50 protein-coding genes and 2 pseudogenes (2 of these 52 cut by a window edge) are annotated in these 57671 nt (G+C 30.7%); 15 read left to right on the top strand and 37 right to left on the bottom strand.

The features are described from left to right. Nucleotides 1-151, bottom strand: partial view of a DUF1294 domain-containing protein gene (locus tag KTC92_RS14775; RefSeq protein ID WP_216303908.1) — the 5' portion only. The gene continues 119 nt to the left of window position 1, outside the view; only the first 151 of its 270 coding nucleotides appear in the window; it begins with the start codon at nt 149-151; the stop codon falls past the left edge of the window. A 485-nt stretch (nt 152-636) separates the two neighbouring features. On the opposite strand from KTC92_RS14775, the gene KTC92_RS14770 reads away from it, so the two are divergent. From KTC92_RS14770 to KTC92_RS14755, 4 genes are all read left to right on the top strand, one after another. After that, on the top strand, nt 637-834 hold the full coding sequence (locus KTC92_RS14770) for a helix-turn-helix transcriptional regulator (RefSeq protein ID WP_216303909.1): 198 nt from the start codon (nt 637-639) through the stop codon (nt 832-834). Between the two features lie 4 nt (nt 835-838). After that, a complete protein-coding gene (locus KTC92_RS14765; RefSeq protein WP_220286349.1) occupies nt 839-1234 on the top strand; it encodes a DUF2178 domain-containing protein in 396 nt (131 codons plus the stop codon). 184 nt (nt 1235-1418) lie between these two features. Then, entirely contained in the window at nt 1419-2228 is an 810-nt protein-coding gene (locus KTC92_RS14760; protein ID WP_220286348.1) for an aminoglycoside phosphotransferase family protein, read from the top strand. 327 nt (nt 2229-2555) lie between these two features. Further along, on the top strand, nt 2556-3191 hold the full coding sequence (locus KTC92_RS14755; RefSeq protein WP_216303912.1) for an MBL fold metallo-hydrolase: 636 nt from the start codon (nt 2556-2558) through the stop codon (nt 3189-3191). Between the two features lie 214 nt (nt 3192-3405). On the opposite strand, the gene KTC92_RS14750 is transcribed toward KTC92_RS14755, so the two are convergent. Continuing rightward, on the bottom strand, nt 3406-3780 hold the full coding sequence (locus KTC92_RS14750; protein WP_220286347.1) for an Rrf2 family transcriptional regulator: 375 nt from the start codon (nt 3778-3780) through the stop codon (nt 3406-3408). 54 nt (nt 3781-3834) lie between these two features. Between KTC92_RS14750 and KTC92_RS14745 the strand changes: the two are divergent. Then, nucleotides 3835-4002 (top strand): annotated as a pseudogene (locus tag KTC92_RS14745) (FMN-binding protein); the annotation flags it as partial. Nucleotides 4003-4115: 113 nt separating this feature from the next. Here the strand turns inward: KTC92_RS14745 and KTC92_RS14740 are convergent. After that, nucleotides 4116-4739, bottom strand: a complete 624-nt coding sequence (locus KTC92_RS14740; protein ID WP_220286346.1) for a DUF2812 domain-containing protein — start codon at nt 4737-4739, stop codon at nt 4116-4118. A 14-nt stretch (nt 4740-4753) separates the two neighbouring features. Beyond that, nucleotides 4754-5065, bottom strand: a complete 312-nt coding sequence (locus KTC92_RS14735) for a PadR family transcriptional regulator (protein WP_216302453.1) — start codon at nt 5063-5065, stop codon at nt 4754-4756. Nucleotides 5066-5444: 379 nt separating this feature from the next. Here KTC92_RS14735 and KTC92_RS14730 point away from each other — a divergent pair, with 379 nt between their 5' ends. The 4 genes from KTC92_RS14730 (at nt 5445) to lepB (ending at nt 9171) form a co-directional block, all read left to right on the top strand. Beyond that, the gene (locus KTC92_RS14730; RefSeq protein ID WP_220286345.1) at nt 5445-7673 is read left to right on the top strand and encodes a UvrD-helicase domain-containing protein; all 2229 of its coding nucleotides are present in this window, start codon (nt 5445-5447) and stop codon (nt 7671-7673) included. Nucleotides 7674-7834: 161 nt separating this feature from the next. Next, the gene (locus KTC92_RS14725) at nt 7835-8386 is read left to right on the top strand and encodes an RNA polymerase sigma factor (protein WP_220286344.1); all 552 of its coding nucleotides are present in this window, start codon (nt 7835-7837) and stop codon (nt 8384-8386) included. Beyond that, nucleotides 8370-8609 (top strand): hypothetical protein, encoded by a 240-nt coding sequence (locus tag KTC92_RS14720; protein WP_216302450.1) that lies wholly within the window; start codon nt 8370-8372, stop codon nt 8607-8609. The genes KTC92_RS14725 and KTC92_RS14720 overlap by 17 nt, the downstream gene beginning before the upstream one ends. Before the next feature lie 22 nt (nt 8610-8631). After that, nucleotides 8632-9171: a signal peptidase I gene (gene lepB / locus KTC92_RS14715; RefSeq protein ID WP_216302449.1), complete on the top strand. Its 540-nt coding sequence runs from the start codon at nt 8632-8634 to the stop codon at nt 9169-9171. A gap of 210 nt (nt 9172-9381) precedes the next feature. Here the strand turns inward: lepB and KTC92_RS14710 are convergent, their stop codons facing one another. Continuing rightward, a complete protein-coding gene (locus KTC92_RS14710) occupies nt 9382-9567 on the bottom strand; it encodes a cysteine-rich CWC family protein (protein WP_165414431.1) in 186 nt (61 codons plus the stop codon). Between the two features lie 362 nt (nt 9568-9929). Then, nucleotides 9930-10109: a hypothetical protein gene (locus KTC92_RS14705; RefSeq protein ID WP_220286343.1), complete on the bottom strand. Its 180-nt coding sequence runs from the start codon at nt 10107-10109 to the stop codon at nt 9930-9932. Nucleotides 10110-10443: 334 nt separating this feature from the next. On the opposite strand from KTC92_RS14705, the gene KTC92_RS14700 reads away from it, so the two are divergent. Further along, complete coding sequence (locus tag KTC92_RS14700) at nt 10444-11013, top strand: hypothetical protein (protein ID WP_220286342.1); 570 nt, start codon at nt 10444-10446, stop codon at nt 11011-11013. A 384-nt stretch (nt 11014-11397) separates the two neighbouring features. Here KTC92_RS14700 and KTC92_RS14695 read toward each other — a convergent pair whose 3' ends face one another. From KTC92_RS14695 to KTC92_RS14655, 9 genes are all read right to left on the bottom strand, one after another. Continuing rightward, on the bottom strand, nt 11398-11847 hold the full coding sequence (locus tag KTC92_RS14695) for a MarR family winged helix-turn-helix transcriptional regulator (protein WP_216302441.1): 450 nt from the start codon (nt 11845-11847) through the stop codon (nt 11398-11400). Continuing rightward, a complete protein-coding gene (locus KTC92_RS14690) occupies nt 11831-13174 on the bottom strand; it encodes an MATE family efflux transporter (protein WP_220286341.1) in 1344 nt (447 codons plus the stop codon). The genes KTC92_RS14695 and KTC92_RS14690 overlap by 17 nt, the downstream gene beginning before the upstream one ends. Nucleotides 13175-13658: 484 nt before the next feature. Beyond that, entirely contained in the window at nt 13659-14129 is a 471-nt protein-coding gene (locus KTC92_RS14685; protein WP_220286340.1) for a hypothetical protein, read from the bottom strand. A gap of 472 nt (nt 14130-14601) precedes the next feature. Then, nucleotides 14602-15213 (bottom strand): hypothetical protein, encoded by a 612-nt coding sequence (locus tag KTC92_RS14680; protein ID WP_220286339.1) that lies wholly within the window; start codon nt 15211-15213, stop codon nt 14602-14604. 345 nt (nt 15214-15558) lie between these two features. Next, nucleotides 15559-17712 (bottom strand): peptidase domain-containing ABC transporter, encoded by a 2154-nt coding sequence (locus KTC92_RS14675; protein WP_220286338.1) that lies wholly within the window; start codon nt 17710-17712, stop codon nt 15559-15561. Nucleotides 17713-17811: 99 nt separating this feature from the next. Further along, entirely contained in the window at nt 17812-17994 is a 183-nt protein-coding gene (locus tag KTC92_RS14670; RefSeq protein ID WP_220286337.1) for a hypothetical protein, read from the bottom strand. 508 nt (nt 17995-18502) lie between these two features. Beyond that, nucleotides 18503-19798, bottom strand: coding sequence for a sensor histidine kinase (locus KTC92_RS14665; protein WP_220286336.1), 1296 nt, complete (start codon nt 19796-19798; stop codon nt 18503-18505). Nucleotides 19799-19911: 113 nt separating this feature from the next. Further along, on the bottom strand, nt 19912-20541 hold the full coding sequence (locus KTC92_RS14660) for an accessory gene regulator B family protein (RefSeq protein ID WP_220286335.1): 630 nt from the start codon (nt 20539-20541) through the stop codon (nt 19912-19914). A 1-nt stretch (nt 20542) separates the two neighbouring features. Further along, entirely contained in the window at nt 20543-20692 is a 150-nt protein-coding gene (locus KTC92_RS14655; protein WP_220286334.1) for a cyclic lactone autoinducer peptide, read from the bottom strand. A gap of 259 nt (nt 20693-20951) precedes the next feature. Here KTC92_RS14655 and KTC92_RS14650 point away from each other — a divergent pair, with 259 nt between their 5' ends. Beyond that, nucleotides 20952-21677, top strand: coding sequence for a LytTR family DNA-binding domain-containing protein (locus KTC92_RS14650; protein WP_220286333.1), 726 nt, complete (start codon nt 20952-20954; stop codon nt 21675-21677). Between the two features lie 61 nt (nt 21678-21738). Here the strand turns inward: KTC92_RS14650 and KTC92_RS14645 are convergent, their stop codons facing one another. The 4 genes from KTC92_RS14645 to KTC92_RS14630 all read right to left on the bottom strand — a co-directional run bounded on the left by KTC92_RS14645 (nt 21739) and on the right by KTC92_RS14630 (nt 26262). Continuing rightward, on the bottom strand, nt 21739-21882 hold the full coding sequence (locus tag KTC92_RS14645) for a hypothetical protein (protein WP_220286332.1): 144 nt from the start codon (nt 21880-21882) through the stop codon (nt 21739-21741). 13 nt (nt 21883-21895) lie between these two features. After that, a complete protein-coding gene (locus tag KTC92_RS14640; RefSeq protein WP_220286331.1) occupies nt 21896-23899 on the bottom strand; it encodes an FtsX-like permease family protein in 2004 nt (667 codons plus the stop codon). Next, the gene (locus KTC92_RS14635) at nt 23886-24653 is read right to left on the bottom strand and encodes an ABC transporter ATP-binding protein (RefSeq protein WP_220286330.1); all 768 of its coding nucleotides are present in this window, start codon (nt 24651-24653) and stop codon (nt 23886-23888) included. The genes KTC92_RS14640 and KTC92_RS14635 overlap by 14 nt, the downstream gene beginning before the upstream one ends. Nucleotides 24654-25011: 358 nt before the next feature. After that, nucleotides 25012-26262, bottom strand: a complete 1251-nt coding sequence (locus KTC92_RS14630; protein WP_220286329.1) for a hypothetical protein — start codon at nt 26260-26262, stop codon at nt 25012-25014. Nucleotides 26263-26589: 327 nt separating this feature from the next. On the opposite strand from KTC92_RS14630, the gene KTC92_RS14625 reads away from it, so the two are divergent. Beyond that, nucleotides 26590-26745, top strand: a complete 156-nt coding sequence (locus KTC92_RS14625) for a hypothetical protein (protein WP_220286328.1) — start codon at nt 26590-26592, stop codon at nt 26743-26745. 268 nt (nt 26746-27013) lie between these two features. Here the strand turns inward: KTC92_RS14625 and KTC92_RS14620 are convergent, their stop codons facing one another. The 4 genes from KTC92_RS14620 to KTC92_RS14605 form a co-directional block, all read right to left on the bottom strand. Continuing rightward, on the bottom strand, nt 27014-29647 hold the full coding sequence (locus KTC92_RS14620; RefSeq protein ID WP_220286327.1) for an ABC transporter permease: 2634 nt from the start codon (nt 29645-29647) through the stop codon (nt 27014-27016). Continuing rightward, nucleotides 29644-30327 (bottom strand): ABC transporter ATP-binding protein, encoded by a 684-nt coding sequence (locus tag KTC92_RS14615; protein ID WP_216302430.1) that lies wholly within the window; start codon nt 30325-30327, stop codon nt 29644-29646. The genes KTC92_RS14620 and KTC92_RS14615 overlap by 4 nt, the downstream gene beginning before the upstream one ends. A gap of 118 nt (nt 30328-30445) precedes the next feature. Beyond that, nucleotides 30446-31651 carry a sensor histidine kinase KdpD gene (locus tag KTC92_RS14610; protein WP_220286326.1) on the bottom strand — a complete coding sequence of 402 codons (1206 nt, stop codon included), beginning with the start codon at nt 31649-31651 and terminating at the stop codon, nt 30446-30448. A gap of 7 nt (nt 31652-31658) precedes the next feature. Beyond that, nucleotides 31659-32324, bottom strand: coding sequence for a response regulator transcription factor (locus tag KTC92_RS14605; protein WP_220286325.1), 666 nt, complete (start codon nt 32322-32324; stop codon nt 31659-31661). Between the two features lie 675 nt (nt 32325-32999). Between KTC92_RS14605 and KTC92_RS18720 the strand changes: the two are divergent. Next, nucleotides 33000-33183, top strand: a pseudogene (locus KTC92_RS18720) (RNA-guided endonuclease TnpB family protein); the annotation flags it as partial. Between the two features lie 129 nt (nt 33184-33312). Beyond that, nucleotides 33313-33507 (top strand): hypothetical protein, encoded by a 195-nt coding sequence (locus KTC92_RS14600; RefSeq protein ID WP_220286324.1) that lies wholly within the window; start codon nt 33313-33315, stop codon nt 33505-33507. 59 nt (nt 33508-33566) lie between these two features. Here KTC92_RS14600 and KTC92_RS14595 read toward each other — a convergent pair whose 3' ends face one another. The 13 genes from KTC92_RS14595 to KTC92_RS14540 form a co-directional block, all read right to left on the bottom strand. Further along, complete coding sequence (locus tag KTC92_RS14595) at nt 33567-34598, bottom strand: helix-turn-helix domain-containing protein (protein WP_220286323.1); 1032 nt, start codon at nt 34596-34598, stop codon at nt 33567-33569. A gap of 639 nt (nt 34599-35237) precedes the next feature. Further along, nucleotides 35238-35561 (bottom strand): hypothetical protein, encoded by a 324-nt coding sequence (locus KTC92_RS14590; protein WP_216302426.1) that lies wholly within the window; start codon nt 35559-35561, stop codon nt 35238-35240. Between the two features lie 418 nt (nt 35562-35979). Further along, entirely contained in the window at nt 35980-36231 is a 252-nt protein-coding gene (locus KTC92_RS14585) for a hypothetical protein (RefSeq protein WP_220286322.1), read from the bottom strand. Nucleotides 36232-36381: 150 nt separating this feature from the next. After that, nucleotides 36382-39999 (bottom strand): SbcC/MukB-like Walker B domain-containing protein, encoded by a 3618-nt coding sequence (locus tag KTC92_RS14580; protein ID WP_220286321.1) that lies wholly within the window; start codon nt 39997-39999, stop codon nt 36382-36384. Further along, the gene (locus KTC92_RS14575; protein WP_216302420.1) at nt 39980-41239 is read right to left on the bottom strand and encodes an exonuclease SbcCD subunit D; all 1260 of its coding nucleotides are present in this window, start codon (nt 41237-41239) and stop codon (nt 39980-39982) included. Before KTC92_RS14575 ends, KTC92_RS14580 begins: the two co-directional genes overlap by 20 nt. Nucleotides 41240-41280: 41 nt before the next feature. After that, a complete protein-coding gene (gene addA / locus KTC92_RS14570) occupies nt 41281-45195 on the bottom strand; it encodes a helicase-exonuclease AddAB subunit AddA (RefSeq protein ID WP_220286320.1) in 3915 nt (1304 codons plus the stop codon). Continuing rightward, entirely contained in the window at nt 45195-48803 is a 3609-nt protein-coding gene (gene addB, locus KTC92_RS14565) for a helicase-exonuclease AddAB subunit AddB (RefSeq protein ID WP_220286319.1), read from the bottom strand. Before addB ends, addA begins: the two co-directional genes overlap by 1 nt. A 1055-nt stretch (nt 48804-49858) precedes the next feature. Beyond that, on the bottom strand, nt 49859-50194 hold the full coding sequence (locus KTC92_RS14560) for a 50S ribosomal protein L7/L12 (RefSeq protein WP_258280610.1): 336 nt from the start codon (nt 50192-50194) through the stop codon (nt 49859-49861). Nucleotides 50195-50413: 219 nt separating this feature from the next. Next, nucleotides 50414-50752 (bottom strand): hypothetical protein, encoded by a 339-nt coding sequence (locus KTC92_RS14555; RefSeq protein ID WP_220286318.1) that lies wholly within the window; start codon nt 50750-50752, stop codon nt 50414-50416. A gap of 344 nt (nt 50753-51096) precedes the next feature. Then, nucleotides 51097-52821 (bottom strand): phospho-sugar mutase, encoded by a 1725-nt coding sequence (locus tag KTC92_RS14550; RefSeq protein WP_216302414.1) that lies wholly within the window; start codon nt 52819-52821, stop codon nt 51097-51099. A 582-nt stretch (nt 52822-53403) separates the two neighbouring features. After that, nucleotides 53404-54795 carry a nucleoside recognition domain-containing protein gene (locus KTC92_RS18715; protein ID WP_369811878.1) on the bottom strand — a complete coding sequence of 464 codons (1392 nt, stop codon included), beginning with the start codon at nt 54793-54795 and terminating at the stop codon, nt 53404-53406. A gap of 16 nt (nt 54796-54811) precedes the next feature. Beyond that, nucleotides 54812-55573, bottom strand: coding sequence for a FeoB small GTPase domain-containing protein (locus KTC92_RS18710; RefSeq protein ID WP_216302412.1), 762 nt, complete (start codon nt 55571-55573; stop codon nt 54812-54814). Nucleotides 55574-55655: 82 nt separating this feature from the next. Next, on the bottom strand, nt 55656-55901 hold the full coding sequence (locus KTC92_RS14540) for a FeoA family protein (RefSeq protein WP_165413825.1): 246 nt from the start codon (nt 55899-55901) through the stop codon (nt 55656-55658). 295 nt (nt 55902-56196) lie between these two features. On the opposite strand from KTC92_RS14540, the gene KTC92_RS14535 reads away from it, so the two are divergent. Further along, the gene (locus KTC92_RS14535; protein WP_220286316.1) at nt 56197-57114 is read left to right on the top strand and encodes a transposase; all 918 of its coding nucleotides are present in this window, start codon (nt 56197-56199) and stop codon (nt 57112-57114) included. Nucleotides 57115-57362: 248 nt separating this feature from the next. Here the strand turns inward: KTC92_RS14535 and KTC92_RS14530 are convergent, their stop codons facing one another. After that, nucleotides 57363-57671, bottom strand: the 3' portion of a protein-coding gene (locus tag KTC92_RS14530) for a cell wall metabolism sensor histidine kinase WalK (RefSeq protein ID WP_258280609.1). The gene runs 1113 nt beyond the window's last position; only the last 309 of its 1422 coding nucleotides appear in the window; the start codon falls outside the window, past its right edge — the gene reads right to left on this strand; the stop codon is at nt 57363-57365.

Here is a 57671-nt window from a genome sequence, read left to right as displayed (position 1 = left end):
AAATACCCAAAGCCCCAAAAGCAGAAGCTATAGTGAAAAGGGTGTTCTCTGGAGTTCTCCATTTCCCCTTTTGCGACTTTCTCTTGTCTGAATACATGGCAAAAATACCGTATAAGTTAATCGCCAAAATATAATATAAAAATAATTCCATGTTTTTTCCTCCATTTTAATTGTTTATTAGTAAAAAAACGTTATTATAGCACCTTTTTACTTGATATCTATATAGGGACTCCCACTTATAGAAGTGGGAGCCTTCCCTTCTGAAATGTCGTTAAATCATCTCCTGCGGAGCTGCAACAGCTTCGTAGAAGCTACATTAACGACTTCAGAAGGATATTTATACTCCCACTGAAGTTTTTTATTTGTTAGGGTAGGTAACTCCTACTTATAGAAGTGGGAGACTTCCCTTCTGAAATGTCGTTAAATATATCTATATAGTACTGTACATTTTTACGTACGTCAAAATGTTTTTTCATTCACAAATAATAGCCATTACGTTACTTTCATTTTTTTTGACTATATTTATAAATACAAAAATTTGTTAAATTTAAAAAATTTGTAAAGGTAACTTTATATTTGAAATTCGTTGATGTATAATAAATTGTAAAGTTACCTTTACGTGAAAGAGGTGTTTGAATGAAAAATCTTATAAAGAGTTTAAGAGAAGGAAGTAATTTAACACAAGAGGATTTAGCAAAGTTATTAGAAACTTCAAGGCAGACAATAATATCTTTAGAAAAGGGTAAGTATAACCCGTCCATTATGCTTGCTTATAAACTATCAAAAGTGTTTAATAAAAAAATTGAGGAAGTATTTATTTTTGAGGAGGAATAAAATAATGAAAAATCAGAAGCAAGGTGATTCACTAATTATAGGTGCTGGAGTATGGTCAGTTCTTTTTATAGGAATGGGTATTTTTGACCTTGTAACAAAAAAGAATGGCTATTGGTCAGGATTTTTATTAGGCGGCCTATCTTTTATTTATCTTATTTATCTATTATGGAAGACAAAAGGCAACACAAATGAACGATATGAAGATGAAAGAAAAAAATTTGTTAGTGATAAATCTAAAAGCATGAGTTTTGATAAGCTGTTTGTTTTTATGGTTATATTTGAAATTTTAATTAAGACACAAAAAATTAAAATGGATTCTCATTCAGCAATCATGGTAATTATGGGTAGTGCACTTATAATACAATTTATCAGTTATTTAGTTTGCAAATCCAAATACTAATGATTGAAACAAAATGTTCTTAACCTACAGGCATTTTTTTTGTATTAAGAGTTACATCGGCATCCCCTATACAGCTCACGCCAACAAATAAAACGGATATATATTATGGTACATAATGGTATAATTGACTTGAAATTGTTGCGTAATTGTATAGTAGGGCAACTTAGCGAATGGGGGAAGATATATGGAAAAGGGAAAATTAATCGGAGAAGGAAGAACAGCCGAAGTATTCGAGTGGGGACAAGATAAAATTTTAAAACTTTTTAGAATCGATTTACCTAAAACGGCGATCCAAAATGAATATGAAGTTAGCATTGGCATTTATAACCAATTGAATTCAACACCTAAAGTTTATGAACTTATAGAAGTTGATAATAGAAGTGGTATCGTATATGAGCGAATTAATGGAATAACTATGATGAAAGTAGTAGCATCTAACCCCTGGAAAGTAAAAAAAGAAGCACAACGGTTAGCAGAATTGCATAAATCAATTCAGCAAAAGGTTAATTTTAAGCTATCTACTTATAAAACAAGGCTCAAGGATAATATATCAAATACAGCGTTATTAACGGATGATATAAAAATGAGATTGTATAAATATATTGACAAACTTAAAGATGATAACATATTATGTCATGGAGATTTCCACCCAGATAATATACTTATAACAAAAGACGGAGAAATAGTCATCGATTGGATGACTGCAACTCAAGGGAATCCATTAACCGATATTGCGAGGACATCAATAATGTTTAAGTTTGGTGTTGTTCCCAATAAAACATTTCCTGAAAAACAAATTATTAATTTTATTAGAAATAAGTTTTATTTAGAATATATAAGCCATTACCTAAAACTAACAGGAGTTAAGATTGAACAAATTGAACAATGGGAACTTCCTGTTGCTGCAGCGCGACTTACTGAATGGTTACCAAAAGATGAAAAAACGGCACTATTAAATTTTATCGACAAAACAATGGAGACGTTAAAAATCTAAATTATTTAAAATTAGATTTGTTTAGATCTTTAGTATAACACTTCCATTATGCTTGCCTATAAAATATCAAAAGTGTTTAATAAAAGAATTGAAGAAGTATTTATTTTTGAGTAATATACCACACAAAAGGTCTATGTTATTTATGGTGTGGTTCTTCTCAATAGGAGTAATATAGACTTTTATTATTGCTTGGCGTAGACTATGGCTTACATCAGAGAGTCCAAAGAATTGCTCTATTAATTATTTTTAACGACATTTCAGCTCCGCAGGAGATGATTTAACCTATTCAGGATATACCAATTTAAATACATAAAAGGAGATAATACTATGTCTATGATTTATAGTGATTTATACCAATTCAGCAGTTATGTTTCGCCTATTAACCTTTCATTTCATCAATATATTTTGTTAACCGATGAACCAATTTTAGTTCATACTGGTAGCATAGAACAAGCAGAAACCCTAATACCACAATTAAAAGAAATTCTAGGCGACAAAAAATTAAAATATGTTTTTGTTTCACATTTTGAATCAGACGAATGCGGTGGCTTATCTTTACTGTTAAAGAATTTTCCTGAGGCAAAGACAATTTGTTCAAGAATCACAGCAAGGCAGCTAATTGGATTCGGGATTACAGATGAAGCAATAATTAAAAATCCTGGTGAGAAATTGATTAGCAGTGACTATGAACTTCAATTCATTAGTTACCCTTCAGAAATGCATCTATGGGAAGGTCTTCTTCTTATGGAGAACAAGCGTGGAATATTCTTCAGCGGTGATTTAATATTCGGTATGGGAAAATTTAATGGTGAAGTAATATATGGAAACTGGCAGAAAGAAGTAGATAATATCACATTAGAGCAGATACCAAGCACAGAACAAAGAGCAAAGGTTCAGCAGGCTTTATCCGAATTAAATCCAAAGTTTGCGGCTGTAGGTCACGGTCAATGTCTTAAGTTCTAACAGAAAGAAGTATTTATGTAAAGCAACATAACTCTAAATGAGTTATGTTGCTTTTTCCTTACTACACCCAACAACAAATCAGATATCCATGGGCGCTGTGAGCTAGTCAACTTATTCTCTTTTATACTTTCCAGAATTCAAACAAACTAAGATAAGTGGTCTCAATGATTTTTTAAAGTCTACATTAATTACCAAATATCTTAAGCATCTTAATTTATCGTGATTTACTATTATTGAACCATTCAATCGTTGCTTTTCCATGCTCTTCAAGGATCTTATTACTAACTTGTTCATGTAGCCACCCTAAAGTCTTATTATTCAAAAACTGTCTCATCTGGTCTTCTGCTTCAACTATATTCCAAAAGGTTATGCTTTCTGGAATACGTGCTAACTCATATCCCCCATTAACACCTGGAATTGACTTCACAATCCCTGATTTCCTTAATTTTGTATATACTTTTGATAAATAACTTTCTGAAACTCCTTGAAATGCCGCTAAATCTTTAATTCCAACAGCCTTTCCTGATGGAATATCTACCATATATAATAAACAATGCAATGCATACTCTACTCCTATTGAAAATTGCAATACGCTCTACCTCCTAAATAACAAGATAATCTTCACATATGATACTTCATTATTAGTAAAGACGTCCTGGGTTATAAAGATTACCAAGTAACAGGCTTCGCGATTGAAGGTACTGCAAAATACCTTGAGTTAGGTTCAGATTTTGATATGATGAAAGAAAAGTTCTCTTTTTTAAATAGGGTGTTAGAGATAACAGTTACATCAGCAAAGCAAACGCTTTAAATTTTGTATTTTCTTAACTAATTTTAATTCCTTGAATAGATAAGTCGTGATAGATTACAATCTATCACAACTTATGATAATTATACCCTACTTATCATATTCCCCAATCATTCTTATATTCGATTTTTAAGATTTGTTTTTTTATAATACATTTGTGCCTTTACTGCGAAAATAGTATATAGAATAATTAAACAAGGAAAAATCAACCAAAAATACCCCCTCATCATTGCGAAAGGTGTTTCAAATAAGAATGACCCCCAAAAGGACGCTCCTGTCCTTTGCCATAATCCAGGCGTATAGTACAATAATTTCGGATTCAATACTGCAGCAATATCAATAGTTTTTGTCATAACGAACACTATCGATATTGGAATATAAGATACTACCAATGATAGCCACATATTTGATAATTTCTTGTATCTCTCTGCTTTAGAAGAGAGATCAGAAAAAATATCATCACCAGCACTTTCATCTATTTTTTTGAAGTATTGTTTTCCAGATGTTTTTGTACCCGCAATATGTTCCCACCCGCAGTCCTTAAAAAGGATAATATAATTTTGAAAATCGTCCTTTGACTTAAAATTGCGATAATCTATTTTTATAATAGTATTGTTAGGTGAAGTTTTACGAAATTCATATTTTGTATGTTTTTCATCCAATTCCCAACCTCGGTTTGCCATTTCATTTAACCATTTTTCTTCTTTATCGAAGCTGACATAGCACCTAATTTTTTTCATATTGACACCTCTCTCTATTTCAAATTATTTTGAGTAATCTCAATCATATGTTTCATTCTTTCAAAATCAAGAAGTAATACTTTCTTTCCTTCGTCTGTGATAAGATAAACTTTACGCCTGTTGTCATCACTTTCAACAGGTTGAATAAACTTTAATTTCAGCAAATTTTCAATGGCTCCGTATAAAGTCCCTGCCGCTATTCTTACATTCCCGTCGCTTAATTCTTCAGCTTTTTGCATAATTAAATATCCATGTGCTGGTTCAAGTAGAGATAAAAGAATGTAATAAACTGTTTCTGTAAGTGGTAAATTTTTATTTTTTTTCATTTAATTCTCTAACTCCTTCGTTATAAAGTCTAACTATATAGTTATATGATATACAGCTTGACTGTATATGTCAATACTAAAAAACCATATAACAAAAAGTTTATATGGTTAGTATAGTAATAAAAAAAGAAGGCATCTAATTGCCCTCTATATCTCTGTTATTAAATTGTTATTATTAATTTCTTTTACAGGTTTAATATTAAAAACTGTACTAAAATAAAAAAAACCACGCATAAGCTTTACTTAAACAGGATTTTTAGCTATAATTAAATGTGGATATGATTATATGATAATAAACCCACTATATATTTCATCTTATTATATCACATAATGAACGTGAATGTCAATGATTTTTATAAAAACATGGGAGCGTGAGAAAATGAATGATTATGAGCTAAATAAACAAGAGGAACTTGTATATCTTGAAAGTACAGTTAACTTCCTCGAAAAAGAATTAGGTAAAGACGAATATGAGATAAATTTTAGAAAAAGAGATCTTATTGCTTCAAGAAGAGATATGTGGCAAGAATCTGTTCACTCTTCAAATGATCTTGATAGGATTCCAGAAATGCTCCAACAACTCTCTGAAGTTGATAGTCAAAATTATAATTATGAAAAATCGGTGGAACGAATAAAAAAATATACACGGATTTTAAACTCACCTTATTTTGGAAGGTTTGATTTTAAGGAAGATGCTTATAATGATACAGATCAGATTTATATCGGTCTTTATAATTTAATAGATAATGATACAAGTTCAATTTTAATATACGATTGGCGCTCCCCTATTTCAAGTATGTTTTATCAGTGTGAACTTGGTAAAGGATCATATAATGCGCCCTTTGGAATAATTTCGGGTGATATTTTTATGAAGAGGCAGTTTAAAATTGAGAATTCTGAGCTTAAGTATTTTTTTGATAGTAGCATAACAATTAATGATGATATCCTACAAGAAGTGTTAAGTCACAATTCTTCTTCAAATATGAAAAATATTGTTGAAACCATTCAAAAGGAACAAGATGTAATTATTAGAGATACTGAAAATGAGCTTTTGATTGTACAAGGCGTAGCTGGAAGCGGTAAAACATCTATAGCACTACATAGAATTGCATATTTGCTTTATGTTGGTATGGGATCAAAGCTATATTCCAATAATATTATTATAATTTCTCCTAGTTCTGTTTTCAGTAAATATATTTCTGGAGTTCTACCAGAACTAGGCGAGGAAAACGTAGAGGAAACTACTTTTGACGATATTGTAGTTGATTTTTTAGATAATAGATTTATATTTGAAAGTAGAAAGCAGCAACTTGAAACTTTGATTATTAATGATAATCAACAAAATTTAAATATAAAAATGGAGAACACTAAATTTAAAGGTTCGAAAACATTTGTAACTATTTTGGATAGATTAATACATTATTATGAGCATAAATTAGCGCATTTTGAAGACTTATATTATGATGGAAAAATTATTGAAACAAAACAGCAGCTAAATAATCTTTTCTTAAACGGTAAAATGAATATGCCAATATCAAAAAAACTTAAAAGAATTGAAAGTATGATGCTTAGCAAAATTCATCCTTTAAGAAAAGCAAGACTTGAAAAAATTCAGGGGATTGTTCAAAACGGCATAGGACATGAATTAGAACTAAAATCTTTTAGCAGATTAATGGCAATTAAAGAAGCTAAAGTATTAATGAATCATATTCATAAATTTACTGAGGTTGATTATTCGGATTTGTATAAATTACTATTTAATAAATCCGGACTTCTTTTAAAACTTTCGCAAGGGTTAGAATTACCAAAAAACATTAACCAAATGGTATCAGAAACCATAGAAAGTCTCCATAAAGGCTATATTAATTACGAGGACTGTGCTCCCCTTTTATATATCAAACTAAGGCTTAACGGTAGTCGCGCGTTTTCAGATATACGGCAGGTTGTTATTGATGAAGCCCAAGATTATTATCCACTTCAATACGAAGTCTTTAATCTTCTGCTACCTAGCGCTAAGTTTACAGTACTCGGTGACTTTAACCAAACTCTCGAAAAACGTGGTGATAAATCTATATATGATGATATAGAGAAAATTCTACACAAGAAAAAGAGCATAAAGCTTTCTATGAATAAAAGTTTTAGGTCTTCTATCGAGATTAATGAATTTACTCAGAAAATATTAAATAGCAAACAGGAGTTTGTTCCCTTTGAGAGACATGCATCGGAGCCGCAAATTATATTTAAAGACAATGAAGAGTTGCTTTATGAGACTATAATCCAAGATATTCATAACTATGAAAGTCGTGGTTATGAGTCTATTGCAGTTATTTGCAAAACGGAGAAAGAAACCCTATTGGTTCAAAAAAAGCTATCCAATTTAACTAACATTAAATTGTTAAATACAGAAAGTACTGACAGTATAAAGGGTACCCTTGCTATTCCTTCTTATATATCAAAAGGTCTAGAATTTGATGTAGTACTTGTGTTCAATGTTTCAAAGGACAATTATAACAGTGAGTTTGATAGGAATCTTTTATATGTAGCCTGTACGAGAGCACTACATCAGCTTGCTATTTATTATACAGGAGAAAAAAGTGAGTTTATTTAATGTATAAATCATTCTGAAGAAATCTTAATATTTTTTATTATATTTTAAATTTTTTCAGGGGATTTCTTCTTGTTGTGTTACTAAAGATATGAAAGCCTTTGAAAATATGGTAAATTAAGAGTAATTATACTTTAGTACTACAGATGGTTAGGTGGAAATAGATGATAAAAAATATTTTAAATATGAATAAAGAAAATTTCAAGAAAATATATGAAACAAATTTTAATTCTGTCTATTCTTTTGTATTTTTAAGATTAGCAGCAAACAAAGAAGCCACCGAAGACATAGTTCAGGAGACCTTTATCAGTGCAATGAAAGGACTCATTAACTATAAAGGTACAAGTTCCCATAAAACTTGGCTATGTGGAATAGCAAAAAATAAAATATTAAATTATTATAGAACTAACATTAGAAAAGAAGATTTTGCTTACGCAGAAGAACTCGATTATGTAAAGGATAACCAAGATATTGAATTTATGATTATAAATTTGGAAACTAGAAAAATAATTCTAGAAACCTTAAATAATTTGAAACCTATTTATAAGTATGTCCTTATTCTCAAATATATGGATGATCATAGTGTAAATGAAATTGCAAATTGTTTATGCAAATCTCCAAAGTCTATCGATGGCATATTACAAAGATCAAAAAATAGTTTTAAAAAAGAATTTCTCAAAATATCAGGAGATGAATTATATGATAAAAGAAGATAAACTCTTAAAAGAAATGTTTAAATTCATAGATGTAGAAGTTGAACCTCCAGATGGAACGAAACAAAGAATATATCAAAAACTTTTTTATAATTCAAATCAACGCAGTTGTTGGTGTTTATCTTGTCTTTCTTGGGTTGCAGAAAAATTTTTGAAGTTGTTGATTCAGGTATGGATTTTAATATGTATTTTTATGACTATTTTCAGTCCAACTATCGCATTTTAATTTTCACGAGGAGGTTAAATAATTGAAATTTTTAAAATATTTTATCAAAGAGTGGTTATTCCCCATACTTGTAGCAATAATCTTGGCAATTCTAATATATAAATTCCTATTTTTTAATATTACAGTTCCCTCGGAATCAATGTATCCGACTATAAAGATAGGCGATAAAATTACCGTTACAAGAGTTTATAATAAAGATAACCTAAAAAGAGGTGATTTAATAGTTTTTGATTCTGAGGAATTAAAAATACCATTAATAAAAAGACTTATAGGACTTCCAGGAGATGAAGTTATTATAAAAAATAAGGGGCAAGTTTTTATTAATGGAAGCAAAATTGAAGAGCCATATGTAGTATATATGGAGGATTTAGATAAAAAATTTAAAATTCCAGAAAACAAATATTTGTTTTTTGGAGATAATAGAGCTAATTCATTTGATGCCCGAAGATGGGAAAATCCGTACATAGATGGTAAAGATATAAAAGGAAAAGCACAGTTTATTATATATCCATTTAAGAGATTAGGAAAATTTGTAATTGGAGATGATGCTCTTAATCATTAGAATTATTGACATTTGTTTTAGTATTACTATACAAACATTTTGACCAAACTGAAAGTAACACAATTGATATTGTGTTACTTTCAGTTTATTAATATACACTTAATATGTTAACCCCAACATCTAACGACATGGGGGTACTTTCGAAGATATATAAGAAGAATGTGAACTAAATTTAAAATTAACGCTGTTTAATATATTCACTAATTTCATTTATTTCTGGTGTTTTTCTAAACAAGACTTACATACACAAGCTTTACCCTTTTTATCATTAGGAATCAAATCTAAAATGTACTTAGGAACTTTAACTGTATCACACCAACATCCACCTTGACCATGTTGACAATTATTGTCTTGTCCACAAAGTGGACATATCCTCTCTAATCCTTCTACTCTCACTATTATCACTCCTTCATCTTTTTTTACATTTTAAAAATGCTATTATAAATATAATAACATTATTTTACATGATACTATACTTTAATAAATATCTGTCTACACTACTACTTGTACAAATATAATACATATGAAGAGCTATCTAATGCAATTGCTAAATATATTATTGTTTAGGTTATAAATTCACCATAATATATTACAATTCAGATTTTAAAATAGAATAAACACATTGATCATACTTACTTTCATTAATCCAATAATGTTCTCTTAACCTTCCATCTATTTTAAATCCATAGCTTTCACTTATACATTAGCTTAAATTTCTACCTTGATTCAATTACAATCTAATTTGAATTACAATGTATTTATATTTTTAATTTCCATATTTGATTTTTCATTTCAACTATGTTTGTTCCAATGCTTTTAATTGAACTATTTTCTTCACTTACATTGTCAATCTTTACCTCTAGTCTGACTAAATGTTTTTCAATATCATCTAATTTTTTTTCAAGCCTTTCAACCTTATCTAAAGTAATTAATCCCATAAACTCATCCCCTCTTATTTATATGTTATGATTCAAGAAGTTCTCATACTCCTATGAACTATATAAAATACATTAATTTATCATGTTTTGCTATGTTGACATAATCATTTATTTTTAAGAACAAATTATACACAATTTATAAATTTGCATCAATAATCGTCCTTCAAATAAGAAACCCAGTTTCTCAAACTTCATTCGTTCCTACAAATTTGGCACAAATAATTTATTTAATTATACCACAATCACCATAAAACATGTATATTTTACCATTTATAGATGTGTAATAGCATCAAAGTGAAATATAATATATTTAAAAATTATGAGGAGGAAAAATATGAGTAATGTAGAGAGTGATATCAAAGAAAACCTCAAGTTGAGCAAGAGTCTAACAGAAGAAAATGATAGAATATTTACAGATATAGTTTGTTATTTGAGGGTAAGTACTTTAAGTGACGAAGAACAAGAAGAAATTATTAGTGATATATTGAGAATGTTTTTAGATTGGCAAGAGGAAGGTAATACTGTAAAAAGCATGTTGGGTGAGGATTATAAAAAATTCGCTGATAATATAATATCTGCTGTAAATCCTAAAACCCATGTTCTAAAAACAATTAAAAAGTATTTAGGACTTACAATTGAAGGATTTTGTATGATTTTCACTGTAGATTTTATTTTCTTATACTTGCCTAAGTTGGCAAAAGTAAGTCCTGATTTTAATGTTACTTATGACTACACATTATCTATGTTATTAAACGGTTTAATTGCAGTTGCAATATTTTCTATATCGATAAATTATATAGGTAAAAATGCTTTTGAACTTTCAAAAAAACATTATTCTAATCTTGCTAATTTTATATTTGGATGTAGTGCTATGGGTTTGATAATACTTTTATTATTATCATAGAAATTAAGCCCTATAATAGTCTTCTCCATAAATATTCGCTATATTATAGGTATAATAGCAGTTTATTGGGTTTATAAAGGGGTAAAAAAAATAATGAAATCTAAAGTGTTATGGATCCCGGAAAGTTAATAACGCCCTTCAACAATTCGGGATCAATATTAGAATTACTCGCATTTGGTTTAGTATTGCTATTTTAACATTTGGATCAAATCATTTAAGCACCAAATTGAAAAATATTGGTTAATAATACTCTCAATTCTTATAAGCAATTCTACTAGTAGGTCGTTCTTCTGGTTTGGTACATTCTGATCATATTTGTTTCGAACTATTCAGATTTTGTTCGGTAGAAGAAATGAGTAACATCTTACATGTTTTTTTCTCATTTTATTCTGAATCCACTTCTAACGCTTGTAATAATTGTTTTAAGAAAGCATGGCTGTTTTTAATCATGGCTGTTCTTTCATTAGAATCCATCTTTAGTAATGCACGTTCCTCAAAATGAAACAAGTGCGAAAGAATCTCATCAGCATATTGTCGTCCTTCATCCGTGAGCAGGATATACTTGTTTCGCTTATCCTCATCTGCGACTTTTTTTCGGATATATCCTTTTTTCTCAAAGGTTTCCAAAATGGTACTCACTGTTTGCTTGGGAAACAGGAGCTTTTCGCAAATAAACCGCTGTGTGCATTGATTTGGATACTCACGGATGGTATAAAGCGCAAAAAGCGCATTTGATGTAAGCCCGTGTGACTTCGCCCATTTTTCATAGAATGCACTGATCCCGAACCAATAATCATAATAACTTTTTACCTGATCTTTAATTTCGTTGCTCATACAAAATCGCCTCCCTGCTTCTAAATTTCATTGTATGGGCAATAAGTAAAATAGTCAATAGGATCATGGTTAATAGCTGCGCCCCCGGAAGTGCCATCCATACCCCTTTAATCCCCCAAATATGTGGTAATGTAAAAACGCACAATGGTGTGAAAAGAATAGGGTCTAAGTAAACAAGCAAGGTGGAGAAGAGTGTTTCTTCGCAGGCATAAAAATAGGAACTAAACAGCTTTCCAATGCCCATCATCGGAAAAGCAACGCAGATGATTGGCAGTGCCGAATCAATGATTCTTGCAGTTTCTTCCGATGTGGCAAAAAATTGTGGTAGCAGTGTTCGTGCTGGGATTGAAAACAAGAGAAACAAACCACTGAATGTGACAACCGCTAAAAACCCTTTGTTACGTATCTTTTTCATAGCTTTGTAGTTTTTCGATCCATTGCAATAGCTGATTAGTGGTTGCATGCCTTCTCCGATTCCCTCTAATAACAAAAGGACTGAAGCAATTAAGTAGTTGATAACCGCATACGCTGAAACTGCTAAATCTCCGCCATAGGCAAGGCACTGCCAGTTATTAAATATGGTAATGAGCGAGGGCATGAGTGATAATCCAAAGGGCGAAATGCCTATTTGCATCATTCGTCCAATCATCTTTTTGTTCAATTTAAATTGAGAACGCTCGATTTTGTTTTCTTTTTGCTTCCACAAGCAAATGATACTGCAAACAACTGTAATTGCTTGAGCCAAAACCGTTGCAAGGGCAGCTCCCGCAAGTCCCATAGGGATCACCATGGTAAAGCAGGCGTCCAATACGATATTTACAATTAAGCCACCTCCCATAATAATCATTGCCTGCACGGTTTTGTGGCTGTTTCGTATAAGTGGTATTAAACCGGAAGCTATGATTTGCATACTGCCACCGATGGCAATGATACGGATATATGAAATCGCGGCGTCATAAATCTTTCCGGTTGCTCCAATAGCTCTGACAAGGGTGGGACTAAAAATTACGAGAAAAGCAGTAACGACTACACTTACAGCAAGTAACGCAAAAAAAGTATTCGCTCTTGCCTCATTAGCCCTTTGGTTGTCATTCGCCCCCCTGTAAGTGGACATAAGGACAGAGCCGCCTACTCCAATTCCCATACCCAATGCAAGCAGTAAAGCAGTAATTGGCCAAACAAGACCAATCCCCGCAAGACCTATATCACCAACTGCGTGACCGACAAATAATCCGTCTACGATGGTATAAAGACCGTTCAGCAACATAGTCAGCATGGACGGGATTACAAATTTAAAAAACTGTTTTTCAATTGCTTTTTGCTCCATGTGTTCACCTCAAATAGTATTAGTCCGTTTTCGGACTAATATTATTTTAACATGCCTTTTCTTTTTTGTCACGTGGTCATTTTTAATAAAACTGATATATCATAATGTTCATTTTTTCTTTCTTACTACTTTTCTTACTCCTAAAATCATCAGGTCTAGTAAATTAAATATCACTCCTAAATTAACTAGTTATTTGTACCCAATAATTTATTTATACCATACCATTATAAAACATATTTTAGGGGTAGGTGAAATTGTAAACATATTATCATTCCCATGTCTTAGAATATATGCACCGTTAGTGGTCCTGTTATTATGACGTTTCAAATATAAATATGTATACAGTTATTTTTGAAACATCTTAATAACTCAATTACACTTATGTTACATTCAGAATATCAATATACATTTAATATATTAAAACCCACATCCAATGATATGTCTTAACTTATAATTAATTTACCTAATATAATGCTCCTTAGCTTTATATTTTATTAATAACCTTAATTATTTCAACATCTAAATGTTCTCTTAGAATATGCAAAATCGCACTAAGACTTTTCTTTTTAAAAGCTAACTCGTTGGAGCCAACATTATTGTAATATAGAATTTGCACTTCATGTGTTTTATTGTAAATCTCTACTTTTTTCAATTGACTCCATGCCATACAAGCATTGCCATATGCCCAAAATCCATTCTCATAAATACCTTGTTTTAATTTTGAAATAAGATAAGATTCGATAAATAAGCCTAATCCAAGTAACATATCAATGGACTTTTGCCTTTTATAAATCATTAAACTTCCTACTATTGCACCCATAAGAATCACTACAATCCTAAAGGATTTACTATTCTTTGATGGTATGATTAATTTTCTTTGCTTAATAAGTAATAATGTAGTAATGACTAGCATAGAAGACATTAAAATCAATGTTGGGATATATGTTTTAACCATGTTTTCTCCTTTCTTCTCTAATATAACCTACACTCCTGTGAATGCTATTTGGAAATTCTTTATTAATCAATTTGAGTCCCTTTCATTTGCTTTTTAAACATAATGACCTTATACCCTTATGGATTTAAATTTCTTGATATAAACCCCTTTTTCTGCCAAAGTTAGCCATTAAAAATGCTGATCAAAGTGACTATATCACCTCAACCAGCTGTTTGTTTTTTGTATCTTCAATTATGTTTTCAATCTTTAATGCCTCATCATTTTCTATATAATACTCACGCTGCTATATGCAACTTTTATGATACAATGTTCTAACTATTTTTTTTGATTCTTCTGATTGAAGCACATTTCTTAAAGCTTCAATAAATTCTTCTTTATTATTACATTCATAATCCAATTTCAAGATGTCATCATTGATTTTTTATCTTTTAAATAATTACACTCTATACCTATTGGGTAATCATTTTCCGCTCTAATATGATATTACTCCACTGTTATTATAATAATATGTACCCATTACATTAGCAACTACATTACCCATATAATGCCACATTGAATTATAAAAAAGCTTTTCCTTTTCTCCATAAACTGTTCTATTACCTTTTAACGCCACCTCTTGACTCATAACTCCATGAAATCCATCAGCTGATACCATCCCATCCTCAAACGGATTCATATTAAAATCTCCTATGACAATAGCATTATTTATTCCAAATTCTTCTTCTTTCTTTTCAATTTCTCTGTTGCACTTAACTGCAACAGAATACTGATCTTGTCCCTTGCTATATAGTTTACTTGGCAAATGAACTCCAAACAATAATATATCTATCCCATTTTCATTTATCTTACAATCAGAATAATATTTATCATCCTTAATACTTTTTAGGTTATATCCAACTTTATGCAAAATAATAATTCTCCCAATATCCAAATTATTTCCTACTTTATAATTTAAATCATTTTCTTTTAATCTTCTTATCATATAATCAACATCAATTTTCTCATACTCACATAAAATTAAAACATCAATATCATGTTCAACACAAATTTTTTCTATACTTTGATATAAAATATTTTTATTCAAATTCCAGAATATTTATCATTTTCCATATATACGCTTACAAATATAAAGAAGCACCGTAACCCTAGTACTTCTTAATATGTGACATAAAAGATTATATTCTATTATACTAGTTCAACACAAAACATTTATTTAATATCACCTGCACTCCTGTGAATGCTATTTAGAAACTTTATTAATCAATTTGAGTCCCTTTCATTTGCTTTTTAAACATACTGACCTTATACCCTTATGGATTCATCCTAACACTTTTCTAAGAGCCAAAATTAAATTTCTTGATATAAAACTAACCTTCTCAAAGCTCTAATAAGATAAAGATTAAAAAATAATCTTTATCTTATTAGAGCGTTAAACCACTAATTTTTCTTCTTTAGCTCTGTATAAACTGGCATATGACCCATTTAAACGTATTAATTCTTTATGATTACCTGATTCAACGATTCTTCCCTTATCCATAACATATATAACATCAGAATCAATAATAGTTGATAATCGATGAGCTATTACTATACGTGTACAACCAATATCTCTAAAATAATTAGATACTTTTATTTCATTTATAGAGTCTAAAGCACTAGTCGCTTCATCTAAAATTATAACTTTTGGATTGCTTAAAATTGCTCTAGCTAATGCTATTCTTTGTCTTTGACCACCTGAAAGATTAAGTCCCATATCAGATACTAATGTAAGGTATCCCATAGGCATAGCTCCTATTTCATCTGATATTTGAGCTATTTTAGCTGCATGCTTTACATCATCCATAGTTATATTTTCTCTATTCATCTTTATATTTTCATATATAGATTTATTAAATAAAGATATATCCTGTGGAACAATACCTAATTGTCTTCTTATTTCTTGTTTATTTAAATCTTTAAAATTTATACCATCATAATATATATCACCCTTTGAAGGCTCATAAAGACCTAAAAGAATTTTGCTTAATGTACTTTTACCAGAACCAGAAGCACCTACAATTGCAACCTTTTGTCCACTCTTTATATCAAGACTTAAATCTTCTATTACAGGATCCGATCCAGTGGTATAAGAAAAGGAAATACTATCTAATTTTATGGATCCTTCAATATCTAATTTCTTTGGATTTTCTGGATTATATTCTATATCAGCATCTGTAATATCACTTATTCTCTCTAAATAAGATGTAGCTAAAAGAAAGTTATTCCATGATTGAAATAAAGATACGCCTGATACAAAGAATGTAGTAGATAATGAATAAAATGCAATAACTCCACCTAGACTTAAATTTCCGTTTAAATATCCATATATACCAAAGATCAATATAATAAAAGGATTTATAGTTTGAGTTAAAGAATTTACTGTGTTATATATATTTAATACTCTATCTCTATAACTGTATTTTTCTACTGATTTTTCATATTTGTCATTCCAATTTTTATATACGTAATCTTCAATACCAGTAGTTTTTATTCCTAAAATAGAATAAACTGCTTCTACTTGTACTGATTGAAGCTTTGTACTTTCAACTATTTCATATTGATTTGCTTGCATTATAATAGGTCTAATACAAAAAAGCAAAATACTTGTTACTAGAAATAACCCTATTGAAACTAAAGTAAGTTGTATTGACTTTTGAGACATATATACTAATATAAATGCAATTGTTCCTATATTTAATATTCCTTGAAGTACTTGCTCTGACATAATATCTCTAATTACATGTAAGCTATTTAACCTAAATAATAAATCACCCTTAGATCTAACTTCAAAATATTTATATGGTAACTTAAACATCTTTTTTATAGTAGTTTTGTTTAAATATCTATCAAATTTTATTTGTAAATCTATAAGATTATTTCCACGTATTAAAGTAACCACTCCATATACAGCAATTATTCCTAAAAACATTAAAATATATTTATGTAATAATTCCGGATTATTTTTGAGTGTAATTTCATCTATAAGATATTGAACCATTATAGGAATTGATATATTTATAAAATAGGTTACTAGAGAAAACATAATTACTTTAAAAAACAACACTTTATTTTCGGCTAAATTTTTTAATATCGGCTTCCATATTTTCTTTTTCTCTAATTTAGGCGCAAATACTTCAGTAGGATTTATACTTAAAATTATATTAGAGTATTCTTTTTTAAAATTTAATGTATCAATTTTCCTTCTTCCCAAAGCTGGATCCACTATTATAAAATAAGATTCAGTAATTTTCTCCAAAACAACAAAGTGTTCATTATTCCAAAATATTATAGCAGGAATAGGGAGTTTACTTAAATTGCTTATACTTGCTTTATAAATATGAGTTTCAAATCCTCTATTTCTAAAATAATCTTTTATTTGGGAAATTTTAAGACCATCTCTTCCAGCCTCAAGATGCTTTCTCAAATCAGATAAAGACTCATTACTTTTATAATATCTTAAAAGCATTGCGGTACAACATACGCCGCATTCGGTTTGTTGCATTTGCTCAATATAGGGCACTTTCTTTTTATGTTTAATATTCACATCAATTTTCCTCCTAACTTATAAAATAATACTCTATATCTAAGATAAGAACTTATTTAATATTCCACAAGTTAATTCTTCAGCTCCACAGGAGATGATTTAATACATTTTTTTATTGGTTAAATAATTCAGATCATCTCCTAAGAACCATTTCGCTGATTCTATTGAATTACCAACTGCCTTAACTGCACTCATTTCATTATCATCCAATTCAATTAACACATCTTTTTCTGTAACAGTATTTATTTTTCTAGATTTTTTAAAAAAATTTAATCTAAACATAATTATTCTCCTTTTATTGATTATTTTAACGACATTTCAGAAGGAAGTCTCTCACTTCTTGCAATAAATATAACATTTAAGTTGATTAAATTTACAATTTTGTAAGTTTCAACGTTTTAAATATAATTAACGCTAAATTTAAATTTAAATTTAGCGTTAATTATATTTAAATAAGCACTACTTTTTTAAGCTTATAAAGTAAATTTTTAACGACATTTCAGAAGGAAAGTCTCCTACTTCTATAAGTGGGAGTACCTACTATAAGTAGGAGTTACTTGCCCTAACAAATAGAAAGCTTCAGTGGGAGTATAAATCTCCTTCTGAAGTCGTTAATGTGCAGCTCCGCAGGAGATTATTTAATGTAAATAAAATTCAACGCTTTTATATATAACAATGATATGAATAAGAAAAAAAACAATCCCCACTGCATAGCAGTAAGGATTGGTTCCATTGATGTTACAATGAATTTATACAAAAAGTCCACTCACTTTAGGTGTGGCAGTTTCAGTTATTTATTACTTACAGTAATTTCTTGAATGAATTGTACATCAGATATTGATGTATCTAATGAAATATTTTTATATTTACCTATCATATCTTTACAATTACTTAGTCCGAGTCCCCTATTTTCGCCTTTGGTAGAGAATCCTTCTTTAAATAGTTTAGATAAAGCAGGGATATCGCCTTTAAAGGTATTTGCTACAACTAGGATTACAGAACTGATTTTGTTTATTAATGCAACATCAATTACTTTCTTTTCACTTTCTAAGGCTGATTCAATAGCATTATCCAAAATTATTCCTAAGCATCTACTCAAATCTATTATATCCATCTTAATAATTGTTATAGGTTCTACTATATCAATTATGATATCAATTCCCAATTCCTGAGCATGAATTACCTTCCCTGATATTAACCCTTTAATTTGAGGTAATTTTATGTTTTTTAACAGACCAAGTTTATAATTATTTTTATTCATTTTATTATTTAAGGGATATATATTCTTATTAAAATGTTCTTCCAAACCTTCAATATCCCTTTCTTCAATAAACGCTGCCATAGATGAAATTATATTTATATAGTCATGTCTAAATTTACGCATATCCATATATAGATTTTCTAAGTTATTAGTGTACTGCTCCAGGTTATCTAACTGAATTTGTTTATATTTGAATTTTTCTTCTTTCTTTGATATAACAAATAGAGAAATACATATAATCATCATGATAATCCCATATACTGCAATTACAATTCCGTGTAGTTCTGATATATAAACATCATCAGAAAAATCAATCCAATTAACAATCACATAAAAAAAACCAAATGTAAGTACTATCATTATATCAATTAAAATAAGATATTTAGACTTACCATTTTCAAATATGAAATTATTATGTCGCATTAGTAATTCACCCACAAATTTACTGAAAAAATATACTATTGATGATATAACTGAAAAAGTAATATAATACCCTAAAGTAGATGACAAAAAAATTCGTCCAAATATTTTTAAAAATATGAGTCCAGTAAAATTATCTATTAGGAATATTACTAATAGTACTAATATTTGCAGTATAAAACTCCTTATTATGTTGTTGTTTTTTTTATAAAGAAAAATTACAGGTGTAAAATATTGAGCTATAGAAGCTAGTCTAGGATCAAATAGGAATAATGGTACATAAATAAATCCTATAGTTAACCCCATAATAATATATTCTTTAATATTAAATTTATATGGACTAATGTTTCTAAAGGCAATTAACATTAAAATAATTATCAATAGTAACTTAAAAAAGAATCCCATTATTATCCCCCCACTCGCACTAGTTTTATTATAGTATAAAACAGACATAAATTACAATAAATAAAAAAAACACTCATAATGTAGGAATACCCCCCCTATTATGAGTGTTTCAACTAAATAAGTTCATATTTTTCATAATTATTATAATTACTTTTCAGTAATTTATATGTACAAGGTAAGATACTTAAACTTTGAAGGAGTAACGCGAACATTGTTAAATTAAATAAAGCCTTATTTAATAATAATAGATTTATAAATATAAAAACTAAAGCTGTTACTGTTGCCTTAATTTTAAGTTTTTTTCTATGTTCTTTTTTTAATATAGGACGATTTTCTGTATCTGCTGGAGAATATTTATATAAGAGTACTGTACAAATAATACTTACTATACATGTTAAAGAAATACTTAAAGGATAGTTTACAGTTATATAAGCACTGCCAATAAAAGTGATTAAGCTTACACTAGTACATCCTAAACTACTTTTCAAATGTATACCAGCTGCTGTTAATCTTAATGCTGCAAACATAATAAATAATATAAGTACTTCTTTTATCATCCCTATAAAAAATGCTACTATAGCTATAATTAACAGCTTACCTATATTTATTAATATAATTATAATTCCTAAGTATAGTTTTTCAATTTCAGATGACTTTAAATTTAAATTGTTTTTAAAGTAATTTAATAATTTAGTTGTTATAAATTCATAAAAATCAAAATGTAGTTTACTTTTTGTTCTCATTTTATTTATTACTTTTCAATAAATTAGTAGGTATCTTAGGCTCATAAAGAGAAAACCCCATACACATTTGATTTGCATGAATCTCTCCTATGCTTATAAGACTTTTAGCTAACTTTTTTAAAAAAATACTGTTTTTCTCTGAAGTTTTCATAATGAAAAGCCACCTTTCATAAGTTGAATTCGTATCCTATATATTTAGTATAACCTTTTATGTATGCATGTTACAAAAAAAGTATAAATTACATTTATTAACCTAATAAATGCAATTTTAATCATAACATAAGTAAAACTTGCTTGTTTTTTTATAAAAATTGAACATAAATAGGTTATTTATGTTAAAATATTTTAATAAAGCAAAAATTTGTTTATAAGCAATATTTGCTAAATATAATGACAAAAGGGGACAAACCATGCTAAAAATTTTTATTTGTGAAGATAATATAGTTCAAAAAGACAAGCTAGAAAATATTGTAAAAGACATTGTGTTAATTGAAAATTATGATATGGAACTTAAGTTAAGTACTCATGACCCATATGAAATACTAAATACAATAGCGGATAAGAGTATTTCAGGTTTATATTTTTTAGACGTTGATTTACATTCTGATCTTAATGGAATTACATTAGCTGAAAAGATAAGAGAATATGATCCTCGAGGATTTATAGTTTTTATAACTACCCATGCTGAAATGAGTTATTTAACCTTTTTATATAAAGTTGAAGCTATGGACTATATTATAAAAGATAATTATACTAATATACAACAAAGAATAAGTGAATGTATGAAAAATGCTCACGATAAATACAAAGCTAAATCCTGTGAACTTCAAAAAGTATTTTCTATTAAAGTTGAAGATAAGATCATTAATGTTGATTTTAATGAAATCATCTTTTTTGAAACATCTACAACTATACATAAAGTAATCTTATATTGTAAAAATAGGCAAGTAGAGTTTTATAGTAAAATGAAAGAATTAGAAGATAGACTAGATGATCGATTTTGTAGGTGTCATAATTCCTTTATAGTTAATAAAGATAACGTTAAAGAAATAGATAGAAAAAAGCGTATTGCATATATGATAAACGGAGAAGAATGTCTTATATCTACTAGAGGTATAAAGACTCTAATAGGTTAAATCATCTCCTGCCTTTGCCTTTTCTGGCCTTCTAATTTCTTCCATAATTTTACCTACATATTTATTTGTTTTTCTTACGTTCGATAATCCTCACAACAATAACTATAGCAATGATTACTACAGTTCCTCCAATGACTGGCGACCACCATTTAATAGTTTGAATAATTCCTTCAGATACTCCTAAATTTAATAAAAAATTTCCCATATTATCCTCTCCTTTATTTTATTTTTTGTTCGATAATAATTTGTTTTGCATTTTCGTAAGTTGCAATGAAGTACACCATATACAATGCGATAATAATTGCAAAACTAGGCAACATATTTGCTCCAATAGACATTTGAAGAGTTAACTCCACTTTCTCTATTACTGATTTAGTAATAAACGTGGATAAGACCATTGACATAATGAGTGGCACAATAAAGTAAATTCCAATCTGTAGAAACAATGTTCTGCGAATCATTTTCCCATCAGCACCTATATTGGCTAATGTTTGATATCGTTCCTTGTTATCTTGCGTTTCAGTTAATTGTTGAAGTGCCAGTACTGCCAAACAAATTATAATAAGCACAAGACCGACATAAGTACATACAAATCCAAGAACTCCATATGTTCCAAAATACGCATTCTCCATAAAATCTTTTGTTATGAAGTAAATTTTCCCATCAATATATTCATCACTCCATACTTTATTCATCTGTTCGTACAATAGATTTCTATTCGCATCTGCCTTATAAATACCGTTTAATAAATATGATTCTGGTATTAACTTTGTAGCAATTTCATCTGGTACAATAATTGTTCCCTTATCATTTGCACCTATGGGTTCAATTAGTGCAAATGTCTTTTTTATAGGTTCTGCTCTTTGTGGTGTTAATTCTTGACCAGAAACTGTAATCTTCCCATTGCTTTTTAAAAAATGATCTACATAAGGCATTGTGTTCTTGTACGTTGCATTTATAAGATATTGGTTTTTAGATAATCTAATTGGCTTCTCCTTTTGAAGGACCATTTGTTTATTAAAGTCCGTCTCTGACATAAAGGCAACTTTAGATTTTGGCAAGTCCTTATCAACAGTAGCTAATTTCACGACTTGCCCCGTAAACATATCTCCATAGGTATAACCCGCAACATATAGAATGCTCTCAGAATAATCCTTCAAATTATCTTGCATATGAATTCCATCTTTTTTGGATTTCTCTAGCGGAGTTACTTTACTCTTATTCACAGGCAACATAATGGTAACATCATAAGGTGTAGATCGCTTCGCTATATTCTTCATTTCACCAATAAGGCTAAACCCTGTGCCAAGCACTACAAGCGAGCACAAAAGCAATCCACTAATAACTGTGATAACAATATAATTTGTCTGAAGCTTGCTACCAATTTGTCTAAATAAGAATGGATTCAATCCATGAAAGTACATACGTTTATTTTTTTGAACAAACGAAATCATTACACTAGACGCGGTATAATAAAATAATAGAATACTAACTCCTATAAGTACCATAACTTTAGGCAGCGTTGTTTGGTTAAGTCCAGTACTTGAAAGTATGTATGCACCTAAAATCATACAAATTGCTGATGTAACAAATAATAAAAATGAAATCAATTTATTATGAACTCGCAATTCTTGATTCTTTCTGTCTGCTGTCAATAAATCAATTAATTTTACTTTAAAAATCGAACGCGTGTTAAATATCATAACAACCACAAAAATAATAGCAAAGTTAATAATTGTATCTTTTATAGCCGGAACAGATATAGACAACTGAAATGAAGACATGTCAGTTCCAAATAATTTTAATGCTATTATTGAAAGTCCTTGAGACAATATCACCCCTATACCTAATCCAATTACTAAGGAAAATATACCAACCAAAACAATTTCCCCCACAAAGATAGATGAAATGCGCCACTTGTTCATGCCAAGTGTCATATACATTCCCATTTCTTTCTTTCTTCTTTTCATAATAAACTGATTTGCATATAGTACAACAAAAGCAAGAATCACAGCAATAAGTTTTGATATAAGTCCTATATATTGAGTCAAAATATTGCTAAACATTTTCATTACAGACGATAATTTGCTTAATCCTGGTTGGGATGCTACTGAATTAAATGCATAAAATAAACTAACCGCCAGGGCCAATGTCAAAAAGTAGACCACATAGTCTTTAATACTCCTACGTACATTTTTAAAAACAAGTTTAAAAAACATCATCAGCCTCACCTCCTAAGACAGAAACAACTTCCATGATGCTATTAAAGAAGGTTTTTCGGTCATGACTGCCTTTATATAACTCATTGAATATTTTTCCATCCTTAATAAAAATGATCCTTTTACAAAAGCTTGCATTATACGCATCATGAGTTACCATAAGGATTGTGGCCTCTTGATTACGATTTAAATCTTCCAAACTTTTTAATAGCATTTTTGCAGATTTACTGTCAAGCGCTCCTGTTGGTTCATCTGCTAAAAGTAAAGATGGATGAGCCACCATAGCACGAGCTGCTGCCACTCTTTGTTGCTGTCCTCCAGACATTTCATAAGGATACTTATTAAGTACTTTCTCTATATTTAAAGCCAAAGCTACATTATCTATTTCTTGTTTCATTTTATTCACAGGACAATGATTAATGGACAATGCTAATGATATATTCTCATATGCTGTCAATGTGTCCAATAAATTATAATCTTGAAATATAAATCCCAATTTTTCACGACGAAATTTGGAAAGCTTACTTCCACTTAAAAGAGTGATATCTTCTTCATCTACATATACATGTCCTGATGTAATAGTATCGATGGTAGAGATACAGTTAAGTAATGTGCTTTTCCCACTTCCACTAGAACCCATTATCCCCAAAAATTCACCTTTATTAACTTCAAAAGAAACACCATTTAATGCATGTGTAACTTTACCTTTATTTCCATATACTTTTTCGATATCTTGAACTTTTAAAATTGTATTCATCTTTATCACTCCTCTTGTTTTATCTCTTATACTACTTTATCATTTTTCTATTTTTCAACTATCGATTAACCTTACCGTAGCATTACCATTTTGTAAGGTTTCATCACCAAATGTGATAAATCCGCTCCTATATATTTAGTATAACTTTGTCAGCATCTATTTTTATAAAAAAGTAAAAACGTTATTCATTCACCTCACAAATGTTATTTGTAACCTATCATTTGTAACATCTGCTTGTTTTTTTGTAAAAGTTAAATAATCTTCTTGGTCGCTGCGATATCAAGAAAAAATAAGGAGTTGTTACAGAATGGTTTTATTCCATTTGCAACAACTCATTTATTAATCTTTATTTTCTATACTAAATTGAAACTGGTTCCAATATTACAGAATGTAATAGGTCCAGACTCTTATTAAAAATAAACTCTAACATTATCTCATCTTTATTAGAGCTATAATTAATTCCACCTTTTAAATCCATTAAATCATCATCTGCGATGCTGCAATCAAAGACTTCAGAGGGATATTTAGACTGCCACTGAGGTTTTATTTTTGTTGTAGCATGTGAACCCCACTTATAGAAGTGGGAGACTTCCTTCTGAAATGTCGTTGAAGCAAATAATTTTGTATTTTTTTGAATAACTTTATCTAATTCTATATAATCTAACTTCATAGAATCATTTAATAGATATAATAATTTTAACATTTCATAATATTCATCATTATATATTTGTTTTTCCTCATCATCATTTACATACGTTAATAAGGAATTTACTGACTGTTTAGTTGCTTGAAAATAATATTTGTTTGCTGTTACCTTCCCAATATATGCAAAGAATATTGCTATATAAATATTTTTATATTTAATAGCTTCTAATCTTTCATCAATATACCCTATCCACATTAACTCTAAACCATTTTCACCAAATCCAATTGTAGCATTTTCAATTAATAAATCTAAAAATTCAGTACTTGCACTAATAAACTCATCATAATTATCTTTACAACATATTACTTTTCCTAATAACTCATTTTCAATGAGATTCTTGCTATATTTTAATTCAATAAATTGAAGTTGTACTTTTAGATCATGGGGACTTAAAAGCTTTATATCTTTAATTAAATTTGAGTGAATATTCTTGGGCTCACAATTTTCCAGAAAATTTATTAAATTTATCTTTTCATTTATAATTGTTTTATAAACTAACTCAAAGCCTTTTTTTAGTTCATTCAAATTTTCTCTAGTAACACTCACAACTTCTATAGGTAAAACTTCTTTATTATATGTTGATTTTAATATTATATCAGCAATAATATTTTCAGATGTTGGTTTTTTCATATAATTTTCAGCTATCTTGTTTACTGGTGAATTTATAATATAAAAGGTTTCTTTAGCATATTTTATATTTTTTCTTTGTAGATTATTAATATTTACAATGAAAAAAACCATAAGTAATTTACCTGCTTCATAAAACATATTATTATCAACTTTAGATACAATCTCTTTACTATTCGTAACTGATACTTTCAAATCCAGCTTACAGTTATTGCTAATAAAGTCCTTTAATAATAATGTATTAAGTAATAAATCATTACTAATTCGTTTTTTCATTTAATCATCTCCTTTCCTATAATCAAATCATCTCCTGGGTTACTGGTATATTAATGATTTTTATTTATCTTATAGTTAATCATACAATAGATTCATATATACTTTTTAATTTTATAATAATTGATTGATTTTTAATAAGAAAAGCCCTGTTTTTTAACTTTTATTGATATAACATCAAATTATAAATATAAAAAGTTAAATTACTTTCTAACGTTTTTAATCATGGAAGCAAGCCTCACCGGAGCTGTCAAATAAATAATCACCCATATTGCTATAATGCTGTTCTTGCAGTAGTATCAATTTCCTATGCTTCAAGTATTCGTATGAGTGCTACTAAAAGAAGTTATTATTGTTCAAATTATAACGGAACTTGGAAAACTGAAATTAGATATGTATCAGATGTATATGCTGATAGAAACTGGAGTAATCATCTCAAAACATTTACAAAAGAAACTTCCAGATAGTTTTGGGAGTGGAAAATAGTAAATACCGCATTATTCAGCAAAATGAATAGTGCGGTATTTATTATTTTTTGCGGTGCCGTATTGCAATAAAAACATGCCATATGGGGTTAAATCTTTTAAATGTCCATTTTGATTTAAATTAAATTTATATTCTCCTAAAAAATTTATATACTTCCATCCAAGTCGTGATATATTATTTAAGAAACTTTTATCAAATCCACCATTATACTTTAGATGATCAATAGCTTTATTTAAATAAACTCAATTCCAAATTGTTATTGCATTGATTATACTATTTCGTCTTTGATTGATTCTATTACATTACTTTTTTTAACGCCTGTTGAAGAAATCCCATACGCCAAAAATATAGATGCAATTATAATCACAGCATACGCTAAAATTGGTACAACTGGAAAAACAGATATAAATTCAGACCATGTGATTAACGTTAATCTTAACATATACCAACAAATAAATAATACTATTGGTATGCTAACAATAATCGGTGTTAATGCAAAAAACAAACCTTCTATCATCAACATTTTGTTTAATCCCTTTGGTGTTAATCCTACTGCCCGAAGCATAGCAAATTCTCTTTTGCGCAGTCTAAGATTATTAGAAATGGTAGAAAAAGCATTAATAATGCCAATTATTCCAAACATTATGGCTACAGAGAAAATACCAATAGAAACGGCTTTTTGAATCAGTTTGTCATTATTTTTTTCTTCGAGTAGACTCCATATACTAAAATCTTCGGATCCAAGATAAGAACTGCAAATTCGAGTTAGTTCTTTCTTCACACGTGGGCTAGCGCCATCACCAACCAATAAATCAATTGCCATACTACTAGATTCAAGCATGCGTTCTGGCATAAAATTACTAACTAGTTGCTGATAGGTTTTCATAGGAACTATATATGCTAAGCTGTATCCACCCATTTCTAGCTCAGAGGGAGAAATCTCTGTAACATGGCCCACTTGAGCATTAAATTTATAATTTGTATTCATATCATTTTCTATTTTTTCGTTTATTACTAGCTTATCGCCTTCTTTTATATTTAACAATGGTATTTTTTGCACAACTTTTGAATTCTCTGATACATAATTTGTGCTATCTAATAATACTCCTTTTGTCACACTATCCTTATAATATGATTCGTCATCAGCACCAATTTTTTCACAATACTTTTTAAAAGATTTATCGCTTAATCCAACTAAATTTGTTATAATTCTATGCTTTCCATTCTTACTATATATATTATGTTTGGAGGGTACCTTAGCAAATCCTCCATATTTAGCAAAAACATCTGACTCCTGTTTTGATGTTACATAAGTTGAAGTACGTACCTGTCTTCTAATGACACTATCTTTAACTTCAGGCAGAGAAGTAACTTCATTTATCATCTTATCACTTGGTTTATCAATCATTTTTAGGCTAATCTTCATATCATGAGTAGGTATTTCAGCGTTTTTAGAATTGACTAAATTGAAGATGGCTATAATGTTCATATACCCCGCTATTAAGATAAAACACATTGAAAGAGACAATACAGCCGTACGCAAAGCCTTTTTGTTAGCTGAAAATTGTGATATTGCTAGTTCACCTTCTATACCAAATATTTTTTTGATTATTAAGTGGGCTTTTTGTTTTTTTAATTTTACTTTGGTACTATTCTGACGTATTCCAGTAATAGCAGATACTTTCATCATTTTTCTTGCAGGAATATATGCTGAAACTAAAATAGTAATCAATGAGATTATGATGGAAAAACCAACTACTACCCATGAAAAAGAAACATATGCATTCCTATAATCTTCTGTAACACTAAGAATTTTATTAACTTTAGAAAACACAATATTACTAAATATATATCCTATCATGATACCAATTGGTAATTGAATAATCCAGAGTAAAAGTCCTTCATAGAGAACAGAAGACTTAATTTGCCTTGGAGTTGCTCCTAAACTTTTCAGAATACTTAGTTCCTTAATCCTGCTGTTAGCAGATAAAGAAAATGCATTATAGATAATAAGAATAAATGACCCCATAACTAGTAACATAATTGTTATTGCCATTGCTATCATCATAATGATTTGAGTGTTTGCACCACTTTTATCGCTAATCCCATATAAAGTTAATAAAGGCGTATTATACCTAACTGGATACTCTCCATGTTCATTTTTGGTTAATCCCGTAGATTTCGCAATCTGCGGTAATGTTTCATAGATTGTGCGAGGGTTCACAAAACGCATATAAACCGTAAGTTCATCTTCCGGCTTGATGCGCGAAGTATCCAAGTATCCCATGGCGATATATCCGGGGTATGCAGAACTCGCGGAAATATCCAATTCTCCAACTATGGTATATATATTAGTTTCTGTTGTCTTAAACTTCTCGCCTGATTGTTTGTAATCATTAGGTCTAATTAGTTCACTACCAAGCATTCGATTACCGGTAGGAAGAGTCAACTTATCGCCAATTTTATATGAAGGATTATCCGCGAAGAATAATTTTGATACAACAATTTCTCCGGATTTTTTAGGAAGTTTACCTTCAGTAAGAGTGTTTTTTAAACCCATGTCTAGCCAAAAATTTGTATTAGCATCTCTCAGTGATAGATACGGACGTTTTGTATTGGAAAGTTTAGCAGTAACCCACTGTCCTTTAATCATCGTGGATTCAACCTCGGGATTTTCTGTGACATATTTTAATTTATCACCAGATATAGGGTCGCCTAATTCCCCATTCCAATAACCTGTATTTTCAATTGTTGTGGTTAATTTTGTTTCCCATTTAGAATGTATAAATATACATAGTGAGCATAGAAGTGCTGAAGCAATTATAATAGCAACTAGTATAGAAATTGTATGTCGCTTATTCTTTTTCATATGGTTATATGTGTATTCATTCATAATTTTCATTTTTTAATTACCTCATCTGACACAATTCTACCATCCTCAATTGTAATCACTCTATCTGCTGATAATGCAATTTTTTCGTCATGCGTAATCAATATCATAGTCTGATTATACTCTTTATTTGAAACCCTCAACATCTCAAGAATAGCTTCTGTATTTGCTCTGTCAAGATTTCCAGTAGGTTCATCTGCTAGAATAATAGACGGTCTATAAATTAATGCTCGTGCTATAGCAACTCTTTGTTGCTGACCTCCTGAAAGCTGATTTGGTAGATGACTAAGCCTTTCGTTTAAACCAAGCATTTTTACAATCTTATCAAATTCTTCTTTTTTAGGTTTTTTACCATCCAGCAGCATAGGCAATAATATGTTTTTTTCTACATTTAGTGTAGGAATAAGATTATAAAACTGATATATTATTCCTACTTTCCGCCTTCTAAATAAAGCTAATTCAGTCTCATTCATTGATGAAATATCAATGTCATCGATATATATTTTTCCTTTTGTAGGGTTATCCACTCCCCCTAACATATGAAGAAGTGTAGATTTTCCTGATCCACTTGATCCAATTATTGCAACAAATTGTCCTTTGTTTATCCTCAAATTTAAATTATCCAATGCAGTTACCTTTGTATCACCCATTCCATAGGTTTTTGTAAGATTTTCAGTTCTTAATATTTCCAAAATATTCTCCCCCTCTTTAATAAGGCCTGCTATCATAACATTTAGTTATTTTAGTCCTTATTTTCTTCTAACCCCATTATATCTTTGTTAAGTGACCGTTCGGTGACACTGCTTGTCATTAATTCAAATAAAACTTAATTGTGAATCGCGCTCCCCCTGTTTTTTTATTTTCTGCTCGAATTTCACCATTTTGTTTCTTAACTATAGATTGAGCAAGAGCAAGTCCAATCCCTACACTATCTTTGGCTGAATTTTCGCCTTTGTAAAATCTAGTAAATAAATGTGGTATATCCTTTTTATGAAATCCTTTTCCATTATCTTCAATAATAATTTGTGTGCAAATAGGGTTTTGTTCATACACTATGGAAATTTCACCTCCACATGGTGTATGTTCTACACAGTTTTTAACAACATTTAAGATGACTTCATTGTTCCAATAAAAATCTCCCATAAAAGCTACATCACTATCCTCTTGAATAGAAAGTTGTTGCTCCTTTTTTTCTATCATTAAGATTAATGGCTCAACAGCAGTACATACCAATTCATAAACATTAATCCATTTACATTCTAATGTTAAGGTTCCTACATCTAGTTTAGAAAGTATTAACAATGACGAAACCAAATGATTAAGACGGTATATCTGAGCTGAAATACGCTCAATATACAAAGCATCCTCCCCATTTATAGGCCTATCATCTAATAATTCAATCATAAGTGACATTGACGTAAGTGGCGTTTTCATTTGGTGAGAAATATCTGCAAGGTAATTTGTTAATTTTTCTTTTTCTTTCCTTTCTTTTTCTCTGGTTTCTCTAAGAAGCACAACTGTTTTATATAGTTCATCTTCTAAAATAGAGAATTCGTCTTCTTTCTTCTGAGGATTTATTCTATAATTTCCTTCGTTGATAGCGTAAAGATATTCTGCAAGATTATCGATACGTTTACGCTTTATATGATTTAGACCTATCAGAAATCCTCCAAAACAAAAAAAGAGTAAAGTGATCAAAAACAAAATACCAACCGTAACTATATTAAAACTTTTACGATTATTATAAGAACCATATAAAAAATCTTCACTATATCCATAGTGCTCTAATATTTTTTTCCCTTTATTAATTTCTGTTATATTATTAGTTTTTAGCGATGATATCAATACTTGTTCAATATTAGGATCAGCCTTAACACCAAACGCTATAATCTGTGCTGCTTTTTCATAAAAAATCTTCTCTGTCTGCTTAAAAATGAAATTTCCAAATATAACACAAAAAAATGTTATACATAAAAAACTAATAAACATCCATACAGTAAATTTCTTTTTATTCATATCCCTCTTACTCATCCAACCTATAACCTATTCCTCTCACTGTTTTAATAATTGTATTATTCGTAAGTTTTTGACGAAGACGCTTTATAGCTACTGATAATGTATTATCATTTACAAATTCCCCATCGATATCCCACAGTTTTTCCAATAAAACCCCTCGTGTTAAAGTACGGTTTTTATTTTCTAATAGATGCCTAAATAGATTGTATTCACCAATTGTAAGTTCTATTTCGAGATTATTTTTATATACCTTTGTTTCTGATTTAATCATTTTAATATTCCCACACCATAGAACATCTTCTTGTATCTGCTGTTTTACAGTTCTCCGCAAAACAGCCAATATACGAGAATGCAAAACACTTAATTTAAAAGGCTTGGTTATGTAGTCATCCCCTCCAATATCTAGTCCTTTTACAATATCGCATTCTTCATCCCTAATAGTAAGAAAAATAATAGGAATGTCTTTAATTTCTTTTACATAGCGGCAAAAATCAAAACCTGACCCATCAGGTAAATTTAAATCTAGTAATATTATGTCAATGTCTGTTTTAAAAAGCTCTTTCCCTTTTTTAAAATTCTCTGCATGTATAACTTTATAACTGTTTCTCAATAAAAATGACTTTATACCTAAAGCAATTGTTTCATCATCTTCAATCAAAAAAATCTTAAGCATTCTCTAACCTCCTTAACCCTTACATTTAATAATCACACTATTTTTCTTTTCAACTTTCAAGTATAAATAATTTTTCTACCGTAGTGTTTAATAGTATAGCAAGGTTCATAGAACATAACAACGCACCAAGAAATTTCCTCACAATAATGACTCCATAATGTAAAAATTTTTTCTACAATTTTTTTTTAATACTAACCTAAACAAAATGTAAATAGTTTTATACTTTTGTTGATTGTGGTATAAAAATAATTTATAGATTAAGTGGCAGGATTCCCACCTGTTAGAATATACACCCTGTCGGGACGCACCGCGAATCGGTGCCATACCCCTAGTACATTTTAAAGCTATTATATTATATAAAAAAGCCATTCCCTTGCTAAAAACAAGTTAGTTAAATACATGAAAAAAGAGAGAAAATTAATCTCTCTTTTTATAAAATTCCATAACTTCTGACCTGCTAAATAATGTGCTTTTCTTTGATTTTTTAACAGGAATTAGCTTTGATTCTTTTAGTAACTGGCTGACGTATTGCCTTGACCTCCCAACAACATAAGTATGCCATATTCACTTTGCATATGCAAAGTGAATCGACAAAGAAATTTATTTAAATAATGTCGTAGTCAATTTCTTAAAGGATTATTATATTAAATAGAGAATTACTAAAGTATAATTTATGTATCTAAACTTGAAAAGGAATTGTCAAGGAAACAAAAGGTAGTAATAACAGAAAGAAAGCTAAAATAAAAGCAGTAAAATTACATAAAAAAATAGCTAATCAATAGCTGATGCTAGCTTCACAGAATTTAGAAGAATGTTAGAGTATAAAGCTAGATGGTATGGTAGAAAAATAATAATAGCAATGTAATAAAAGATATATTGTTAGAGAGGTTGGAATGACCTTGATAGCTTGAATAAACTTGTAGCATTAGCTATATTGATTGAGAGTTATAATGTAATTAAAAAAATATCTTGATTTGGAGTGAGTAAAGTGGAAAAAAGCAAAAGAACAATATACAATCAAAATTGGGAAGAAAAGAATAGGAAATATTCTAGTTATCTAAAGAGTAGGAGCAGTTGCAAATCATTTATACGCAATCATGCAACCATGGAAGACATGGAATCAATAGAGCAGTTAATTTCAGAAAGAAAAAAAATATTATCAGATGAAGGCGAGAACAGTTAGTGTTCTTGTCTTTTTTTTACTATTCTGAATGTTTGCAACGATATATAAGAAAATTAGTCTTAGTCCAATAGAAATTTTATCCTAGGATCATTTTTGACAAAATCAAGGGTTTTGTCTTTTTTAAATGCCCCTTTTACTAATCTTTCATATTTTTCTTTGCCCCAACTGTTGGTCACATTAAATTTCATATGCTTATATAGTTTTGACTTCATAGCATCATCCATGCTACTTGCTTCATTTACCATATTTATAATCATTTCTATAGCTTTATCTTTATCCTGTTTTTCTTTTGCATACCATAAATCTAACGAATATTTATGGTATGCTCCTAAATCAAATGCATCAGCTACCTTTTTAGCACGCTCTATGTATTCTTCTGCTTCACTAAATTTCTTTTCTTTATATGACAGATTTATCATTAGAGATAACGCCCCAAAGGTTTCATGAGCATTTTTCCTTAATTCACCCTCATAAATGCCATAAGCTTCACCAATTTTCCCGCTACTTTCATATAATAATGCCTGTTGAATTTTTTTATCCACCTCTACTTCTGGAATTTTATCTAATAATTCTTGAGCTTTTTTATACTCTTTTTTAGCCCTATACATTGCTGATAATTCTAATTTTGCCATAGAAGCTGTCTTTTCTTTACTACTTGTTGCTACAAGTTCAAGCCAAACGATGATTTTCCTTTCATACTTATCTTTTTCCTCAATTTGAGGCCCTAATAAATATATTCTTAATACTACTGATATCCAATATATCAACTCATCACAATTTGGATATTTTTTAATTAAATCACTGGCCTTTCCAAAAGCCTTTTGGAGTCCCTCTTTTGATGCCATTTCACCTACCTCTTTTGTAAGCTTTTTTACTTCTACATCTGTTAATTCCTCATCAAATGCCAATAATGTATTAACATCAATTTTTAAAACACGTGCAAGAGGTGCTAACAGTGCTATATCTGGGCATGATATTCCATTTTCCCACTTATTTACTGCTGGTGTACTTATATTTAAATAATTAGCAACTTGCTCTTGAGTAAGATTTTCCTTTTTTCTATAATTTCTAATAACCTCACTTATTCTCATAAAATTAACTCCTCCATTTTTTTGTACATTTAATTAACTTAGGACTTCGTTAATTAAATGATATCAAATCTATATAATTTAAACAATTGAAGAATTTTCATCTTTTATTCATAAAAATTAACTATTAGTTAATTTAATTTTCCTAATAAAAACATTTAGAATCTTACTTATGATACAGTATTTCCACTTGCAAGCATAGCCTTAACCATTTTATATCAATGGTTAAAGCTAAAAACAACCTCCGTTACTTATGATACGATTCAGCGTTCCTAATCATAATACTTTTTCGCCGTTAAGTCACCATATTTCTTAACTCAACAATACGCGAGTTAGCTAAAGCATTTGGTGCATACAATCCAGCTTCTAAAATAGCTTACTTTCTCCATAATATTGGAGTAATAAACCGAACGGAAATAGTAGCAACGTATTACCCAAAATATTCTTAATCCAAAATCTAAGACGTTTCAAAACTAAATATGTATACAGTTATTTTTGAAACATCCTAATAAATCTACCGAGTATTTACTACTTGGTAGCTTTCTAATATCTTTTATACTTAATAAATCAATAATTTTTCACTCCTGCTTACCTCTTTTTAATTCACCAAAATAATATGTTTACAAAAAACTGGTGCAAATTCTATTTGCACCAGTTTTTTAAGAACGAAATAGCATCTCCAAAATTTAACATTAGAAGTGAAAAAATAAGCATTTGCATTAAAACTTGTATTAAGTTTATATTTTTATTAAAGTGAGTTTTTTTAACTCCATAAGGGTTTTTGTGAATAAAGACATGGAAAGGGGTGTATAAAAAAAATATTACCACCATACCCATAAGATAATTTTTTGTTACATAGGATGAAGCTAGTATTAATACAAATGACATATGCAACCAGATCAAATATCCATAAAAAACCTGTTCTAAACAGAACCAGAAATATTTTACTATTTTACTTTTATCCATATAGTAAAAATCCCTCCTAACCATTAGTTTAACGTATAAATAACACTCTCTTATATTAACATTATATGGTAAATTTTAATATAGTTGTATGTCTCTGCTTGAATTCCAAATATTTCTTAACTATATGTTTAGGCATTAGTTAAGCTCCTGGTGGTCCAGGAGCTTTTATTTCTTGTTCCTTATAGGAGTAGTGCCAACTAAGCTGTCATGAAGTGCAAAACAGTTAAATTTTATTTAATGGCTATGTTAGACAATAATGATGATAATACATCTAAAATTGGCTTGTCCATTTAATACAAGCCAATAAACTTTTCCCTAATCATTATGAAATATAATATTTTATGATAGCTAAAATATTGTAAAAATACGATTAATGGATTATTTAAGGAGAACACGTATAGGCTACTAAAAATTATACTTATACATTCCTAAAAAATTTTGTAAATACAGAAACAAAGATTATAATTAATCCACTTAAGAATAAAAAAGTTGCTTCTCCTTTTTTATTCTTAATATATGAGGAATACCCATCTAATATACTCATGATACCTAATAATAGAAATACAATTGACATTGCAATTCCACTATTAATGATATTAAATATGCATAAAACTGATAATATAAGAGCAATTAATGAAATTAATGTCTTACTACCTTTTAATTTTTTCAACTTATTACCTCCCAATAAAATAATATTCTAAACTAAAAACAATTGTTTACTAAAAAATACTTTGTTTATATACTAATTATATTAGAATTTCTTAATCAAATGTCACATTTAAGCTCTTATTTCAATTCATATAGGAGAAATTTCATACTCTTACGTATACTCTAGCTTTACCTTGCTTCCTCCCTGTCCCTGCTCTGACGGCGTAACTATTAGTTTTACAGGCACTCTACTGCGAAGCTCCTCCACATGACTTATTATTCCCACAGATAATGTACTTGAATGAAGTTTTTCAAGTGAGTTCATTACTACTTCTAGAAGATTCGTGTCTAGTGTACCAAATCCTTCATCTAAGAAGAAGAACTCTAGTGGAGCACTCCCTTTTAACTGAATTTGTGAAGACAGCGCAAGCGCAAGACATAGTGAAGTTAAGAAGGTTTCTCCACCGGACAATGTATTGGTTTCACGTCTTGTTCCTCCATTAAAATCATCCCTCATTACAAAGGCTCCATCAGAATCAAGCTCCAATGCGTAACGTCCTCTTGTTATGTCTTTTAATCGTTTTGAGGCTTCCATAGATATGTATTTTAGCTGCTTCATAGCTACATATTCCACAAATTTATTCCCTTGAATTAACGTGTCAATTTCTCTTAAAAGACTAAGCTTGTGTTCTATAGCGCTTCTCTTTATTATAAGGTTTTTAACTTCTAGTAGCTTTCTTTCCATTTCCTCAAGGGCCCTATATTGAGCTCCTATTGCTTTGGTTTTTTCTTCTAAAATCTTCCCAAGTACTTCTCTTTTTTCTTTTACCTCTTCAAAGAGTGTAGCGTCTATTTCTTTTCCATTAAGTAAATTTTCTACTCTTTGTAAATTATCTATTATGCTACGTTTAGATTCTTCATACTGTTTTATTTCTTTTTCAATTAGTAACAAGTCTCCTCTTGAAATTAAATAAAGACAAGCTATTTCAGCATTTTCAAAGGAATTTTCTTTAAGAGCTATGTCTAATTTTTTTTCTCCATCTTCTAGCATCTTTAAAAGCATTTCGCTTTTGTTTTCTTCACTGGTTTTTTGAGTGTCTAATCTTTGCTTTTCTATATTTTCTTTTTCTAAAATATCTTTTAAACTAGCCTCAATAGATGTTATATCCTTTATTTCATTTTTCACCTTTTCTATTTCAATTTTAGGTGTACGATCCATCTCTTGTGTAAATCCACAGAGTTCAACTATTTGGATAGTCAAACGGTCTATTTCTGCCTTCTTTTCCTTACCGCTGGTTTCTATTTCCGTTTTTGAAGTGGTAAGATCCCTTAAGCACTTGTCTACGTCAGATGCTTCCTTTTCTAATGTTACTAGCTCTACTCGAAGCTTCCTTGCCATGGCAGTTAGTTTTATTACCTCATTGTCTATATCTTTAAGTTGCTGAATTTTTTCCTTTATGGATACTGATGTTATACTACCACTTTGATTTTGCTTAAATGAACTCTCCTGATTAAGCAAATCTACTTTTAAAAGCTCATGCTTTTCGCGTAGCAATTTTAATCTGCCTTCTGCAATAGACAACTCTTCATCTATTACTATTAGCGCTTCGTTTTCTTTTCTTAAACCTTCTCCAAGTTTTACTTCTTCCATATCTACTTTGCTTTTTTCATCACGTAGCTTATTTAGCTCTAAGTCTATCTCAGTTTTTTGCTTGTTGTAGACTTCTAAGTTTTCCTTAAATTGAATTAATGAGGATTCTCTTGCATCTTTCTCGCGGCGAAGCTCCTCAATGTTTATGTCGTGAAGCTTAACATTAACTATTTCTAATTGGCTATTTATATACTCCTCATCGCTTATTAACCTCACAAGTTTTATTTGCTCTTTTTGATAATCTTTAGATAAATTTTCTAAGTTTAACTCTCCACTTTGCTTTAAACTCTTCTTAGTTTCTAAACCAGTATTCACTATTAGCTCTGCTACTTTTGGATGATGCTCCGACCCACACACTGGGCATAGTCTTGGCTTACCAAGTTCGTCTCCCTCTTTTAAACTAGAGGCTAAAACTGCTGCCATGTTAGCTTGTTCTATTTCCTTTATCTCACCTTCTATAATTTTAAGCTGAGCTTTCACACTTTCTATAGATTCTTCTGCATTTTTTAGATTTAACCTACCTTTTTCGGTTTCAATGTTAATATTTCTATATTTCCCTTGTAGTTCACCCTTTATTTTATGGTTTTCTACAGCTTTCTCTAGGGTATCCCGTAGCGAACTATAGGCCTCCTGTTTTTCTAGCAACAAATTATTATCTCCCGGGAAATTATTTGCTATTTTCTTACTTTTTTCTTCTAAAAGAACTAGTTTATTTTGTTTGCTTTCCTTAAGTATAATAGCTTCTCTATGCATTAACTTTGTGGTATGTGCACCCTTCTTTAAATCTTCCCCTTTTTTCTTAAGCTCTTGTACATTTTTCGTTGCGGCCGAAACTTCTAGTTCACTGTTATAGGCATTATACAATTTTTCTCTATATTCTGGTGGTATTTCTATTCCACTTAGTTTTTCTTCAGTAACGCCCAATTGATTTTCTATTTTCGACTTATTGGTAACAATAATTGCACTTTTTAGATTTTTCTCACTTATATTGCTTCTAATCTCTTTATGCTGTTTTAAAAGGATATCTTTTTCCCCCGCTAGATAGCTTATTTTCTCTTCAATATTCGTAGCTTGTTTAAGACTTACTTCCTTTTCAATTAAAATAGGAAGTTTATTGTTTTTATCAGTCCACGCTTTATCATAAGAAGTTTTTGTAATATTCAGCTTTTGACATACAACTAAAAAAGCACTGCTTAGTTTTTGAAGTGTATCCTTGTTTATCGCTAATCTTTTTTTAGTTTCATATACATTGTCAATATAGGGTTTTACATTTAATGCTGAACTTCCCCTCGTAAATTTTTCTTTTTTATTTTTTATTTCTGGTACTTGTTTATTTAAGTCAGCTTCTTTTTTTACATACTGGCTTTTTTCTTGTTGTAGCTCCCAGATAGTTTTATATTCCTCGTACTCTTTATCCACAGTTTTTTTATCAGCCTTAATTTGTTTTTCTTCCTGCTTTAAACCATCTAGTACGGATTTTATTTCATTATGGCCTTCTTCACCTACATCTTCATATCCCTTCATTTCCCCCTGAATCATAGTTTGAGTCTTTAGGTTTTCATTTCTAACTGATCTTATTTTTTCATAAAGCTTGGTACCGTATTTTTCTAAGGCAAATATTCGCTCTAGCATATTTCTTCTTTCTTTTCCTGTAAGCTTTAAAAATTCATTGAATTTACCTTGAGGTAACACGACTGACCTTGTAAAATCCTCAACTTTCAGTCCTATTATTTCTATGATTTTCGTGTCGATGTCCTTTGGTCCTTCTGCTAGTACCTTGTTTTCATCAGCATTTTCCTTATTTATTTCTATAAGCCTTGCATAAGCAGTTTTGAAGTTTCCAGTTTTTAATCTCTTTATGCTTCTTTCTGCTCTATATAGTTTTCGGGTTTCCCCTAGTCCTATTTCAAAATCGAAGCTTATTTCTACAACATTTGTTTCTGTGTTTACAAACTCTTTGGTGTCTCTGGATACTTTTCCATAAAGAGCTATGGTTATCCCATCTAAAATTGTGGATTTACCACTAGCTGTTGGACCGAAGATACCGAAAAGTCCTTTTTCCGTAAGTTTTGAAAATTCAATAGTTTGTTGCTGTACAAACGAATTTAGCCCCTTTATTTTAAGATTTACTGGTTTCATCTTTGGGTTCCTCCTCTTCATCTAATGCTATGTTTAAAAATAATTCCATAATTTCATCCGATGGCTCTAGCCCACCTTTTGCCTTTGTAAAATATTCTCTAAACATTTCCTCCATGGATTTTTCCCTTAGGCTTTCCTCTAAATCTGCTTCGCGTTCTATCCCCTCAAGTATTGGCTCTATGGAAACTATATCAGGTCTAAGTCTTTTCATTTCTTTTATGTTTTCGGTGCTTATTATTTCTTTTGTCTTTATTTCAAGGTATACCCAAATGTTTCTTTCGCCCTCACTTTTGCATTTTTCTATCGCTTCCTCGGTGCTGTTACATTTCCATACTTCTATAGGCTTGTAGTTTCTAAACATTATTTGTGAGACTTCCGCTTCGCCCCCAGCTTTAACATCTACGAGGTACGCTCCCTTGCTATAGTTTATTTCGCTTTTGCTATATTGAATTGGGGATCCGCAGTATCTTATCATCCCCTTAGTTCCTGGCACTTTCTGTGGTCTATGAAGATGACCCAAGGCTGAGTACTGAGCTTTCTTTGGGAATTTAGATGGTGAAACTGAAAGACTTCCCCCTAGTTGTATACTTCTCTCTGACCCACTTTCCTCTCCACCCATAACATAGAGGTGTGACACTGCTAGGTTTACAGTATCTTCCCTATATTTATCAGATATATTTTCAAACAGTTCTCCTATTCTGTCAGAATAGCTTTTTTGCCTCTCTTCATCATTAATCTCTATTGAAAGTACTTCATTTAACCTTTTTTCACTTGGATAAGGTAGTGTTATAATAACTGCTTTTTCCCCTCTTATACTAAGCTCTAAGTACCCCTCGCCGCTTTCTATTATTTCAAAATCACACTTTCCGTCATTGTTAAATTCTCCAAATACGCCTTGCCTTGCTATACTCTTTGGTTCCCCTAAAAGTACCACCCCATGACCGTATGCAAGAGGGCTCGGTGCAACTAATCTTTCTGGATTATCATGGTTACCTGCCACAACTAACACTGCAGTTTTCCCGCTACTTGTTATATCCTTAAGTGTGCTATAAAACATTTTTTCAGCTCTTGCTGGTGGATTTCCATTGTCATAGATATCTCCAGCTATAAGTACTAAATCTATATTGTTTTTTTCAACTATTTCTATAAATTCTTCTAGAAATTCTTCCTGTTCCTCTAGTCTACTGTATTGCTCTAAAGTCTTCCCCAGATGCCAATCGGAGGTATGAAGTATCCTCATTTGTATCTCCCCTTTTTTAGGTTTTTCAGTTTCGCAGAAGATTATTTAACTTCTACGGCTTCATCGTTACTGAATAAATATAGGTAACTTTCTTTAACTTTTTTCCCAAGTGTTGCTTCAATTGCCTTTGCATAATAATCTAGCTGAGATTTATATTTCTCTATTAAGAGATTTACATCTCCATTTTTTAAGGAGTCTGTTTTATAATCCACTAAAACTATCTCTCCATTTTCCTCAAAATAGCAGTCTATTATTCCTTGAAGCATTATTTTTTCCTCTCCATATATTTCGATTGGGAGGTTTTTATCTATATCTGTTGACTTAATTTCCATATGGAACGGTATTTCTCTTTCTAAAGCTTTTTGATTATAAGCTTTTATCATTCTTTGTCCAAGATCTGTTTTAAATAACTTTAATAATTTATTGACCCGGACGGATTTGCCCTCTTCTTTTGAGATTAGCAATTTTTCAACGTAAGTCTCAATTTGTAATCCTATTTCACTTGTGGTTGCCACTTTAGTTAAATCTAATCTTTGCACCACTGCATGCATAGCGGTTCCTTTTTCTGCGGGGGTTAATCCCTTCGCCTCTTCTAGGAATTTGGGCTTATTTATAAGTTTTGGCTGGTACATATTGTTTGAATCGCCTTCCGTAATTTCTGCATTAAATTTTCTTTTAATCTCTGTTACTGTAAGTACTGTAGGCATTTTTGTGGACATTTCGTATTTATAAATAAATCCTAGCCTTTTTTCTATTTCAAAGATGAACTTCTCATCTGTAGGTTCTTCCTGAAGTGCTGTTAGCTTTTCCTGTGAGCTAACAGTAATTTCTTCTTCATAATTGTCGTTTTTCTTTATGTTTTCTCTATTCCAGAACCTTACCGTAAAGCTTGCAGGATGACTTAATAAATTCGTTGTACTATCATCTATTTCTATTAGTTCACGCAATGGTTTTCCGTCTGCATGCCTTATTATCGCCGGCACTATCCAATCTAAATAGCTTTTACCTTTTAAAATTTCATATTCTCCTAGCTTTTCACTATTCTCTTCTAAACTAGAACTCATTCTAGTTAAATTTCTCTCTGTATTTCTCATTGACCCAGTTATTATTAGCTTTTCCTTCGCTCTTGTTAAAGCTACATATAGTACCCTCATTTCCTCTGCAAGACTTTCTATCTTTATTGTCTTTTTAAGCGCTTGTTTTAGAACTGTAGGATAAGAAATTCTTCTAATTGGATCAACAAAATCTGGGCCATAGCCTAATTCATGGTGAAATAATATACTCTTATTTATATCCATTAAGTTAAAGTTTTTTCCCATGCCACTTAGAAATACTACAGGAAATTCTAGCCCTTTACTTTTATGTATACTCATTATCCTAACTACGTTTTCATTTTCCCCTAAGGTTTTAGCACTGCCCATGTCTCCACTACTTATTTTTAACTTGTTTATGAAATTTATAAAATTAAACAGTCCCTTGTAACTAGTTTCTTCATATTGCCTTGCCCTTTGGAAAAGCACTCTTAAATTCGCTTGTCTTTGGGTTCCTCCTGGCATGGCTCCTATATAACCGTAATAACCAGTGCTAGTATATAAGTGCCATATGAATTCATCAATGGGCATATACGTGCAAATTTCTCTAAAGTGGTTTAATTTTTCAAGGAATTTACCGAGTTTTTCTGATTTTTTAGTGCCTTCTAAGTTTACCATTGCTTCATAAAAACTTACTTCCCTTTGACCTACTCTTATATCTACCAGTTCCTCTGAGGTAAACCCTCCTATTGGAGAACGGAGAACTGCTAGCATAGGAATATCCTGTCTTGGGTTATCTATAATTTGAAGTAAACTCATGATTATTTGAATTTCTATGGTACTAAAATAGCCTGTGCCTGTATCTGCATACACCGGTATGTCTTCTAGCTTCAATTGTTCTAAAAATGAGGGTGCCCAATTTGAGGTGGCCCGAAGTAATATTACAATATCCTTATATTCAACGTATCTATAACTTTTTATTTTTTTGTCATAAATTTTAAAAGCTTTTTCATCTTTATGTAGCATTAATTCTTTTATTCTTTTTGCAACAATTCTAGCTTCTAATTCAATATTTGTAGGGGTTTCATCCTCATTTGTTTTGCCATGTCCCTCACCTTCAATTCCATTAGTTGTTAACCGTCCCTCATCTTCGACCTCTTCACCTTCGTTTTCTTCTCCTGCATCTTTAACTTCCTTTTCAATAAGATGTAGCTCCACTGCTCCGCCTATTACTCCAGGACCTTCAAGTTCATCAAAGTGAGCTCCTAAATTCAACGCTTCCTCATCTGTATAGTCAAGATCTCCAATGTTTTTGCACATTATTTGTTTGAAGATATAATTTACTGCATTTATAACCGGTCCACGACTTCTAAAATTTTTGTATAGAGTTATTTTTCTGGTTTTTTCGCCGTCAATTTTTGAATAACTATTATACTTTGCTAAGAAGAGCTCTGGCCTTGCCTGCCTAAATTTATATATACTCTGTTTTACGTCTCCTACCATGAATACATTTGGGAAACCTATTTTTTCTCTTGAGATTATATTTAATAGAGTTTCTTGCACCATGTTGCTATCCTGATATTCATCTATCAAAATTTCTTCGTATTTATTTCTTAGCCCAACTGCTACTGCGGAAGGTTCTGGTTTTCCCTGAGCGTCTATTACTATTTCCCCCTCTTCATTTTTTTCCATCAAAATGTCAAGGCAGTAGTGCTCAAAATCATTGAAATCTATAATTGAACGTTCTTTTTTCTTTTCTCTATATTTTTCCTGTAAATCTATAACAAGCTGAGATAGTTCACGCATTTGTGGATACAATGTTTTTATATCTCTTAAAGCCGTTTCTGAATTTGCATTCATTATTTGCTGCCCCAGTTCCCCTAATTGTTTCTTAACCTTATTTCTTATCTCTTGTACTACCTTTTGTTTTTCCTTATCTTTGCAGGCTTTTATCGTTGTTAGTTTTGGGAAGCTTAAATTTTCAAACGCTTCTGCTAAGCTTTCAAAACAATTGCTTTCAGCGCTTATTAAATCTGCAATTAACTCTAAATCTGATTTGAACACTTCGTAATATAATGCTATAGCTTCATTGTTTTCTATGATTTTCAATGCTTTAATCATTACTTTTTCAATGCCTAGTAGCTCTATTTTAACATCTTCCATTAAAACCTTTGCCCAAGGGGTATCACTAAAACTATACCCATCTTTTATGTTAAAATCCTCTGCAGAACCCCGTAGCCATTTTGTTGGATTTGTAGAACTCATGGCAAAATTATAAAGGCTTAACACTATAGACTTAAGGCCTAAATCTTCTTTATTATTACTATAGGCTTCAACAAGTTTTAAGAAACTAGAATCCTCGATTAGATTTATAGAGCTAGTATCCTTTTCTACAAATAAATCGCTATCTTCATCTTCGGTTTCATTTTCATCATTCATTTCTACATATCTATCCTCAAATAGTTCCTCTAGAGCTTCTTGTTTTAAAAGCACTGCTTCTGTTGCATCTGCTATTCTAAAATTAGGGTCTAAATCTACTATATGAAAATTGCTTCTAATAACCTCAAGGCAGAAGGAGTGAATAGTTGTAATGCTGGATTTATTTAATAAGGTTAACTGTCTTTGCAGTAGTTTACTTTGTGGATTTTTATAAAGTTCCTTTGAAATAGCCGCAGCTATTCTCTCCCTCATTTCGGATGCCGCCGCGTTCGTAAATGTAACCACTAATAACTTATCTATATCTGTAGGCCGATCTTCATCTGTTACTATCTTTATTATTCTCTCAACTAGTACCGCTGTTTTACCTGAGCCTGCCGCTGCAGCTACTAGAACGTTGCAATCGCGAGTATAGATAGCCTTTTTCTGATCCTCTGTCCATGAAACCCCTGTTTTTACATGTTTAATTTCATTCTCACTCTTTAACATTACTCCTCATCCACTCCGATCTCTTGAGTCTTTACACTATTTTGCTCAATTTCGACTGACGATAAGAGTTCCCATATTTCCTTGTCTCTCTTATCTTTTATTATCTTATAGGTATTTTCCTTTAATGTAGGATCAAATTGGCAAATAGCCGTGTATTCACAGTAAGCACAAGGTGTAGCATCTTTTTTCTTATATGGCTTTATGTCTATTTCTCCACTTAACATTTGTTCACAGGTGCTTATTAGGTTTTCCTTTACATGGCGGAGTAACATTTCAAACTGCTCCTTAGTTGCAACTGATGATCTTGAGCCTAACTTCCCATCCTTTTTTATAGATGCTGGGACAACTAGAGATGCGCCTTCAATATTTCTATCCATTTCCCTAATTATCTTAGTATCTGCTAGCAGTAACCCCTTCATTTTTAAAGCCTTCATTATTGCTTTTTCCAGTTCTTCTTCATCTAAATCATTTTTAGCTTTTATTACTGGGTCATCTATTTTAAAGTACAAAATACCTGCTGGGAAAATTGGCTCCTCTGAAATTTCGTTTTCTTTAGAAATCGCTCTTTCACTTTTAAGCATGGCGTCTAAATACGTCAATAGCTGTATTTGAAGTCCGTAATATACATCGGATAGTTTAAAATCCTTATTTCCAGATTTATAATCTATTATCCTGTAAAATTCTTCTCCTTCATTAATTAACTTATCTACTCTATCTATTCTACCAACTAGATTTACTACTTCCCCTGTGGATAGTTCTACTTTTATTGGTGGATAATCTCCATCTTCAAATCCAAAGGATACTTCATAGCCAAAGGGTTCAAATCCACTGTTTTTCATTTGCTCAACTATCACCATAATAGTTCGTTTTAAAACTCTTTTTAACCGCTCTGTAAAGTACTTGTACCTTGGGGTACTGTTCAATATATAGCCACTTATGCCTTCCTCTGCTTCTTTTTCTACAATACTTGCTATATTTTTTTCACACCATTCACGCTGAAGGTCCGCCCATTTTATTTCATTTTTATCCACAAGCTTTGAAAAATCATCAAGTACACTGTGCATAAAGCTACCTAAGTCTGGAGATGAAAATGTAAAAGTTTTTCGCTCCTTAGCTTTTAGGCCATATTGCACAAAATATGCAAAGGGACATTCTTCATATTTTTCTATTCTAGATACGCTAAAATAATTTTTGTCTCCATAAAGTAGTTTTACTTTTTCTTTCTCAAGCATTTTCATTTCATTTTTGTAGTCAAATCCCTGAAACATGGTGTTGCTTTTTTCTCGCCATAAAGGGTCCTTTTGGTACCACTTATAAATCTCAATCCAAAGTGGCGATATAACTCCCTCCGCTAAATATTTTCTTAGATAAAATATCAGCTCGTTAAATGTTGGAACTTTAGCACACAGCTGCTGAATATCATTCGTTTCTTGTAGCCTTTCACTAAACTGAGTTATATTGCTCTCTTCTATTAGACCTTTGAATAAGGCGTTAAACCTAGATATTATAATAGAAGGTCTTAACGTTTTGCCTTCATAATCTGCAATAGGATAACTTATATTTAAATATTTACTTGGGATGGTTATTGTAGCATAGATTAAATACTGCTCATTAAACACCTCAGTTTTTGTGTCATTTGCAAGTTCTAATGCATTTTCTTTTAAAATCATTCTATCATTGTCCGTTAATATTCCATCTTCCTTGTTTGCCATTGGGAATACTCCATCATTTACCCCTATAATGTACAGTGCACTTATATCATGACTTTTTATGCGCTCCACGCTGCTAATAGTTACTCCATCTAGTGCAGGTGGAATAATTCCCATTTGATGTTTACTAAATCCCATGGATAGTACTTTTACAAAGTCCTCAAGGGATAGGGTTTCATTGCCAAGGACTTCCACCATCTGATCTAATAGTTCCATAACTAAGTTCCATATTTTACTATACTCGGTAACGAGCTCTTGCGCACCTTCCCTTTTGAAATTTTCTATCCACTCCTCTATTGTTTTATATATATTTATAGTTTCTAGAAATTCAAATAAAGTTGTGCATATTTTTTTTGTGGTACATCCGCCTTTTAATTTTTCTTTGAATTGTAGTAGTGGATTTATGACTTTCTCTCTAGTATCATTTAAAATTTTAATAGTGGCTTCTATTCTTTCAGCTTTGTCCTCAGGAGAACCTGCAACTTTTTCTACAGGTTTCTCTGCACTTTGTGATGCAGCTTCGTCTATGCCAGCTTTATCATTATAGTAGTCTCTAAAATAGTATTCTATTTTCTCCTGCCATAGATCAGGTTCTGTCCATTTTCTTTTGCCCTTTATGCCCGCTGCTATTACGAAGTTTTCTAGTATGTCTATATGCTGCTTTTCTATATCTAAAAGCCCTGTTTTAAGATACCTAAACATTGCCTCATAGCTAAAGTTCTTAGTGAAAATCTCAACGACTCCGGTTATTAGCACAATTAAGGGGTTACTTGTTATATCCTTTTTCTTATCTATAAATAATGGAATATTATATTCTGTAAATATGGCTTTAATTAACTTTTCATAGGAGGGTAAGTCTCTTGTTACTACTGCTATTTTATTAAATCTTATATTCTCATCACGGCATAGTCTTAAGATATCCTTTGCCACGTGTTCCACCTCGCAGTATCCATTAAGAGCTTTAAATACCTTTATGTTTTCACATTTCTCAGTACTTGGTGTATATGGGAATGCAAAATAATTTTTTTCAAGAAAAGATAGTTCATTATTGTTTTTAAATTTATATTCTTTATTACCTTCCAGCTCTATAGGTGCTTCGATACTTGTCCCACTATCCTCTGCTAAACTTAAAAGCTTATTTTCTGTAAACTTAATGGAATAAAATGCATCAGATTCCTCCATACATTTTGAATGCTCTGAACTTTTTAATGGAAGCGTTATATTTATCCTCCTAGCTTTTTTATATAGCTTTTCGAGTATTCCATACTGTTGTGGTGTAAAGCCTGTAAACTCATCGATCCAAAACTCAGAACCATCAAAAATATTGCATTCATCAAGGGCACTATTTAAGCGTGTTAAATCGTCATCTGGATCCACATAGTTTTTATTTAAAATATTATCAAATTCTCCGTATATAAGAGATAAATCCATTATTTTATCTACTAGCAAGGTGTTTTCCCCTAAATTGCCTAATGTCTTATTTAAATCTTCAACAGAAACATTATATTTTTTAAACTCTGTAATTGCAGAAGCTACATTATCTACAAAGCCTTTTTGTCTAGCCGCTCCTTTAAATACCTTGAGTTCATCTTTCTTTTTTTGAAGTATGCTATGAATAAGCATTGCCTTTCCTGAAGTATCCATAGGTTTACGGGTTATGCCTCCAACCTCGCTAAACACTTTGTACGCTAATCTATTAAAACTAAGTACTTGGACGTTCTTTATTCCTGTAGATCCAACTACTTTTATAAGATTTTTTTCAGCTTGAAAGGAAAATTGTTCTGGCACCAAAAGTACTAAGGGTTTTTCGCTCTCGGCGGTACTTCGTTTTTCTATGTCCTCTAAGCAGAACGTACTCTTCCCTTTTCCAGCTCCTCCGTATATAAATCTTAAACTCACAAAAACACGTCCTTTCTTTTAATTTATTATATATAATTTCCCCACATAGTTCGTTTTGTATTTATTATATTATACCATGCGGGACATATTAGACTTGAATGTTTAAAGATATTTCAGAAGCAAAGTCTCCCATTTCTATAAGTTTGAGTACCTACTATAAGTAGGAGTTACTTGCCCTAACAAATAGAAAACTTCAGTGGTAGTATACCACTACTTCTGAAGTCGTCAATTTATCTTCTGCGAATCTGTTGAAGCGACCCAGGAGATGATTTAACCACATAATAACTTAAAATATTTGTATATTAGGCAAAATTAAATTAACTGACGAAAAAGATTGAAATATATAATTATTATACATATTATTCATATAGCTGCATTTATTTTGTCATTCTTTTACATTCTTATATAAACGCAACCCTTTAACGCAATTTTCAGTACATTTTTATATAAATGCAACCCTTTACCGCAGTTTCAGTATATTTTTATTACATATATGTTTAAATATGTTTAAATATATTTAAATACAAGAAAAAAGGGTCTAAAGATGAAATCTATAAAACATCAACTAATTATCATTGCTATATTAATTTTAGGAATACCATTTTTTATATCAAATTTAATTTCTGATTATTACGTGTCGAATCAATAAAAAAAAGATGGGCGATTTAAAACTTGAAGAATTGAAAAATATAGTTAAAAAATATAGTGCTAAAAATAGTTATGCTTATGTAATAGACTGAGAGAGGTTTTAAGTAGTTGCTGAGGAAGTAAGAAGACTTGCAGAACAATCCGTGAAACTGTAAATAACATTCAATATGGCGCGGATGGAGAATTTGTAAGCTCCATGTCAGATGAAATTGCACAAGCATCACAAAATCAAGCACAGCTTGCACAAAAACTTAATGAGTTGGTTCAAAAATTTAAAATTTAAAATTTAAAGTTTAGGGTCACTTGGCACACTTAGAATTAACATATACTAAAATTGGCTTGTCTATTTATTACAATCCAATAATTTCCCACTAATAATTATGAAACATAATAGACGTGTAAATTACCTATTTTAATTCCTTTTCACTTAGAGCATCAATATAATCTTTGCCTTCTTTGAGCCCTATTCCAGTAGCCATTCTATATTTTTTAATTGCTTTGATATTTTTGCCTTCTAAAATAAGGCTTTTTAATTCAGCCATTGTTTCATCTGACACACGCATTTCACCCGGCAGTCCTATTTCACTCGGAATACCAACTTTATCCGCAATCATATTTAAAGTTCTCTTCATTTGCGCAATTTCAACTCGCATCATACTAATAGTATTTGATGTACTTGATATATTTAACACTACTCCCGCTACTCCCGCTACTATAAGTACCAAAATAAATGTATCACTCATAATTTCACTCCTTTCAACTTTGTCATAATATTGCATTTATGCATAATAAACTATGGTTTATTTGCCTACTAATCATAATGCAAATTATAAGCAAGCGTAACCTAGTAATATTTGTAAATTAGATATCTTTAAATTTAAAAACCACTAAAATTGGTTTGTCTATTTCCGACAAGCCAATAAATTTTCCCACAATAATTATGAAACAATATAAAATATTGTTTATTTTATCTTCTTAAGTTTCAGATTTAATATAATCTGATTCATAATTGATAAAATACCAATTACAATACAACTAATATTATTATTTTTAAAAGTGTTAGGGAATGCTGCAAATAAAAACACCCAAATTATAAGCATTACTCCTAATGCTATGTCACTTGTTCCAATTATTTTAACTGCACTTGTATAATTTTTATTTAATTTCTCCTGAAATTGAGGACTAAAAAACACCTTGAATTTCAAACTATATTCATTAATTTTTTTAAAAACATTATAGTTTAAGCTAAAACCTAGCCCAACAAAAATTAATGATATTATAATCACTACTAAATTAATCATCTCCTGCGGAGCTGCATATTAACGACTTCAGAAGGGTATTTACACTCCCACTGGAGTTTTATTTTTGCTAGAGTGATTAACTCTCACTTATAAAAATTGGAGACTTTCCTTCTGAAATGTCATTAAATATCCTCATACTGAAATTCCCCTTCTCAATTTATTAATTGTTGCATCTATACAACTATTGATATTCCATTTTAAATTTATCATGAGACTTTATGGTACAAGTATAACTGTAAATTCATTAGGGATAAATCTAGTTGTATTTAGGAATCCATGCAGTGCAGCCGAATGCATTCAGCACAATGCATGGATCCCTTTAATATATTATATGTTTCTTATGTTTATTTTGTACTTTGAAGTTTTTCCATAATTATATCTTTCATTTCTACCAATTTTTCTTCTGCAGCTTTTAAAGTTTCTCCCTTTGAGTACATGTATATTTTAATTTTTGGTTCTGTACCTGAAGGTCTTACAGCATACCAGCTCTCATCATCAAAGTAGAATTTAAGTACATTAGATACTGGAATTCCACTAGATTCTTCTGTACCATTAATTACGTCATAAGCTTTTTCTATATCGTAATCTATATATTTAGTAAGCTTCGCAGTGCCTATTGTCTTTGGATTATCTTTTCTGTATTCTTCCATCATTCTAGAAATTCTTTCTTGTCCTTCTATGCCTTCTAGAACTAGAGATATTAGGTTTTCTCTATAATATCCAAATTCCTCGTATATCTCATTTAATATATCTATTAGAGTTTTCCCTTGTGATTTATAGTAGGCTGCAGCTTCACATAAAAGCATGGAAGATATCACTGCATCTTTGTCACGAACGAAAGTCCCAGCAACATACCCAATGCTTTCTTCGTATCCAAATATAAATTCATGGCTATCATCTTTCTTAAAATCATTGATTTTACCACAAATATTTTTGAATCCTGTAAGTACTTCGAAGGTTTCCACGCCATATTTCTTAGCTATTTGCCTGCCTAAATCCCCTGTTACTAGCGATTTTACTATGGCCGCATTGCTAGGAAGCGTGCCTTTTTCTTTCATCCCTTCTATAACATATTTTATTAATATAGCCCCTGTTTGATTACCATTGAAAGCAACATATTCTCCATTTTTATCTCTGACCATTATAGCAAGTCTATCGCAATCCGGATCTGTAGCTATTAATAACTCTGCCCCTTCTTTTTTACCAAGTTCCTGGGCATATTTGAAGGCTTTTACATCCTCTGGGTTTGGGTATCCAACGGTTGTAAAGTCTGGATCTGGGTTTTCTTGCTCTGGCACTACTATTATATTAGTAAAACCTCTTTCCTTTAGTACTCTTCGTACAGGCATATTTCCAGTACCATTTAGAGGTGTATAAACAATTTTTATATCTTTATCTATGTTATCCCTTAAAGCTAGTCCCTTTACTTTCTCCATATACTCATCATCCATTGCTTTCCCGAGCATTACTATTAATCCTTTTTCCTTAGCTTCCTCAAGATCCATGATTTCTATGGTACTAAAATCTGTAATGCTCTGAATTTTTTCTGTTATACCATTTGCAGTAGATGATAAGATCTGGGCACCATCTTCCCAATATACCTTGTATCCGTTATATTCTTTAGGATTATGGCTAGCAGTCACAACAATTCCTGCAGCGGTACCTAACGTTCTTACTGCATAAGATAGTTCTGGAGTAGGCCTTAATTCCTCAAATAAATAAGCCTTTATTCCATTTGCTGCTAAAACTTGTGATGCTGTAGCTGCAAATTCAAGTGAAAAATGTCTGCAATCATAAGCTATTGCTACACCTCTATCCATATATGCTTGTCCATAACCTTTAATATAATCCGCAAGCCCTTGCGTTGCTCTTGAAATTATGTATAAATTCATTCTATTAAGTCCCGCACCTAATTTTCCTCTTAGACCTGCAGTTCCAAACTCTAAGTCCATGTAAAACCTATCTTGAATTTCATTATTGTCTTTTGATATTGCCCTTAATTCTTCTCGAGTCTTTTCATCAAAATATTTATTATTTAACCATTCTTCATATTTTTTTATATAAGTCATTTTAACTCCCACCTTCCAAATAATTACCATTTGATAACATTATACATTACTTCCTATTCATTTTAAACAGCTAATAACAATTTTTAGGATAAATTTTACATATAGTATAAATATCTGTAACAACTTATCCTTTTGCACATATAATATATTAGGATACCTTAATGGCACTTCAGAATGAATTCCTCCTTGGATCCAATTGTGCTTATTATTATTTCAACAATAGTTAATAACCATTAATTAATTATTTATCCTTCTGAAGTCATTAACGGTACCCTTTTAGTGATTTATCAATATAATCTTTACTTTAAAATGAAAGGGAGTAGTTCGTAAGGCTTTGCCTTATACATCAAATCGACATACTGGCTTACGCCCGGTTTGGTGCAAGATTTACTTGGAACAAGACTTTTGTTTTAGCAAATTCGCAAGATTTGTTAAAACAAAAGTCTTTATTTTTTTCATATATATTTGTGAGGGACAGTTTAATGTTCAATTAGTTGTTAACTGTCCCTCTGGTTTTGACCAGGCTATAGTTCAATTAGTTGTTAACTGTCCCTAAGGTTTTGTTTTAAGGTTTTGTTTTGACTACATGAAAATCCTATAAATTTTGGTGGTACAAAAGCATATGATTATGGCAATGGCTGTGGGCATTAATACAGATAATATTGTCCATTTTATACTTCCGGTTTCTTTTTTTATAGTCCATACTGTTGTGGCGCACGGAAAGTGCAATAGTGAAAATAACATTGTGTTTATGAGTGTTAAGTATGTCCACCCATTGTTTAGCAAAATCTCCCTAAGCTGATCTATACTTTCAAATTGAAGCATGGATCCTTTAGATAAGTATGCCATTAAAAGAATAGGTAGCACGATTTCATTTGCTGGAAATCCTAAAATAAAGGCTATCAAAATAAAGCCATCTAAACCTATGGCATTCGCAAAGGGATTTAGAAAATTTGCTGCATGGGCTAGTATACTTATATCTCCAATCATGACATTGCCAAGAATATAGGTTATAGCACCAGCGGGCACAGCTACCATTATAGCTCTTCCCAACACAAACATGGTTCTATCAATTATAGATGTATATAATACCCTTCCGAGTTGAGGCTTTCTATAGGGTGGCATCTCTAATGTAAAGCTTGAGGGCATACCTTTTAGTATTGTTTTTGATAATGTATAGGATGTTAGTAATGTAATCCCTATACCTATAAGCACTAAAAGCACTACCATCAGTGCAGCTATAACAGACCTACTAGCAGGCGTTATACTCACTCCTACAAACACCATTGATAGAGCTATAAGAGTTGGGAATCTACCATTACAGGGTACAAAATTGTTGGTTACAATGGCTATAAGCCTCTCTCTTGGTGACTCAATTATTCTGCAGGCTATTACCCCGGCAGCATTGCAACCAAACCCCATACACATAGTTAGTGCTTGTTTTCCATGACAGCAAGCTTTTTTAAAAGAATGGTCTAAATTAAAGCATATTCTAGTCAGATATCCAGCATCTTCAAGTAGTGTAAATATAGGAAAGAATATTGCCATAGGTGGAAGCATTACGGCTACTACCCAGGCGAAAGTTCGGTATACTCCTAGTACTAAAAGGTTATTTAGCCAAAGGGGAACTTGTATATAGATAAAGAATAAACTGATCTTTGCTTCTATCCAAAACAAGAATTTTGACAAAAACTGTGAAGGATAATTTGCTCCCTGAATTGTAAGCCAAAATATCACTGCTAGCAGTAGTATCATTATTGGGATACCCGTTTTTTTAGAGGTAACTATGTCATCAATTTTTTGCTGAGACAATAACCTTTCAGTGTCTTTTATAACAGTTTTTCTTGTTATATCCTCCGCCGTTTTATAAATAGTTTCTACAATGGTGTCTCTTATGTTTTCATTGTTTTGTGTTCTAAAAAGTTTTGATTTTTTTAGAACCTCCTTAATATTTGCGTCTTCCTTTAGATTCAACAATTACACCTCCCTATTAATTACTTCTTAAGTCATAACCTAAAAATTTGCTTATAGAATTTAAAAGTGATTCATCTCCATCTAGAAGTCTTAATGCAAGCCATTTAGCATTAATTTTGTCCTTAAAAATCGAGATAATCATTGGGGTGAGCTGTTGCTGCTGCTGCGTAATACTTTTAGGATATTGAATTTGTACGGGACAGGTATGAATTTTATTAGTGCATAAATCATATATGGTATCTTTTAAAATATTCATGCCTATATTACTTCTTGCAGTAGTTGGCACCACCGGTATACCTAATTCCTTTGATAAAGCTTCTATATTTACACTTATGTTTTTACTTTTAGCCTCATCCATCATATTTACACAAGCTATTACTTTATCAGTAATCTCAATCACCTGCAAAAGCAAGTTTAAATTTCTCTCAATACACGTGGCATCTAAAACAACCACTGTTACGTCTGGCTTTCCAAAGCAAATGAAGTCTCTAGCTACTATTTCTTCGACAGAACTTGCAAGAAGAGAATAAGTGCCTGGCAAATCCACAATAGTAAAGTCTGTGCCTTTATGACCATATTTCCCTTGAGAGTTTACAACGGTTTTCCCTGGCCAGTTTCCTGTATGCTGATGAAGTCCAGTCAGTGCATTGAACACTGTACTCTTTCCCGTGTTTGGGTTTCCTGCAAGTGCAATGACATAATCTTCTTCTTTTAATTTCTCTACATTAAAAAGATCCTTTAATCCCTGCTTATTACTAGAACTGTAAGTTAGCCCCATTTTTTCTCCTTTCTCTATTAATATTTATATTTATAACTATTTAGCCCTGAGATGACATTTAACAGTCATTGTATTCTAATAGCTACAATTCTATGTCTCTTACTATAATATTTTGAGCTTCTTCTTCTCTCAGTGCAATACAAGTATCTCTTATAAGATATGCCGTTGGATCTCCAAAAGGACTCTGCCTAAGTACGTGGATAGTGGTGTTTGGCACTATCCCTAAATCCAGCATTCGTTGTCTTGATAAACCTTCCGAGAGCAATTCTACCACTTGCACTTTTTTCCCTACTGCAATTTCTGTTAGTTTTACTATTAAGGTTTCCATTTTTTCACCTGCCTTGATATTGTCTTATGACCCACAAGAATAAAAAACAAGTAAAGATAACGAAAAATAGACTATGCTAGAATAGACTCGTATACTGATTTGTTATTTATTTTAATGTGCCTTTGCTTTATATTATGTGTTTAAGGCTAAAATCGTCACTTAAAATAAAAAAAGAAAAGTTCACAACACCGGGGACGGTTAACAACTATTTAAACTATTGACTTTAGAATATGAATATCATCCTGACCCATAGGCAATAATTTTAAGAAAAGCTTATGGGAAAGGATGATTTTTTATGTCAAGAACTTTTAGATTAAAAAGTGAACAATCTATATATCATATTATGTGCAAAAGTATCACTGAGGTAGATTTATTCAAGGATTCTGATGATAAGAAAAAGTATTTATCCCTTATAAAAAAATATAAGATCCTATATGATTTTAAACTTTATGGGTACTGCCTAATGAATAACCATTTACATTTAATAATTGATGCTAACGGATCAGACATATCAAAAGTAATGCATGGAATAAATTTTTCTTATGCAATGTATTTTAATAAAAAACATAAAAGGGAAGGTCATCTTTTTAGAGATAGGTTTAAGAGTATAATAGTTGCTAATGAAAGGTATTTAAAGACCTTATCGCTATATACACACAATAATCCTACAGCCATAGTGGAATATAAGGATTGTCCTGAAAAATATGCATTTTCTAGTCTAGCAATATTCTTAGGGAAAAGACGTGATTCTTTTAAATTAATTGATTATGGATTTATTATGAGTCTTTTTGGAAATAGCCTTAAAACTGCAAGGAAAAATTACTATAACCTTGTTTTTAGAGACAACGAAGAAAAGCTGAAAGAAGAAATTGATTTTGAATTTGAAGATGAAAAAACAGAGTATAAAAGTGATAGGAAAATACTTATAAGGAACTTTAAACCAGAGGATATAGCCGAATTTATAGCGTCAAAACTAAACGTATCAAAGGTTCATCTTTATATGAAGTACAGCAGAAAACTTGTAAAAGCAAAAGCGTTAACAGTTGTTCTAATGAGAAGCCTCTGCAACTTTAAATCCTGTGATATATCTAACACACTTGGGAACATTACGCAGGCTAGAGTATCAAAATTAAGCACTATCGGTATAGAATTAATTGGAACAGACGAAAAATACGAAAATATTATAGGTGATTTTATTAAATCCTATGCTTAGCCATTTGTAATAAACGAAAATTTTTCAGAGAATAAAATATGGTTATTTTATTCAAATATACTTGGACAAGCATACATAAATATGATCTTCTATTAATGTATAAGATAAAATTATTAAAACAAGTTCTCTTAAATATGCTGAGCAATGAAAAAATACATGTTTTTTTAAACATGCATCTTTTCATTACTCGTTAACCGTCCCTATCTATTTCACCATTTGTTTAATTGTTTGTTAACCGTCCCCACTTTTTATTTTCTTGAGGTTAACCACAAAGCCCCATTAAATTTTACAGTTACAACGCAACCCGCGCCTTCTTTACTTTCCACTTCTATATTTGCTTTATGAATGGTTAATATATTGCGTACAATAGTGAGACCTATCCCTGAGCCTTCCATTTCATGTCTACTTTTATCTCCCCTATAGAGCCTTTCGAATATATAAGGTAAGTCTTCTTCCTTAATACCAATGCCTGTATCTTCTATTTTTAATATTACTTTTTCATCAGCTTCTTTTAAAGCAATATCAATTTTCCCCTGCTTGGGAGTAAATTTAACTGC

This window comes from Clostridium sp. CM027 (assembly GCF_024730565.1).
Classification (GTDB): domain Bacteria; phylum Bacillota; class Clostridia; order Clostridiales; family Clostridiaceae; genus Clostridium_AD; species Clostridium_AD estertheticum_B.
This window is presented reverse-complemented; position numbering and strand designations above follow the sequence as displayed.

What these genes read in the sequence shown, in the direction of transcription:
- KTC92_RS14770 (WP_216303909.1), top strand. Translation starts at nt 637, where the DNA reads ATGAAAAATCTTATAAAGAGTTTAAGAGAAGGAAGTAATTTAACACAA.
- KTC92_RS14765 (WP_220286349.1), top strand. Translation starts at nt 839, where the DNA reads ATGAAAAATCAGAAGCAAGGTGATTCACTAATTATAGGTGCTGGAGTA.
- KTC92_RS14760 (WP_220286348.1), top strand. Translation starts at nt 1,419, where the DNA reads ATGGAAAAGGGAAAATTAATCGGAGAAGGAAGAACAGCCGAAGTATTC.
- KTC92_RS14755 (WP_216303912.1), top strand. Translation starts at nt 2,556, where the DNA reads ATGTCTATGATTTATAGTGATTTATACCAATTCAGCAGTTATGTTTCG.
- KTC92_RS14740 (WP_220286346.1), bottom strand. Translation starts at nt 4,739, where the DNA reads ATGAAAAAAATTAGGTGCTATGTCAGCTTCGATAAAGAAGAAAAATGG.
- KTC92_RS14735 (WP_216302453.1), bottom strand. Translation starts at nt 5,065, where the DNA reads ATGAAAAAAAATAAAAATTTACCACTTACAGAAACAGTTTATTACATT.
- KTC92_RS14730 (WP_220286345.1), top strand. Translation starts at nt 5,445, where the DNA reads ATGAATGATTATGAGCTAAATAAACAAGAGGAACTTGTATATCTTGAA.
- KTC92_RS14725 (WP_220286344.1), top strand. Translation starts at nt 7,835, where the DNA reads ATGATAAAAAATATTTTAAATATGAATAAAGAAAATTTCAAGAAAATA.
- KTC92_RS14720 (WP_216302450.1), top strand. Translation starts at nt 8,370, where the DNA reads ATGATAAAAGAAGATAAACTCTTAAAAGAAATGTTTAAATTCATAGAT.
- KTC92_RS14705 (WP_220286343.1), bottom strand. Translation starts at nt 10,109, where the DNA reads ATGGGATTAATTACTTTAGATAAGGTTGAAAGGCTTGAAAAAAAATTA.
- KTC92_RS14700 (WP_220286342.1), top strand. Translation starts at nt 10,444, where the DNA reads ATGAGTAATGTAGAGAGTGATATCAAAGAAAACCTCAAGTTGAGCAAG.
- KTC92_RS14695 (WP_216302441.1), bottom strand. Translation starts at nt 11,847, where the DNA reads ATGAGCAACGAAATTAAAGATCAGGTAAAAAGTTATTATGATTATTGG.
- KTC92_RS14690 (WP_220286341.1), bottom strand. Translation starts at nt 13,174, where the DNA reads ATGGAGCAAAAAGCAATTGAAAAACAGTTTTTTAAATTTGTAATCCCG.
- KTC92_RS14685 (WP_220286340.1), bottom strand. Translation starts at nt 14,129, where the DNA reads ATGGTTAAAACATATATCCCAACATTGATTTTAATGTCTTCTATGCTA.
- KTC92_RS14670 (WP_220286337.1), bottom strand. Translation starts at nt 17,994, where the DNA reads ATGTTTAGATTAAATTTTTTTAAAAAATCTAGAAAAATAAATACTGTT.
- KTC92_RS14665 (WP_220286336.1), bottom strand. Translation starts at nt 19,798, where the DNA reads ATGGGATTCTTTTTTAAGTTACTATTGATAATTATTTTAATGTTAATT.
- KTC92_RS14660 (WP_220286335.1), bottom strand. Translation starts at nt 20,541, where the DNA reads ATGAGAACAAAAAGTAAACTACATTTTGATTTTTATGAATTTATAACA.
- KTC92_RS14655 (WP_220286334.1), bottom strand. Translation starts at nt 20,692, where the DNA reads ATGAAAACTTCAGAGAAAAACAGTATTTTTTTAAAAAAGTTAGCTAAA.
- KTC92_RS14650 (WP_220286333.1), top strand. Translation starts at nt 20,952, where the DNA reads ATGCTAAAAATTTTTATTTGTGAAGATAATATAGTTCAAAAAGACAAG.
- KTC92_RS14645 (WP_220286332.1), bottom strand. Translation starts at nt 21,882, where the DNA reads ATGGGAAATTTTTTATTAAATTTAGGAGTATCTGAAGGAATTATTCAA.
- KTC92_RS14640 (WP_220286331.1), bottom strand. Translation starts at nt 23,899, where the DNA reads ATGATGTTTTTTAAACTTGTTTTTAAAAATGTACGTAGGAGTATTAAA.
- KTC92_RS14635 (WP_220286330.1), bottom strand. Translation starts at nt 24,653, where the DNA reads ATGAATACAATTTTAAAAGTTCAAGATATCGAAAAAGTATATGGAAAT.
- KTC92_RS14630 (WP_220286329.1), bottom strand. Translation starts at nt 26,262, where the DNA reads ATGAAAAAACGAATTAGTAATGATTTATTACTTAATACATTATTATTA.
- KTC92_RS14620 (WP_220286327.1), bottom strand. Translation starts at nt 29,647, where the DNA reads ATGAAAATTATGAATGAATACACATATAACCATATGAAAAAGAATAAG.
- KTC92_RS14610 (WP_220286326.1), bottom strand. Translation starts at nt 31,651, where the DNA reads ATGAATAAAAAGAAATTTACTGTATGGATGTTTATTAGTTTTTTATGT.
- KTC92_RS14605 (WP_220286325.1), bottom strand. Translation starts at nt 32,324, where the DNA reads ATGCTTAAGATTTTTTTGATTGAAGATGATGAAACAATTGCTTTAGGT.
- KTC92_RS14595 (WP_220286323.1), bottom strand. Translation starts at nt 34,598, where the DNA reads ATGAGAATAAGTGAGGTTATTAGAAATTATAGAAAAAAGGAAAATCTT.
- KTC92_RS14590 (WP_216302426.1), bottom strand. Translation starts at nt 35,561, where the DNA reads ATGGATAAAAGTAAAATAGTAAAATATTTCTGGTTCTGTTTAGAACAG.
- KTC92_RS14580 (WP_220286321.1), bottom strand. Translation starts at nt 39,999, where the DNA reads ATGAAACCAGTAAATCTTAAAATAAAGGGGCTAAATTCGTTTGTACAG.
- KTC92_RS14575 (WP_216302420.1), bottom strand. Translation starts at nt 41,239, where the DNA reads ATGAGGATACTTCATACCTCCGATTGGCATCTGGGGAAGACTTTAGAG.
- addA (WP_220286320.1), bottom strand. Translation starts at nt 45,195, where the DNA reads ATGTTAAAGAGTGAGAATGAAATTAAACATGTAAAAACAGGGGTTTCA.
- KTC92_RS14560 (WP_258280610.1), bottom strand. Translation starts at nt 50,194, where the DNA reads ATGAGTGATACATTTATTTTGGTACTTATAGTAGCGGGAGTAGCGGGA.
- KTC92_RS14555 (WP_220286318.1), bottom strand. Translation starts at nt 50,752, where the DNA reads ATGATTAATTTAGTAGTGATTATAATATCATTAATTTTTGTTGGGCTA.
- KTC92_RS14550 (WP_216302414.1), bottom strand. Translation starts at nt 52,821, where the DNA reads ATGACTTATATAAAAAAATATGAAGAATGGTTAAATAATAAATATTTT.
- KTC92_RS18710 (WP_216302412.1), bottom strand. Translation starts at nt 55,573, where the DNA reads ATGGGGCTAACTTACAGTTCTAGTAATAAGCAGGGATTAAAGGATCTT.
- KTC92_RS14540 (WP_165413825.1), bottom strand. Translation starts at nt 55,901, where the DNA reads ATGGAAACCTTAATAGTAAAACTAACAGAAATTGCAGTAGGGAAAAAA.
- KTC92_RS14535 (WP_220286316.1), top strand. Translation starts at nt 56,197, where the DNA reads ATGTCAAGAACTTTTAGATTAAAAAGTGAACAATCTATATATCATATT.